Source organism: Dyella nitratireducens (assembly GCF_014642835.1).
GTDB lineage: Bacteria > Pseudomonadota > Gammaproteobacteria > Xanthomonadales > Rhodanobacteraceae > Dyella_B > Dyella_B nitratireducens.
Window position 1 is genome coordinate 486,230 of sequence record NZ_BMJA01000002.1, and the last position, 57,671, is coordinate 543,900.

Annotated in this window: 51 protein-coding genes, 1 other RNA gene and 1 riboswitch (1 of these 53 cut by a window edge); of the genes, 34 read left to right on the forward strand and 18 right to left on the reverse strand. The window is 60.6% G+C overall.

What is annotated here, in order from left to right:
• The 3 genes from IEX75_RS24170 to smpB form a co-directional block, all read right to left on the reverse strand.
• Positions 1–193 (reverse strand): DUF6538 domain-containing protein (locus tag IEX75_RS24170; protein ID WP_343213824.1); only part of this gene is annotated, 193 nt, incomplete at its 3' end.
• An 80-nt stretch (positions 194–273) separates the two neighbouring features.
• Positions 274–625, reverse strand: a transfer-messenger RNA (tmRNA) gene (gene ssrA, locus IEX75_RS13155).
• A gap of 152 nt (positions 626–777) precedes the next feature.
• On the reverse strand, positions 778–1,272 hold the full coding sequence (smpB, locus tag IEX75_RS13160; RefSeq protein WP_188794752.1) for an SsrA-binding protein SmpB: 495 nt from the start codon (positions 1,270–1,272) through the stop codon (positions 778–780).
• Between the two features lie 73 nt (positions 1,273–1,345).
• On the opposite strand from smpB, the gene IEX75_RS13165 reads away from it, so the two are divergent.
• Positions 1,346–1,777, forward strand: coding sequence for a type II toxin-antitoxin system RatA family toxin (locus IEX75_RS13165; RefSeq protein ID WP_188794753.1), 432 nt, complete (start codon positions 1,346–1,348; stop codon positions 1,775–1,777).
• Positions 1,770–2,045 (forward strand): RnfH family protein, encoded by a 276-nt coding sequence (locus IEX75_RS13170; RefSeq protein ID WP_188794754.1) that lies wholly within the window; start codon positions 1,770–1,772, stop codon positions 2,043–2,045. The genes IEX75_RS13165 and IEX75_RS13170 overlap by 8 nt, the downstream gene beginning before the upstream one ends.
• A gap of 14 nt (positions 2,046–2,059) precedes the next feature.
• On the opposite strand, the gene IEX75_RS13175 is transcribed toward IEX75_RS13170, so the two are convergent.
• On the reverse strand, positions 2,060–2,545 hold the full coding sequence (locus IEX75_RS13175; protein WP_188794755.1) for an outer membrane protein assembly factor BamE: 486 nt from the start codon (positions 2,543–2,545) through the stop codon (positions 2,060–2,062).
• Between the two features lie 75 nt (positions 2,546–2,620).
• Between IEX75_RS13175 and fur the strand changes: the two genes are divergently transcribed.
• Positions 2,621–3,040, forward strand: a complete 420-nt coding sequence (gene fur, locus IEX75_RS13180; protein ID WP_188794756.1) for a ferric iron uptake transcriptional regulator — start codon at positions 2,621–2,623, stop codon at positions 3,038–3,040.
• 494 nt (positions 3,041–3,534) lie between these two features.
• Here the strand turns inward: fur and IEX75_RS13185 are convergent, their stop codons facing one another.
• Complete coding sequence (locus IEX75_RS13185) at positions 3,535–5,124, reverse strand: MASE1 domain-containing sensor histidine kinase (protein ID WP_188794757.1); 1,590 nt, start codon at positions 5,122–5,124, stop codon at positions 3,535–3,537.
• Positions 5,125–5,208: 84 nt separating this feature from the next.
• Between IEX75_RS13185 and IEX75_RS13190 the strand changes: the two genes are divergently transcribed.
• Complete coding sequence (locus tag IEX75_RS13190) at positions 5,209–5,844, forward strand: response regulator (protein WP_188794758.1); 636 nt, start codon at positions 5,209–5,211, stop codon at positions 5,842–5,844.
• Between the two features lie 182 nt (positions 5,845–6,026).
• Here IEX75_RS13190 and recN read toward each other — a convergent pair whose 3' ends face one another.
• A complete protein-coding gene (gene recN / locus IEX75_RS13195; protein WP_188794759.1) occupies positions 6,027–7,697 on the reverse strand; it encodes a DNA repair protein RecN in 1,671 nt (556 codons plus the stop codon).
• A gap of 163 nt (positions 7,698–7,860) precedes the next feature.
• On the opposite strand from recN, the gene hrcA reads away from it, so the two are divergent.
• The 7 genes from hrcA (at position 7,861) to IEX75_RS13230 (ending at position 15,728) form a co-directional block, all read left to right on the forward strand.
• A complete protein-coding gene (gene hrcA, locus IEX75_RS13200) occupies positions 7,861–8,916 on the forward strand; it encodes a heat-inducible transcriptional repressor HrcA (RefSeq protein ID WP_188794760.1) in 1,056 nt (351 codons plus the stop codon).
• An 83-nt stretch (positions 8,917–8,999) separates the two neighbouring features.
• Positions 9,000–9,536 carry a nucleotide exchange factor GrpE gene (grpE, locus tag IEX75_RS13205; RefSeq protein WP_188794761.1) on the forward strand — a complete coding sequence of 179 codons (537 nt, stop codon included), beginning with the start codon at positions 9,000–9,002 and terminating at the stop codon, positions 9,534–9,536.
• 203 nt (positions 9,537–9,739) lie between these two features.
• Positions 9,740–11,683 (forward strand): molecular chaperone DnaK, encoded by a 1,944-nt coding sequence (dnaK, locus tag IEX75_RS13210; protein ID WP_188794762.1) that lies wholly within the window; start codon positions 9,740–9,742, stop codon positions 11,681–11,683.
• Between the two features lie 68 nt (positions 11,684–11,751).
• On the forward strand, positions 11,752–12,330 hold the full coding sequence (locus tag IEX75_RS13215) for a TMEM175 family protein (protein WP_188794763.1): 579 nt from the start codon (positions 11,752–11,754) through the stop codon (positions 12,328–12,330).
• Entirely contained in the window at positions 12,327–13,445 is a 1,119-nt protein-coding gene (gene dnaJ, locus IEX75_RS13220) for a molecular chaperone DnaJ (protein WP_188794764.1), read from the forward strand. Before IEX75_RS13215 ends, dnaJ begins: the two co-directional genes overlap by 4 nt.
• Positions 13,446–13,644: 199 nt before the next feature.
• Complete coding sequence (gene dapB / locus IEX75_RS13225) at positions 13,645–14,484, forward strand: 4-hydroxy-tetrahydrodipicolinate reductase (protein ID WP_188794765.1); 840 nt, start codon at positions 13,645–13,647, stop codon at positions 14,482–14,484.
• A gap of 11 nt (positions 14,485–14,495) precedes the next feature.
• A riboswitch (yybP-ykoY riboswitch) is annotated at positions 14,496–14,725 on the forward strand.
• Between the two features lies 1 nt (position 14,726).
• Positions 14,727–15,728, forward strand: coding sequence for a sodium:calcium antiporter (locus tag IEX75_RS13230; RefSeq protein WP_188794766.1), 1,002 nt, complete (start codon positions 14,727–14,729; stop codon positions 15,726–15,728).
• A gap of 78 nt (positions 15,729–15,806) precedes the next feature.
• On the opposite strand, the gene IEX75_RS13235 is transcribed toward IEX75_RS13230, so the two are convergent.
• The 4 genes from IEX75_RS13235 to IEX75_RS13250 are packed head-to-tail and all read right to left on the reverse strand — an operon-like array spanning position 15,807 to position 19,043.
• Positions 15,807–16,142 carry a hypothetical protein gene (locus IEX75_RS13235; RefSeq protein WP_188794767.1) on the reverse strand — a complete coding sequence of 112 codons (336 nt, stop codon included), beginning with the start codon at positions 16,140–16,142 and terminating at the stop codon, positions 15,807–15,809.
• Positions 16,139–17,575, reverse strand: coding sequence for a radical SAM protein (locus IEX75_RS13240; RefSeq protein WP_188794768.1), 1,437 nt, complete (start codon positions 17,573–17,575; stop codon positions 16,139–16,141). The genes IEX75_RS13235 and IEX75_RS13240 overlap by 4 nt, the downstream gene beginning before the upstream one ends.
• Positions 17,560–18,312 (reverse strand): prolipoprotein diacylglyceryl transferase, encoded by a 753-nt coding sequence (locus tag IEX75_RS13245; RefSeq protein WP_188794769.1) that lies wholly within the window; start codon positions 18,310–18,312, stop codon positions 17,560–17,562. The genes IEX75_RS13240 and IEX75_RS13245 overlap by 16 nt, the downstream gene beginning before the upstream one ends.
• Before the next feature lie 32 nt (positions 18,313–18,344).
• Positions 18,345–19,043 carry a 2OG-Fe(II) oxygenase gene (locus IEX75_RS13250; protein WP_188794770.1) on the reverse strand — a complete coding sequence of 233 codons (699 nt, stop codon included), beginning with the start codon at positions 19,041–19,043 and terminating at the stop codon, positions 18,345–18,347.
• Positions 19,044–19,264: 221 nt separating this feature from the next.
• Here IEX75_RS13250 and carA point away from each other — a divergent pair, with 221 nt between their 5' ends.
• The 4 genes from carA (at position 19,265) to IEX75_RS13270 (ending at position 24,902) form a co-directional block, all read left to right on the forward strand.
• A complete protein-coding gene (carA, locus tag IEX75_RS13255; RefSeq protein ID WP_188794771.1) occupies positions 19,265–20,392 on the forward strand; it encodes a glutamine-hydrolyzing carbamoyl-phosphate synthase small subunit in 1,128 nt (375 codons plus the stop codon).
• Position 20,393: 1 nt separating this feature from the next.
• Positions 20,394–23,621, forward strand: a complete 3,228-nt coding sequence (gene carB / locus IEX75_RS13260; protein WP_188794772.1) for a carbamoyl-phosphate synthase large subunit — start codon at positions 20,394–20,396, stop codon at positions 23,619–23,621.
• The gene (gene greA / locus IEX75_RS13265) at positions 23,618–24,094 is read left to right on the forward strand and encodes a transcription elongation factor GreA (protein WP_188794773.1); all 477 of its coding nucleotides are present in this window, start codon (positions 23,618–23,620) and stop codon (positions 24,092–24,094) included. Before carB ends, greA begins: the two co-directional genes overlap by 4 nt.
• Before the next feature lie 61 nt (positions 24,095–24,155).
• Complete coding sequence (locus IEX75_RS13270; RefSeq protein ID WP_188794774.1) at positions 24,156–24,902, forward strand: SDR family oxidoreductase; 747 nt, start codon at positions 24,156–24,158, stop codon at positions 24,900–24,902.
• Between the two features lie 69 nt (positions 24,903–24,971).
• Here the strand turns inward: IEX75_RS13270 and ykgO are convergent, their stop codons facing one another.
• From ykgO to IEX75_RS13290, 4 genes are all read right to left on the reverse strand, one after another.
• Entirely contained in the window at positions 24,972–25,097 is a 126-nt protein-coding gene (gene ykgO / locus IEX75_RS13275; RefSeq protein WP_008215056.1) for a type B 50S ribosomal protein L36, read from the reverse strand.
• Between the two features lie 63 nt (positions 25,098–25,160).
• Positions 25,161–26,072, reverse strand: a complete 912-nt coding sequence (locus IEX75_RS13280; RefSeq protein ID WP_188794775.1) for a LysR substrate-binding domain-containing protein — start codon at positions 26,070–26,072, stop codon at positions 25,161–25,163.
• A gap of 230 nt (positions 26,073–26,302) precedes the next feature.
• Positions 26,303–28,324 (reverse strand): NADPH-dependent 2,4-dienoyl-CoA reductase, encoded by a 2,022-nt coding sequence (locus tag IEX75_RS13285; RefSeq protein WP_188794776.1) that lies wholly within the window; start codon positions 28,322–28,324, stop codon positions 26,303–26,305.
• Positions 28,325–28,408: 84 nt separating this feature from the next.
• On the reverse strand, positions 28,409–28,669 hold the full coding sequence (locus tag IEX75_RS13290; RefSeq protein WP_188795680.1) for an acyl-CoA-binding protein: 261 nt from the start codon (positions 28,667–28,669) through the stop codon (positions 28,409–28,411).
• A gap of 108 nt (positions 28,670–28,777) precedes the next feature.
• Between IEX75_RS13290 and cmk the strand changes: the two genes are divergently transcribed.
• From cmk to galU, 8 genes are all read left to right on the forward strand, one after another.
• Entirely contained in the window at positions 28,778–29,458 is a 681-nt protein-coding gene (gene cmk, locus IEX75_RS13295) for a (d)CMP kinase (RefSeq protein ID WP_188794777.1), read from the forward strand.
• A 164-nt stretch (positions 29,459–29,622) separates the two neighbouring features.
• A complete protein-coding gene (rpsA, locus tag IEX75_RS13300; RefSeq protein ID WP_188794778.1) occupies positions 29,623–31,296 on the forward strand; it encodes a 30S ribosomal protein S1 in 1,674 nt (557 codons plus the stop codon).
• 41 nt (positions 31,297–31,337) lie between these two features.
• Positions 31,338–31,664: an integration host factor subunit beta gene (locus IEX75_RS13305; protein WP_268236487.1), complete on the forward strand. Its 327-nt coding sequence runs from the start codon at positions 31,338–31,340 to the stop codon at positions 31,662–31,664.
• A gap of 201 nt (positions 31,665–31,865) precedes the next feature.
• Entirely contained in the window at positions 31,866–32,126 is a 261-nt protein-coding gene (locus IEX75_RS13310) for a DUF1049 domain-containing protein (protein WP_188794780.1), read from the forward strand.
• Positions 32,123–33,298: a lipopolysaccharide assembly protein LapB gene (gene lapB / locus IEX75_RS13315; RefSeq protein ID WP_188794781.1), complete on the forward strand. Its 1,176-nt coding sequence runs from the start codon at positions 32,123–32,125 to the stop codon at positions 33,296–33,298. The genes IEX75_RS13310 and lapB overlap by 4 nt, the downstream gene beginning before the upstream one ends.
• Positions 33,291–34,337, forward strand: a complete 1,047-nt coding sequence (locus IEX75_RS13320) for an MraY family glycosyltransferase (RefSeq protein ID WP_188794782.1) — start codon at positions 33,291–33,293, stop codon at positions 34,335–34,337. The genes lapB and IEX75_RS13320 overlap by 8 nt, the downstream gene beginning before the upstream one ends.
• Positions 34,324–36,219 (forward strand): polysaccharide biosynthesis protein, encoded by a 1,896-nt coding sequence (locus tag IEX75_RS13325; RefSeq protein WP_188794783.1) that lies wholly within the window; start codon positions 34,324–34,326, stop codon positions 36,217–36,219. Before IEX75_RS13320 ends, IEX75_RS13325 begins: the two co-directional genes overlap by 14 nt.
• Complete coding sequence (galU, locus tag IEX75_RS13330; protein WP_188794784.1) at positions 36,220–37,092, forward strand: UTP--glucose-1-phosphate uridylyltransferase GalU; 873 nt, start codon at positions 36,220–36,222, stop codon at positions 37,090–37,092.
• A gap of 49 nt (positions 37,093–37,141) precedes the next feature.
• Here the strand turns inward: galU and IEX75_RS13335 are convergent, their stop codons facing one another.
• The gene (locus IEX75_RS13335; protein WP_229720817.1) at positions 37,142–37,915 is read right to left on the reverse strand and encodes a DUF2182 domain-containing protein; all 774 of its coding nucleotides are present in this window, start codon (positions 37,913–37,915) and stop codon (positions 37,142–37,144) included.
• A 71-nt stretch (positions 37,916–37,986) separates the two neighbouring features.
• Positions 37,987–38,754, reverse strand: a complete 768-nt coding sequence (locus IEX75_RS13340; protein WP_188794786.1) for a DUF899 domain-containing protein — start codon at positions 38,752–38,754, stop codon at positions 37,987–37,989.
• 130 nt (positions 38,755–38,884) lie between these two features.
• On the opposite strand from IEX75_RS13340, the gene IEX75_RS13345 reads away from it, so the two are divergent.
• The 6 genes from IEX75_RS13345 to IEX75_RS13370 all read left to right on the forward strand — a co-directional run bounded on the left by IEX75_RS13345 (position 38,885) and on the right by IEX75_RS13370 (position 51,544).
• Positions 38,885–40,105 carry a helix-turn-helix domain-containing protein gene (locus IEX75_RS13345; RefSeq protein ID WP_188794787.1) on the forward strand — a complete coding sequence of 407 codons (1,221 nt, stop codon included), beginning with the start codon at positions 38,885–38,887 and terminating at the stop codon, positions 40,103–40,105.
• 32 nt (positions 40,106–40,137) lie between these two features.
• On the forward strand, positions 40,138–40,770 hold the full coding sequence (locus IEX75_RS13350) for a Vgb family protein (protein ID WP_188794788.1): 633 nt from the start codon (positions 40,138–40,140) through the stop codon (positions 40,768–40,770).
• 336 nt (positions 40,771–41,106) lie between these two features.
• Positions 41,107–47,187: an alpha-2-macroglobulin family protein gene (locus IEX75_RS13355; RefSeq protein ID WP_188794789.1), complete on the forward strand. Its 6,081-nt coding sequence runs from the start codon at positions 41,107–41,109 to the stop codon at positions 47,185–47,187.
• A 201-nt stretch (positions 47,188–47,388) separates the two neighbouring features.
• The gene (gene pbpC, locus IEX75_RS13360) at positions 47,389–49,770 is read left to right on the forward strand and encodes a penicillin-binding protein 1C (protein ID WP_188794790.1); all 2,382 of its coding nucleotides are present in this window, start codon (positions 47,389–47,391) and stop codon (positions 49,768–49,770) included.
• Between the two features lie 134 nt (positions 49,771–49,904).
• The gene (locus IEX75_RS13365) at positions 49,905–51,194 is read left to right on the forward strand and encodes an NAD(P)/FAD-dependent oxidoreductase (RefSeq protein WP_188794791.1); all 1,290 of its coding nucleotides are present in this window, start codon (positions 49,905–49,907) and stop codon (positions 51,192–51,194) included.
• The gene (locus IEX75_RS13370; protein WP_188794792.1) at positions 51,191–51,544 is read left to right on the forward strand and encodes a tRNA-binding protein; all 354 of its coding nucleotides are present in this window, start codon (positions 51,191–51,193) and stop codon (positions 51,542–51,544) included. The genes IEX75_RS13365 and IEX75_RS13370 overlap by 4 nt, the downstream gene beginning before the upstream one ends.
• A gap of 307 nt (positions 51,545–51,851) precedes the next feature.
• Here the strand turns inward: IEX75_RS13370 and IEX75_RS13375 are convergent, their stop codons facing one another.
• Positions 51,852–52,775, reverse strand: a complete 924-nt coding sequence (locus tag IEX75_RS13375; RefSeq protein ID WP_188794793.1) for an MBL fold metallo-hydrolase — start codon at positions 52,773–52,775, stop codon at positions 51,852–51,854.
• Between the two features lie 152 nt (positions 52,776–52,927).
• Between IEX75_RS13375 and IEX75_RS13380 the strand changes: the two genes are divergently transcribed.
• The 5 genes from IEX75_RS13380 (at position 52,928) to IEX75_RS13400 (ending at position 56,958) form a co-directional block, all read left to right on the forward strand.
• The gene (locus IEX75_RS13380) at positions 52,928–53,284 is read left to right on the forward strand and encodes a hypothetical protein (protein ID WP_188794794.1); all 357 of its coding nucleotides are present in this window, start codon (positions 52,928–52,930) and stop codon (positions 53,282–53,284) included.
• Between the two features lie 109 nt (positions 53,285–53,393).
• The gene (locus tag IEX75_RS13385) at positions 53,394–53,789 is read left to right on the forward strand and encodes a hypothetical protein (RefSeq protein ID WP_188794795.1); all 396 of its coding nucleotides are present in this window, start codon (positions 53,394–53,396) and stop codon (positions 53,787–53,789) included.
• 79 nt (positions 53,790–53,868) lie between these two features.
• Positions 53,869–55,608 (forward strand): copper resistance system multicopper oxidase, encoded by a 1,740-nt coding sequence (locus IEX75_RS13390; RefSeq protein WP_188794796.1) that lies wholly within the window; start codon positions 53,869–53,871, stop codon positions 55,606–55,608.
• Between the two features lie 14 nt (positions 55,609–55,622).
• Positions 55,623–56,384, forward strand: coding sequence for a copper resistance protein B (locus tag IEX75_RS13395; protein WP_188794797.1), 762 nt, complete (start codon positions 55,623–55,625; stop codon positions 56,382–56,384).
• 10 nt (positions 56,385–56,394) lie between these two features.
• Positions 56,395–56,958, forward strand: coding sequence for a c-type cytochrome (locus IEX75_RS13400; protein WP_188794798.1), 564 nt, complete (start codon positions 56,395–56,397; stop codon positions 56,956–56,958).
• Positions 56,959–57,431: 473 nt separating this feature from the next.
• On the opposite strand, the gene IEX75_RS13405 is transcribed toward IEX75_RS13400, so the two are convergent.
• Positions 57,432–57,671, reverse strand: the 3' end of a protein-coding gene (locus IEX75_RS13405) for a glycosyltransferase family 2 protein (RefSeq protein WP_188794799.1). Its footprint extends 819 nt past the window's final position; 240 of the gene's 1,059 nt are visible here — the last part of the coding sequence; its start codon lies beyond the right edge, outside the window — the gene reads right to left on this strand; it ends in the stop codon at positions 57,432–57,434.

The following is a 57,671-nucleotide window of genomic DNA, read 5'->3' on the forward strand; positions in this document are numbered from 1 at the left end:
CTCTCCTGAGTCGCTCAAACACGTTCCCAAGAGCATATCCTAAGGCTGAAGCCATCAATCGAGCACCATCGGCCCGAGCCCCTTGCAGGCTTCGGGTGAGGTAGCGAGAGCCGACTTGTGCCTGTAAATCAGTGGGCACGAAAAAGCGGACATAAAGTCCGCTTCGTCGTTTCAACAGCAAGGGTTTTGGCATTTCGATACCTCAAACGATACCTTGGGGGTGGCGAGTGAGGCGTCGAATTTCTCTTTGAAAATCAAAGAGGCCAAGTTGTATGGTGGAGGTGGCGGGAGTCGAACCCGCGTCCGAAGGCGCTTGACGCCCGGTACTACATGCTTAGCTCACTGTTGGATCTCGTCCCGCGACAGCACAGAGTGCGAGGCGCATCGAAGGACCAGCCCGCTTGATTTAACCCTGGCCGGCAGGCGGCAGCTTTGGGCGATCCCGTGATAATGACCCTACATCCACGAGCACAGGCACAAGTGGGTTCGGGGCTAGGCCTTAAGCGGCCAGAGCGTAGTTGTCGTCGTTGGCAACTATAAGTTTGCGGCTGGATTAACGAGGAAAGCTGCCCCCTCGGCATGCACCAAGCTATCTCACTACCCCCGTCGAAGCCAGAACACCCCCGGAGAAATCTAAGATGGCTTAAGCCCGACAATTATACACGCTTGATCAAATTTGATGATTGATTAATGTGGTTTCGCGTGTTGAGCGATGTTTAAAGTCGCTGAGCCCCGGCGTTCGCCGGGGCGACGGAAGAGGGGAGTGCGAGTGGTGAGTTAGGCTGCGCGATTATGCGAGCGCATGGTGCGCTGCTTTTCACGCTGCCAGTCGCGTTCCTTATCGGCGTTGCGCTTGTCGTGTTCCTGCTTGCCGCGAGCCAGGCCGATTTCCACTTTCACCTTGTTGCCTTTCCAGTACATGGCGATAGGCACCAGGGTGTAGCCCTTGCGTTCTACCGCACCGATGAGTTGGTCGATCTCCTGGCGGTGCAGCAGCAATTTGCGTGTGCGGCGGTCTACCGCTACCACGTGCGTGGATGCGCTGATCAGTGGCGGGATGGAGGTGCCCACCAGGAATATCTCACTCTTCAGCACCACGGCGTAGCCGTCGCCGAAGTTGATGCGGCCAGCGCGCAGGGCTTTGAGCTCCCATCCTTGCAAGGCAATGCCCGCCTCGAAGCGCTGGTCGATGTGGTATTCGTGCCGGGCGCGCTTGTTGAGGGCGATGGTGCCGCCGGATTCTTTTTTATCTTTGTCCTTCGCTTTTGCCATGTCCGTTAAACTTTGGGCTGTCGCCCCGTGCAGGCTGTCTGCATGTGGGTTGGATTCTTTTGATGAGGCTGCCGTGATCCAAATCCGCCGCAGTGCCTTGGTGAAATTCTCGCCGGCGCAGATGTTCGATCTGGTCAATGAGGTCGAAGCATACCCAAAGCGCTTCGCTTGGTGTGCCAACGCCGAGGTGATCGAGCGGGGGGATAACATGCTGGTGGCGCGGCTGGATCTCAAGTTTGCCGGCTTCCATCACAGCTTCACCACACGCAATACCATCGATCGTCCGCGCCGCTTGCAGGTAAGCCTGGTGAATGGGCCTTTCCGCAGCCTGGATGGGTTTTGGGATTTCATCCCCCTCGGTACGGATGGTTGCAAGGTGGCGCTTGAATTGGATTTCGACTATGCCGGCCGCCTGGGCGGTACGGCATTGAAGCTGGGCTTCCAAGGCCTGGCCAATCGCATGGTGGACGATTTCTGCCGTGAGGCGGACAAGGTCTATGGCTGACCGCATCACTGTGGAAGTGGTTTGTGCCACGCCGGAACGCCAGTTGCTGCGCCATGTGAGCTTGGCGGCGGGTAGTTCCGTGATGCAGGCGGTGGAGCAGTCGGGCATTTTGCAGGCAATGCCCGAGGTGCCGTTCGACCCTTCGCGCCTGGGTATCTTTTCCCGCCGCGTGGCGGCGGGTGACATGCTGCAGGATGGCGACCGGGTGGAAATCTACCGGCCGCTTACGTTGGATCCGAAAGATGCGCGGCGTCGCCGCGCGACGTAAGGCAGGCTAGGGGATCAGTGGCCGCCGCCGTTGTCGCCACCGTTATCGCCGCCATTGTCACCACCATCGCCGTTATCACCACCGCCGCCGCCGCTCTTATCGCCGGAGGTGTCGTTGACGTCGTACTTGGTCTTGTACTTGTTGCTCTGCTGCACCAGCTTCTGCGCATCCTGGAAGTACAGATTGCCTTCGGTGCGCACCAGCACATCGTTGTTGAAGAAGAGGCTCATGGCGTTGACCTTCATCTTCTCGCCACGATGCGAATACGTGGAGACGTAATCCCAGCGGTTCTGGTTGAACGGGGTGGATACGGAAGGGGTGCCTAGCAGCACCAGCACCTGGCGCTTGGTCAGACCCGGCTTGAGCTGGTCGGCAAGATTCTTGTCGATGGTTTTATCGAAAAGATTGCCCTGGGCGATGTCGGGGGTGTACACGAGATGACAGCTGGCGAGAGAGAGTGCCAGCGTGGCATAGCCCAGTGTGCGGATCAGCTTTTGCATTCGTAGTGCGTCCGGATCGGTAAGGTGTCGATGATACACTAATGGCTTGATTCCACCGTGTATTGGGAGCTTGCGATGGAGCAGGAAACTCAAGAACTCCGTAAAGCCGGGTTGAAGGTGACTCACCCCCGGATGCGCATTCTCCAGATCTTCGAAGAAGACGGCGTCCGCCACTTAACGGCCGAGGACGTCTACAAGAAGTTGCTTGCTCATCAGGAAGATATCGGCCTGGCCACGGTGTACCGGGTGCTGACCCAATTCGAGGCCGCCGGCATCCTCAGCAAACACAACTTCGAGGGCGGGCAGGCGGTTTACGAACTGGATCGTGGCCAGCACCACGACCACATGATCGACGTTGACAGCGGAAAGGTGATCGAGTTCGTCAGCGAGGAGATCGAGCGCTTGCAACGCGAGATAGCGGCCAAGCACGGCTATGAGATTCAGGATCATAGTTTGGTGCTGTATGTGAGGCCGTTGGGGAATCGGAAGAAGTAAGGGCTGGATCGGGCGCTTGGCGCACGGCTAGCGGTGCCTGCTGTGGCTGCTTTCCCCCGTCGTCATTCCGGCGCAGGCCGGAATCCAGTTCAAACACGCTGTGCGCAAGCACTCAACACCCATGCTTAGGTGTCCTTCGGACGCATACTTAGACTGGATTCCGGCCTGCGCCGGAATGACGGTGGGGCAAGATTGACCTTTTGCGGTGAAGCTGGGGCAGGGAAGAAAGCGACAGGCATAAAAAAAGCCGCGGGAGGACTCCTGTCCACCCTACGGCTTACCGTTGTCTCTTGACCTGCTGTGTATCGGAATTGCTCGCGATACGTGCGTTTGTCCAGACTCCGGCGGAGTGGCGTCCTGCCACTCTTCGAGCCTGCCGTCCCCACGGCTGACTCGGGCTCACCGTCTCGCGACGGCGGCTCCCCCACATCGATGGGACTGATCCTAACGAAGCCTTTACGAGGCTGGTATTGGAAAATTTCCTAGTTACAGTGTCACAAGTCACTGGTTTCGCGTCGGGATATGCTGCTTCGCAGCAAAATTCGCAGGTGTACACCCTGGTGATCAGGCCGCAAGCGGAACAATCCGCCCAGTGATGTGACGCGGTCACGCATGCCCTGCAGCCCCCTTCCGCCGCGTGGCACGCGTTCGGGCAGGCCTACGCCGTTGTCGCGAATATCCAGCAAAGCCAATGCTGCGCCCGCACGCTCGCCGATGCGGAGGCGTAGGCGGAACTCGGTGGCCTGGGCGTGCTTGACCGCATTGGTGGCGCTTTCCTGGGCCAACCGGTAGACCGCGGTACGGATGTCTTCCTCCAGCATGCGCGGGTCACCGTGCAGTTCGGTGTGATAGATCATGCCGGCGGTGGCGAGCAGGTCGCGGATAGGGCCTTCGTCCAGTGCGCGCATCAGGCCGAATTCGTCCAGCACGGCGGGGCGCAGGTCGTCCATCACGCGATGCAAGGCGCGGCGCATATGGGCCAGGATGCCGTTGATGGATGCGCTGATGTCCTCCATGCCTGCCTGCTTCAGACGGTTCTGCGCCAGCTTCACGTGGGTCTGGATGGCGGTGAGGTTCTGGCCCAGTTCGTCGTGCAGCTCGGCGGCCATGTGGCGGCGCTGGTTTTCTTCCGCCTGCAGGTTGCCGCGGGCGGCGTCGCGTAGTTGGCGTGCGAGGTGATCCAGGCGCCGGTTCACCGCCGCAAGGTAGACGTTCTGCTCCGCCATGCGCGCACTGCTGCGGCGAAGTGCGTCGGTGGCCGAGCCCAGCATCAACGCGCCCGTGCCGGCCACGGCCAGGAACATGTGCGAGGACGCCGTTGGTATGACATGGGTAAAGACGCGGTCGACGACGGCCATGCCAAGGCTCGATACCAGCATCGACAGGCTGGCCCCGCGCCATCCATGCCGGAAGGCGAAAAACAGCACTGGCGCCAGTGAGAGGATGCGCGCGAACTCGCGCTGGGGGGCCGCCTGTTCGGTAAGAATCAGCAGGATCACCAACGCCGGCAGCATCACCAGCAAACCATCCATCAGCAGCTCGGATATCTCCTGTTTCGATGGACGCGTACGCCACAGCATGATCAGCGGCGGCACGATCAACAGCAGGCCAACGTAGTTGCCGAGCATTTCGTTGCCGAAGCCTTCCAGCAAGCCGGTCGAGGGCAGCTCGCTGAGCAGCGCCATCATCAGCGCGTCGGTAGCCGTGGCAACGGCTCCCGTAAAGCCGCCGGCGAGTAGCAAGCGGGAGACTTCTTCCGGGTCGCGCATGCTGGGGCGCAGGTTCGCGCGGCGGAGCAGCCCCAGGCAGAGCGCCACGGCCAGCGGCTGCGGCAGATCCCCAAAGACGAAGGTCTGCCAGTCCGGCGTGTAGCCGTACCAGTATTCGATCGACTCGGCCGCAACGAGTTCGGCGCCGATCAGCCAACCCCAGTAACGGAAGGGCGACAGCAGCAGCACGCCAAAACGCAGGCCAAATTGCAGGGTCCAGTCTGGCTGCGTGGTGGGCCAGAGCAGACCCCAGAGCAGACCATAACCGAGACCGACCATGGGGCCGGAGGTGAGGAAGGAGAGTTTTAGACGCATCCGTGGATGTTAGCGAGCGGTGGGTGATCTGTGACGCCCGGTGTTGAAGGAGCAAAAGAAAAAAGATTTGCTAGAGTGCCGCTCATGCATAGCATCGTTCTGGTCGACGACCACGCCATAGTCCGCGAGGGGTTCAAACGGCTCATTGAAATGGAGCCGGATCTCGAGGTGGTCGCCGAGTGCCGCAACGCCGACGATGCGGTGGAGGCGATCAGTCAAACTCGCCCGGACTTGGTCGCGCTGGACTTGTCGTTGCCGGATGGCAGCGGGTTGCCGTTGATTGAGCACTTGCGCAGCGTTGCTACGGGCACGCGCATCGTGGTGTTGAGCATGCACGATGGCGAACCGTATGTATCGGAGGCCTTGCGGCGTGGTGCCAGTGGTTATGTCACCAAGGGGGCCGCTCCGGAGGAATTGGTGGCGGGGTTGCGCGCGGTGATGCGTGGCGAGCAGTTCCTCAGCTCCGATTTACGGCAGCGGCGTGCTGAGCGGCCCAATGACACGCTCGATCCCATCGACCGGCTTACGGCACGCGAGCATGAAGTGTTTTTGCTGCTGGCGGCGGGGCGTGCGCCGAAGCAGGTGGCGGCGGAATTGGGGATTGGGCAGAAGACGGTGTATATCCACCGCGCGAGCTTGATGGGGAAGTTGGGGGCGGGGTCGGAGTTGGATCTTTATCGCATTGCCAGCGAGCGGGGATTGCTGCAGTCGCGGCCGTAGGTTTGGGGCTGATGTATCCCCATGCTTTTTCCGTCATTCCGGCAAGAACCGAAGTGCGCGTTAATGCTGTTTCAGAGCGAGTCGTCATTCCGGCGAAGGCCGGAATCCATGGCGAGTGCGAAGCATGGATTCCGGCCTTCGCCGGAATGACGCCGCGGCAAGATTGAATTTTGCCCCCTAAGCTAGGCTTGCGCCTGCTCCAACATCTTCTTCGCATGCGCCCGTGTTTCGCGCGTAATTTCCACACCACCCAGCATGCGCGCCAACTCGTCACGCCGGCCTTCGGTATTCAACACTTCGATGCGGGTGTGCGTGGAGCCGCCGGAGGCATGCTTGCTCACACGCAAATGCGCATGACCTTGTGCAGCCACTTGCGGCAGATGCGTCACGCACAACACTTGGCAGCGCGAACCCAGCGCACGCAGTTTCTGCCCGACAACTTCGGCCACGGCGCCACCGATGCCGGTATCCACTTCATCGAACACCATGCAGCCGATGGTGTCTTTGCCCAGCGTTGCCACTTCAATCGCAAGACTGATACGGGCGAGTTCGCCGCCCGAGGCGACTTTGCGCAAAGCCCGGGGCGGCTGGCCTGGGTTGGCGCTTACCAATAGCTCACAGCGCTCACGGCCTTGCGGGTCGGGATCGTTGTTGTCGGAAACTTCCAGGGTAACTTGCAGCACGCCGCCGGCCATGCCGAGTTCGCCCATCAATGCGCTCACTTCCTTGCCGAGGCGCTTGGCGGCGGTTTGCCGGGCCTTGCTCAGGGCTTCGGCAGCTTTGTCGTAGTCGCGCTGCAGTTGTGTGCGTTGCGCATCGAGCCGTTCGAGCGCATCGCCAGCATTTTCCAGTTCGGTCAGTTCGTTCTGCACGGCGATGCGCTTAGCGTCGAGTTCGGCGACGGGCAGGCGGTGCTTGCGCGACAGCTCGTGCAGGCGTGTGAGGTGCGTGTCGACCTCGGCATAGCGTTCGGGATCGAGATCCACATCCTGTGCATAGCGCCCCATGCCGTCGACAGCTTCATTGAGTTGAATCTGCGCGTTGTCGAGCAATTCGAGCATCGGCGCGAGGCGATCGTCCAGCGTGGCGAGGCGGCTGAGTTCCGCATGCGCGCGGCCCAGCGACGAACGCAGCGCGAATTCGCTGTCGCCATCGAGCAGATCGACCACACCGGTGATGCCTTCCGTGAGCTTGCTCGCATTCGCCAGTCGCTTATGGCTGCTTTCCAGCTCCGTCAATTCGGCGGCGGGTAGCGCCCATTTTTCCAGTTCGGAAAGTTCGTGCCGCAGTAATTCCAGGCGATGTTCGCGATCTTCGCCGCCGGCCAGTTTGCGGATACGCGCGCCGAGGTCGCGCCATTGCTGGGCGATGTCGCGTACTTGCGCCACACGTGCTTCGTTTTCGGCGTAAGCGTCGAGCAAGTTCAATTGATGCGCGCGTTCCAGCAGCGCCTGGTGCTCGTGCTGGCCATGGATTTCCACCAACAATGCAGCAAGCTCGCCGATCTGGCCGATGGTGGCGGGGCGGCCGTTGATCCAGGCGCGAGAGCTGCCTTCGGCGCGAATCACGCGGCGTAGTTGGCAGGCGCCGTCTTCGTCCAGTTCTTCGCGCTTGAGCCAGTCGTGCGCCTCGGGCAGGTTGGCCAGGTCGAACTCCGCCGCCAGCTCCGCGCGATCGCTGCCGGCGCGCACGATGCCGCTGTCGGCACGTGCGCCGGCCAACAGCATCAGGGCATCTACCAGCAGGGACTTGCCGGCGCCGGTTTCCCCGCTGACCACGGTCAGGCCAGGGCCAAAAGCAAGATCGGCTTCTTCGACGACGGCGAGATGGCGGACGTAAAGGGAGGTGAGCATGAGGTGAGGATGGCAGTGGTCGTACGAATTGTAAGTGGGAACGGGGAACAGGGAATGGGGTGCGTCCAGCTTGGCGTGGCCTTGGTGCTGCCCGTTTCCCCCTTTCTTGCTTTCTTCACCGGCAAACCTTATTTCTTAGCCGTCTCACGGATTGCCACAGCGCATGTCTCGTCACCCAGGTCATGAACTTGATACCCGCGCACGGCGCTTGCTGCGCACGCTGATTGCGCAGTATCTGGTCGATGGTGAACCGGTCGGTTCACGTACGCTGTCGCGTTCGTCCGGGCTGGACGTGAGCCCGGCCACCATCCGTAACATCATGGCGGACCTGGAAGAAGCTGGCCTGGTTGCTTCGCCGCATACCTCCGCCGGACGTATACCTACACCACGCGGGTTACGCCTGTTTGTCGACAGCCTGATCGAATTGCAGCCGCTGGCGCGCGACGAGATGGTGCGGTTGCAGCGCGAACTCCCGCCGGGTCCGACCACGGTGCGCGACTTGGCCGGCAATGCCTCGGCCTTGCTATCGGCCATGACGCATTTCGCCGGCGTGGTGATGGTGCCGCGCCAGACTGACTTCCCCTTGCGGCACATCGATTTCGTGCCACTGCCGGACGCGCGCGTGCTGGTGATCCTGGTGTTCTCCGACAACCAGGTGCAGAACCGCGTGATCCAACTGGCCAAGCCGCTGGAAGGGCGAGTGCTGGAACAGGCGGCCAATTACATCAACGAGCATTTTGTCGGCCTGCGCGTGGACGACATCCGCGCGCATTTGCTGCGCGAATTGCGCGAGGCCAGCAGCGAGCTGCATCAGCTGCTTTCCAGGACGGTGGAGCTGGCGGCGGCGTCCTTTGCGCCCCAGGATGAAGACGTGCTGGTCAGCGGCCAGACCAACCTGATGGCGTACTCGGAACTGGGTAACCTGGAGCGTCTGCGCGACCTGTTCGAGGCGTTCCAGAAAAAGAACGAGTTGCTGCAGTTGATGGAAACCTGCGCCAAGGCACCCGGCGTGCGTTTGTTTATCGGCGAGGAATCGGGTTTCGCCGCCCTGGATGGCTGCAGCGTGGTCACCGCCAGTTACGGGGCCCAGGGCAGGCTGCTGGGTGCGGTCGGCGTGATCGGTCCCACACGCATGGCTTATGATCGTGTGATCCCGGTGGTGCAGGCCACCGCTCGCCTGCTCAGCGATGCCTTGAATCGCGCCGCTACGGCCTTATAAAAGCCGGTTGGGAGGCGGGTGTACCCGCAAATTTTGTGATGGTCGGCAGCCTTGCCGGCCTAGGACGATGTTTGGAGTCATTCATGCACAACAGCGATTCGCAGTCGCCCAACGAGATGCCGGAAACGGCCGCGGAGTACGCCGCCATGAGCGATGAGCTCGATGCGCTCAAGGCCAAGGTGGCCGAGCTGGAAACGAGCAACAAGGAATTGCGCGAGACCGTGCTGCGCGAAAAGGCTGAGCTGGAAAACCAGCGCCGCCGCCTGCATCGCGATCTGGAGCAGGCACGCCGTTTCGCCAACGAGAAGCTGCTCAACGACTTGCTGCCGGTGTACGACGGCCTGGAGCGCGGCCTGGCGGTGGAGGGCGGCGATGTCGCCACGATCCGCGAAGGCCTGAGCCTCACCCTGAAAGAGCTGCTGCGCATCGCCGGCAACAACGGCCTGGTGCCGGTCGATCCGCTCGACCAGCCGCTCGACCCCGAGCGTCATCACGCGGTGAGCATGGTGGAAGCCCCGGGCAAGGCGCCTGGCACCGTCGTGGCAGTGCTGCAGAAAGGCTACGTGTTGAACGATCGGCTGTTGCGCCCCGCATTGGTGTCGGTGGCCAAGGACGACTGAACGAGGAGAGAGTCTGGCGCTGCGCCCCGCACGACCACCTGGCGACCACTCAGGGGCTATGTGAACTACGCGGGGATGTTGAACAGACTCTAGTAATTCCAGAACTGCAGGGTTTACTTGGCATTGAAGGCTTTTCGCCAGAACCCCATCTGACAACCATTCGCGGCTGAGGGGCCGCATTCAAAGTTTCCGGAGCACACATCATGGGCAAAATCATCGGCATCGACCTGGGCACGACCAATTCGTGCGTAGCCATCATGGACGGCAGCACCGCCAAAGTGATTGAGAACTCGGAAGGCGATCGCACCACGCCATCCATTGTCGCGTTCACCAAGGACGGCGAAGTGCTGGTCGGCGCCCCCGCCAAGCGTCAGGGTGTCACCAATCCCAAGAACACGTTCTACGCGGTGAAGCGCCTGATCGGCCGCAAGTTCACCGACGCGGAAGTGCAGAAGGACATCCACATCGTGCCGTACGGCATCATGGCGCACGAGAATGGTGATGCCTGGGTGCAGACCTCCGATGGCAAGAAGATGGCGCCGCCGGAAGTTTCCGCGAAGGTGCTGATGAAGATGAAGAAGACCGCCGAGGATTACCTCGGTGAGCCGGTCACCGAAGCGGTGATCACCGTGCCGGCCTACTTCAACGACAGCCAGCGCCAGGCGACCAAGGACGCCGGCCGCATCGCTGGCCTGGACGTGAAGCGCATCATCAACGAGCCGACCGCAGCTGCACTGGCCTATGGTTTGGACAAGAAGGGCGGCGATCGCAAGATCGCGGTGTACGACCTTGGCGGCGGTACGTTCGACGTGTCGATCATCGAGATCGCGGAAGTCGACGGTGAGAAGCAGTTCGAAGTGCTGGCCACCAACGGCGACACCTTCCTCGGCGGTGAAGACTTCGACAAGCGTGTCATCGATTACCTCATCGAAGAATTCAAGAAGGACCAGGGCATCGATCTCAGCAAGGATCCGCTGGCGCTGCAGCGTCTGAAGGATGCAGCCGAGCGCGCGAAGATCGAGCTGTCGTCCTCGCACCAGACCGAAGTGAACCTGCCGTACGTCACAGCGGATGCCTCCGGTCCGAAGCATCTGAACATCAAGCTCACCCGCGCGAAGCTGGAAGCGCTGGTAGAAGACCTGGTCAAGCGCACCATCGAGCCCTGCCGTACCGCGCTCAACGATGCTGGCCTGCGCGTGTCCGACATCAGCGAAGTGATCCTCGTCGGCGGCCAGACCCGCATGCCGAAAGTGCAGGAAGCGGTGAAGGATTTCTTCGGCAAGGAGCCGCGCAAGGACGTCAATCCGGACGAAGCTGTCGCCGTCGGCGCGGCGATCCAGGGTGGCGTGCTGGGTGGTTCGGTGAAGGACGTGCTGCTGCTCGACGTTACCCCGCTGTCGCTGGGCATCGAGACCATGGGCGGCGTGATGACCAAGCTGATCGAGAAGAACACCACGGTGCCGACCAAGGCCTCGCAGGTGTTCTCCACCGCCGAAGACAACCAGACCGCGGTGACCGTGCATGTGCTGCAGGGTGAGCGTGAGCGTGCTTCCGGCAACAAGTCGCTGGGCAAGTTCGACCTGGCCGGCATCGACTCCGCACCCCGCGGCATGCCGCAGATCGAAGTGACCTTCGACATCGACGCCAACGGCATCCTGCATGTGTCCGCCAAGGACAAGAAGACCGGCAAGGAGCAGCGCATCGAGATCAAGGCCGGTTCCGGCCTGTCCGATGACGAAATCCAGCGCATGGTGGCCGATGCTGAAGCACACCGCGAAGAAGACAAGAAGTTCCAGGAGCTGGTGAGCACGCGTAACAAGGCCGACCAGTTGGTGCACGCCACGCGCAGTGCGCTGAAGGAGCACGGCGGCAAGGTGCCGGGCGCCCAGCTCAGCGAGATCGAAGGCGCGCTATCGGATCTGGAGAAGGTGAAGGACGGCGAAGACAAAGCCGCCATCGAAGCCAAGATCCAGAAGCTGGAGCAGGTGGCGCAGTCGTTGTATGCCGCGGCGCAAGCAGGCCATGCGGACGCGGGCCCGAGTGCTGGCGGCGATCAGCACGGCCCCGGCCCCGGTGGTTCCGCCCAGCCGGACGACGTGGTTGACGCCGAGTTCACCGAGGTGAAGAACGACCGCAAGTCGTCGTAAAGTAGCCACCAGGAAGACGAGCGCCATGCCCATGGCGCTCGTTTTTTTTGGAAGGGGAGGCCTGGAAGATGGAAAAAGGGCGGCTTGAAGCCTTTAGTGATGGTGTACTCGCCATCATCCTGACCATCATGGTGCTGGAGCTCAAAGTGCCGCACGGCGACGGCTGGCAGGTTTTGCTGCCGCAGTGGCCGGTGTTCCTAAGCTATGTGCTGAGCTTCGTCTACGTCGGCATCTACTGGAACAACCACCATCACTTCCTGCATGCTGCGGAGAAGGTGAATGGCGGCGTGCTGTGGGCCAACCTGCACCTGTTGTTCTGGTTGTCGCTGATGCCGGTGACGACCGGGTGGATGGGCGAGAACCACTTCGCACAACTGCCGGTGGCGTTGTATGGTTTTGTGCTACTGATGTGCGCCATCGCCTGGCAGCCGTTCCAGCGCAGTCTGATCGCGGCCAATGGTGGTGCATCCTCCCTGCTGGCGCAGGCGGTGGGCGGTGACTGGAAAGGCTGGGTCTCCGTCGCCATGTATGTGTGCGGCATCCTGTTGGCGTTCGTGACGCCGTGGGTGTCGTGTGTCCTTTATGCCACGGCAGCTGCGATCTGGTTCATTCCCGATCGGCGCATCGAATCGCGGATCATGAAATGAGCAAGCGTGACTACTACGAAATTTTGAGTGTCGAGCGAACGGCAGACGACGCTGAGCTGAAGAAAGCCTTCCGTCGCCTGGCGATGAAATACCATCCGGACCGCTGCCCTGACGATCCGCAAGCGCAGGAGAAGTTCAAGGAGGCCAAGGAGGCCTACGACGTTCTGTCCGATTCGCAGAAGCGCGCCATGTACGACCAGTACGGCCACGCTGCCTTTGAAGGCGGCACGGGCGGCCGAGGTGGTGCTGGCGGCTTCGGCGACATGGGCGATATCTTTGGGGACATCTTTGGCGATATCTTCGGTGGCGGCCGCTCTTCGCGTCCACGCCGCGGTGCGGATCTTCGCTACATCATGGAACTGGATCTCGAAGAAGCCGTGTTCGGTGTCGAGAAGAAGTTCGACATTCCCACCCAGGTCAACTGCCACCACTGCAACGGCAGCGGTTCGGAGGACGGCAAGACCGTCGGCTGCCGCACCTGTAACGGCCATGGCCGCGTGCGCATGCAGAACGGCATTTTCTCCATCCAGCAGACCTGTCCGCATTGCGGGGGCAGCGGCCGCGCCATCGAAAAGCCTTGCAAGAAGTGCCACGGCGAAGGGCGTCTGGAAGAAACGCGTACGTTGTCCGTGCGGATTCCGGCCGGCGTCGACAATGGCGATCGCATTCGTCTGGCCGGGCAGGGTGAGGCTGGGCCAGCGGGTTCCGAGGCCGGCGATCTTTACGTGGAAGTGCGTGTGCGTGAGCACGACATCTTTCAACGCGACGGCAGCAATCTTTTTTGCGAAGTACCGATTCGCATCTCGCAAGCCGCGCTGGGTGCGGAATTGCAGGTGCCTACGTTGGACGGCGAAGTGGCGATCACCATTCCGCCAGAAACGCAGACCGGGCAACAGTTCGTGCTGCGCGGGCGCGGGGTGAAATCCGTGCGTGGCGGCCGCACCGGTGACCTGGTTTGCCGAGTGGTGGTGGAGACGCCGGTGCGACTCACCCGCGAGCAGCGCGAGTTGCTGGAGAAGCTGGAAACGACCTTTGCCGATGACGACGAGCATTCGCCACGCGCGAAGGGCTTCATGGATGGGGTGAAACAGTTCTGGTCGCGGGTGACGTCCTGAATTTTTGCTCAAGGGAAGGGCATAAAAGTATGTGCCCTCCCATGGCCGTCATTCCCGCGAAAGCGGGAATCCATGCTCAAGGATGCATCCGAGCAAGATGGATATCCGCTTTCGCGGGCATCACGGCCTCCTGGGTAACTTTTATCATGGCGGGGTACGGCACCGTTCCATGACAAATGAAGAGCAAGGAACACTTCGCATGATTCAACCCATCCGCCTGGTCATCAACGGTGCCTCTGGCCGCATGGGTCGCGCTTTGCTCGCCTTGGTGCGCGAAGACAAGCGCTTCGAGCTGGTCAATGCGTTGGTGTCATCGAGTTCAACGCATAACGGCGGCCCCGTTTTCGCCGACTCTCCTGCATCGTTGCGCTACACACATGAGTGGAGCGCTGTTGCCGCGAATGCCGTCATCGATTTCAGTGGCCCGGATGGTCTTGCCGCCGCGATTGATTACTGCAGTGCGCATAAGGCGGCGTTGGTTACTGGAACCACCGGCGTCGACGCTGCGCTTCAAGCCAGGCTCCATGAAGCCAGCCAGCATATTCCCGTATTGCATGCCGCCAACTTCAGTCTCGGCGTGGCTGTATTGAAGCGCCTATTGCGCGAGGCCGCTGCGGCCTTGGCGGATTGGGATCTGGAAATCGTCGAAGCACATCACAGCCGCAAGGAAGATGCGCCGTCCGGCACGGCGTTGGCGCTGGGGCAGGCTGCTGCCGAAGCACGAGGCACCAGCTTGGCCAAGGATGCGGTGTACGTGCGCGAAGGCCGACCGGGTGCGCGCCGTGGCGGAAGTATCGGCTTTGCGGTGGTACGTGGTGGCGACGTGGTCGGTGAGCACACGGCTTTATTGCTCGGTCAGGGCGAACGAGTCGAGTTGAGTCATCGCGCTACCGATCGCTCGATTTTTGCGCGAGGGGCACTTGAGGCTGCAGCCTGGTTGGCTGGAAAAGAGCCAGGTGCTTATGGCATCGATGACATGCTGCAAGACCGCCTGCAGGAACCCCCCCATCCTGTTGTGAGGTTCAGGCGAAGCCTGTAGCATTCGCGCCACTCACTGTCATTGGGGAGTAGCCATCCTCGTTACATCTGGCCGCTTGGCCCGCGTGTATCGAGGAATCCGCGTCAACAGACTTGAAGCCTCGGCTTCATGGCGCGGATGGTTATCGCAGACACCACGTTTGCGATGGCTCGGCGAGACCTTTGGCCACGACGCGCTTACCCCGGCCGGGCGAGCGACGTGCGTGCGCCATCGGTTTTCGCTCGCCCGGCCCGGAATACCTCATGCTGATCACAGCTCTGCTGTTCCTGCTCTCTGCAGCAGCCATCTATGCGGCCTGCGAGTACTTCGTCAACAGCGTCGAATGGCTGGGGAAAAAGCTCAATCTAGGTGAAACCGCCACCGGTACTGTGCTGGCGGCGTTTGGCACGGCGTTGCCGGAAAGTGCGGTGACCTTCATGGCCGTGATCACGGGGCGCACTCCTGAAGTTCGCGATATCGGCGTTGGCGCAGCGATGGGCGGTCCACTGGTGCTCGCAACGATTGCCTACGCGGTGGTTGGTGTCGCGTTGTGGTGCCATCGCAGCCGGTTGGGTCGTGTGGATGGTCGCGTGCAGGTCGAGCATGCGCGATTGTCGCGTGATCAAGCTTGGTTCCTGTCGATCTTTGTCATGAAGTGCGCGCTCGGCTTGATTGCCTTCGCGTTCAAGCCGTGGCTGGGTGTGCTGTTCCTGCTGGCGTATGCACTTTATGTGTGGCGCGAGTTGAAGGATGAGAGCGAGGCATCCGATGACGAGCAACTGGAGCCGTTGAAATTTCAGTCCCGCGCGGCAACGCCTTCCATGCTGGCGGTATCGCTGCAGGCCGCGCTGTCGCTACTGGTGATTGCGATAGCTTCACACATCTTCGTTTCACAGATAGAAGCCATTGGTGTGGCCATGCATCTACCGCCGCATCTCGTGGCGCTGGTGCTGAGTCCGGTAGCCACCGAATTGCCCGAAACGATGAACGCGCTGATTTGGGTGCGCCAGGGCAAAGAGCGACTGGCACTCGCCAACATCTCTGGCGCGATGATGATTCAAGCCACCGTCCCCAGTGCGCTAGCCATCTTCGCTACACCTTGGCTGTTCGATGCGCCGCTGGTGGTGTCAGGTCTGCTGACCATGCTGGCTATTATTTACCTGTGGCAGCTGTTCCGTCGAGGCAATGTCGATGGTCGTGCCTTGATTTCCGTGGGCGCGCTTTATGGGGTGTTTGCTGTTTACGCGGTTTGGCGCTTTCTGTGAGCGCCGCGACATCTATAACGATGTTGCCTGATGGCGCGGCATCAGTAGTGAATGGCCTTCCGTTCACCCCGGCGTGTGCTAGATATGGGACAGCATGCCGAAACAGGCGGCGACAAGCAGCAAACCGACAGCAAAGATCGATAGCAACCCAAGCAATAATCCGTGACCCATGCGTGGCTTGTCTTTCCGATAGGAAAGAATAGCCAGGGCGACGATGAGCAAATAGGGCAGCAGGCCCGTCACAATGAGCCGATTGGGGCCGATATTCAGTGCGGCAGCGATCGCTATGCACAATGGCGTTCCCACCACCGCAATCGCCCATGCAAGGCCGATTCCGGCACCGAGCGAACCTTTGTCCTCGGGTGGTTCGTTCGAACGAAATGCACTGGGCGGGGGCGTGTATAGGTCGCTCATGCAGAAGCCCTCCCAATGGCATGTGTCTGGTCGATTTCCGCGCGCAACGCCTGCAGCTTCATCGCCTTGTCGTCGCGGTAGAACAGGTTGAACGTATCGAACGGAATGAGTCGCCCATCCGGCTGCGCAATATGCACGCAGGATTTTTTCACGGCGCGCAAGTCGAAGCTGTGCGCGTCGATAAACTGCATGATGAGGATACGAAACACATTGCGATAGCTCAGCGATGCCGGTGCCTGGATCTGCGGCAGGCAGCACAGTAGATCCGACAGCGAGCACGCTTGCGATTCGGGCGAATGGTTGGTGGCGAATAGCTGGAAGATGTGTTCACGCAGTCCTTCGTCACGCTCGACCACGATGGTGTTGCGTCCCTTGCTGACCAGGGTTTCGGGTGAAACGAAACGCGTCAGCGGCAGCACTTGGTTTTCCAGCTTCAAGGCATAGGCCATCGCCAGGCAGTCCGGATTGCAAGGTACTGGGATCAGGTCATCGGGGCGGAAGAGCGTGCTTTGGTCGAGGATGCGGCGGCGAACTTCGCTCAAGGTCAGGCGGTCACGCCCGCTGTCGTAGCCTTCCAGGCGTCCGGCAGCCTGGATGGGCTGGAAGGTGACACCGCGCACGCAGGGTTGGGTCAGTGCGAAATCGATGATCGAGCCCAGTTCCTCATCATTCAGTCCCTTCTTGACGGTGACCACCAGGGTGGTGGAAATGTCGTGGCGGTTAAGTTGCTCCAGCGCCTTCAAGCGTACGTCACGTAGCTTTGCGCCACGTAAATCCTTGTGCACCTCGTCACGCAGCGAATCGAATTGCAAATAGAGTTCGAAACCCGGCTGATAGCCGGCCAAACGTTCGGCAAATCCCGACTCTTGCGCGATGCGCAGACCGTTGGTATTGACCATCAGGTGCCGAATCGGCCGTTGCCGTGCTGCGTCGAGGATCGCGAAGAAATCCGGATGCAGGGTTGGTTCGCCGCCGGAGATCTGCACGACGTCGGGTTCGCCTTCATTGGCAACCACTGCGTCGAGCATGCGTTCGATCGTGCCTAGCTCACGGAAACCGGGTCGATGAGGGCCGCTTTCTGCATAGCAAATCGGGCAGCGCAGATTGCAGTGATCGGTGACCTCTACCAAGGTGAGGCACGAGTGCTGCATGTGTTCCGGGCACAGTCCGCAGTCATACGGGCAACCGTAGTGCTGCGGGGTGTTGAATTGCTTGGGCAATTCCGGCGGCTTGATGTACAGCTCGCGGCATTGACGGTAGTACGCTGCATCATCCGCGATCAACACGCGTTCGCGGCCATGATGGATGCACCATTTTTCCAGATAGACGCGCTCGTCCTTGATCAGAATCTTCGCCTCCACCCGACGCAAGCAGATGCTGCAGATGGATACGGCGCTGTCGTAAAACAGGTATGGCCTTACCTTGGCACCCATGCGCTGCTGCTCCCCTTCAACAGAACGTTCGCGATCCTTGGAATGTCCCGATGGTAGTAGAGCAAGCCGGCAACGCAAAGTAGCTGCAGACCGGACAGATGGCCTGGGTAGGCGTAGAACACCGGCTTGATGAATTCCACCAGCAGGCGGAAACCGAGATAGCCGATCATGAAGGCGCGAAAGCGATCGCCCGGCTGCGCGAACGCATTGCGGCGGGCATGAATACAAGCGTATTGCACAAGGAGGAATAGGATTTCATAAAGCTGTGTGGGATGGCGCATGATGCCATCGCCGAAATCCACGCCCCATGGTAGTGAAGTAGGGATGCCGTAGGTGTGATCATCCAAGCCGGCCAGATAGCATCCGATGCGGCCGATGCACATACCCACGGTCAGCGGGAGGACGAATGCATCGCCCGTGGATTGCCCGATGCCTGTGATCCTCTTGCACAGTTCCACGCCTAGCAGACCGCCCAGCAGCGCGCCGATGATGGATTTGCCTTGCAAGAGATGGCGCCAGTCGGGAAAGTTCTGGAACGCGGTGAGCGGGTCGTCCAGCCAATAGGAAAGCTTGGCGCCCAACGCGGCGCCGACAATCGCGCCGACTGCAATCCACGCCACTTCGTCCTTGTCATTGAAAGCACTCGGCGCGAGACGCTGGCGCGTCCACAGAAAGGTGCGAAAACCGGCTGCATAGGCCAGCGTTTCGAAGACGGTATGCAGCGCGACAGGCGTCATGTCGACATGTCCAGCTGGTGTGATGGGCGCGGTCAGTCCCGATGCGCCGCGTTGCGATCGCGTCCGGCCCCCAGCTTGCGATCGAGCACACCAAACAGCTTCTTGAACGTGCGCGCGAACTTTCCGCGCTTGGTCTTGCGCAGTTTTTCTTCTTCGCTGGTGAGCCAAGCCACTTGGATTACACGGCGCTCGCCTTCGTACGGCAGGTGCCCGTGGAAGGAATTCTCGCAGCGCTTGAATACGGCAAATTCGCCATAGAGCGGCTTGAGTTCGGGCGCGACGAGATCGTCGATGTTGTCCACGCGGTTGAGAAAGCGCAAGCAACCATCGCTGGTGTCGGGCCATTGCGTGTTGAGATAGAGCAAGGCGGTGGCGACCTTGGAGCGGCTGTCGGTATGGATGGTGCCGTGGCGCTTGTTCAAGGCGCGGCAAAGCGTTATCAGGGTGGGATACTGCCCAAGGTTTTCGATGCCGAGATAACGGCCGATGGCGCTGGCGAATTGGGGCGTGGTGAGTTGCTCGACAAGCGCGTTGACTGAAGGGCCGCAGTCAGTCGAGTCATAGGGAAAGAAGCCGGCGCTGCTGTACTTGGGGAAATCCCGCTCCAGGTCGCCGCGCGCTTCGTCCGGCAGTTGGCCGTGCGCGATCATGAACGGGAACGGCTGCTGGCGTACGTCGGTGTCCGGGCGATCGAGTCGTGCGGGGTCCAGCAGTAGGGCGGTCGCGTTCATCGAATTTCGCAGCTTTCCTGGCTAAGTCTCGGCGCAGTCTAGCGCGAGTGTGCGGCCGGCGCGCCATATGACTATCCGTTTTGGGAGGTCCATTCGGGTGGACAGAAAGGCGCGCGAAGCCTATCATTTCAACCCGCCCGAGACTTTCCTTCACCTAAGGTCCACAAGCCTGCTTCGATGCGGCTTGCGGACCTTGCTGTACCTAAAAGGCGGCCCCTTCCATGCCTCATTCCGCTCTGCTTGCCCTCGAAGACGGCAGCGTATTCCACGGCCACTCCGTAGGTGCGACTGGCGAAACCGTTGGCGAAGTCGTTTTCAACACGGCGATGACGGGTTATCAGGAAATCCTCACTGATCCCTCCTACGCTCGCCAGATCGTTACCCTTACGTATCCGCACATCGGCAACACCGGCTGCAACGAGGTGGATGCCGAGTCCGACAAAGTGCATACCGCCGGCCTGATTGTGCGTGACGTACCGCGCCGGCCCAGCAACTGGCGCAGCACCGAAAGCCTGCCCGATTACTTGAAGCGCCATGGCATCGTCGCCATCGCAGGCATTGACACGCGCCGGCTCACGCGCATTCTGCGTGACAAGGGCGCACAGAATGGTTGCCTGGTGGCTGGCGAATCGATCGACGCCGAGGCGGCACTCGCCAAGGCGCGCGCATTCCCCGGCTTGAACGGCATGGACTTGGCCAAGGTGGTCAGTGTGGACAAGCCGTACAACTGGAACGAGGGCGTATACGACCTCGACCGCACCGTGTTCCATGAAACGGACAAGCGTTTCAACGTGGTGGCTTATGACTACGGTGTGAAGCGCAACATTCTGCGTCTGCTGGCGGAGCGTGGTTGCGAGATCACGGTGGTGCCTGCGCAGACGCCGGCTGCCGACGTGCTGGCCATGAATCCGGATGGCGTGTTCCTCTCCAACGGTCCCGGCGATCCGGCAGCCTGCGATTACGCCATTGCTGCCACGCGCGAATTCCTGGCCAAGGAAATTCCGCTGTTCGGTATCTGCCTGGGGCACCAGATCATGGGCGCCGCCGTTGGTGCGAAGACGATGAAGATGAAGTTCGGCCATCACGGCGCGAACCATCCGGTGAAGGATCATGACGACGGCCGTGTGCTGATCACCTCGCAGAACCATGGTTTTGCGGTGGATGCATCCACGCTGCCTTCCAATGTGCGGGTCACGCACACCTCGCTGTTCGATGGTTCGCTGCAAGGCTTCGCGCTGACTGACCGCCCCGCGTTCTGCTTCCAGGGACATCCGGAAGCGAGTCCAGGTCCGCACGATATTCGTTACTTGTTCGAGCGTTTTGCCAAGTTGATGCAGGAGACCCGCTGAGATGCCCAAGCGTAACGACATCAAGAGCATCCTGATTATTGGCGCTGGCCCGATCGTGATCGGTCAGGCCTGCGAGTTCGACTACTCTGGCGCACAAGCGTGCAAGGCGCTGCGCGAAGAGGGTTACCGGGTGATCCTGGTTAACTCGAATCCGGCCACGATCATGACCGATCCGGAGATGGCCGACGCTGTCTACATCGAGCCGATAAACTGGCAGACGGTGGAACGCATCATCGCCAAGGAGCGCCCGGATGCGGTGCTGCCCACCATGGGCGGCCAGACCGGTCTCAACTGCGCGCTCGATCTTGCCGACAACGGCGTGCTCGAGAAATACAACGTCGAGCTGATCGGCGCTTCGCGTGAAGCCATCCGCATGGCCGAAGACCGCGAGCTATTCCGCGTGGCGATGGCCGAGATCGGCCTGGAATGCCCGCGCGCTGCGGTGGCCAGGTCGTTCGAGCAGGCGGTGGAAATTCAGGCCACCGTGGGCTATCCGACCATCATCCGCCCTAGCTTCACGCTCGGCGGTTCCGGCGGCGGTATCGCGTACAACCGCGAGGAATTCGAAGAGATCGTCAAGCGTGGTCTTGAGCTTTCGCCAGTGCACGAGGTGCTGGTGGAAGAGTCCGTGCTCGGCTGGAAGGAATTCGAGATGGAAGTAGTCCGCGACAAGGCGGACAACTGCATCATCGTGTGCTCGATCGAGAATCTCGATCCAATGGGCGTGCACACCGGCGATTCCATTACGGTGGCCCCGGCGCAGACGCTCACCGACAAGGAATACCAGCGCCTGCGCGATGCCTCCATCGCGGTGCTGCGCAAGATCGGCGTCGATACCGGTGGTTCCAACGTGCAGTTCGGCGTGAATGCCGAAACCGGTCGCGTGGTGGTGATCGAGATGAATCCGCGCGTGTCGCGTTCGTCGGCGCTGGCTTCGAAGGCCACCGGTTTTCCGATTGCCAAGGTCGCGGCGAAGCTGGCCGCGGGTTACACGCTGGATGAGCTCAAGAACGACATCACTGGCGGTCTCACGCCGGCTTCGTTCGAGCCGACTATCGATTATGTGGTTACCAAGATCCCGCGGTTTGCCTTTGAAAAATTCCCGCAAGCCGACGCACGCCTCACTACGCAGATGAAGTCAGTGGGCGAAGTGATGGCGATCGGGCGCAGCTTCCACGAATCGCTGCAGAAGGCGCTACGCGGTTTGGAAATCGGCAAGACCGGTCTCAATCCCACTGGCCTGGATATCGCCAGCGATGAAGGCCTGGCCACGCTCAAGCGTGAATTGCGCGAGCCGCGGCCGGATCGCGTGTTCCACCTGGCCGACGCATTCCGCGCCGGCCTTACGCTGGAAGAAGTGCACGATCTCAGCCACGTTGACCCGTGGTTCCTTGCCGCGTTCGAAGACATCGTGTTGACCGAGAAGGAAGTGCGCGAGCAAGGCCTGACCGCACTTGACGCCGCGCGCATGCGCGAGCTGAAGCGGCTCGGTTTCGCCGATGCCCGCCTGGCAGAACTCACCAACACGGATGAGGCGGCGATCCGCCATCTGCGCCGCACACTGGGCGTGCGCCCCGTGTACAAGCGCGTGGACTCTTGCGCGGCCGAGTTTGCGACGACTACGGCATACATGTACTCGACCTACGAGGAAGAGTGCGAAGCCAATCCCACCAGCCGCGACAAGATCATAGTGCTGGGTGGTGGTCCGAACCGCATCGGGCAAGGCATCGAATTCGACTATTGCTGCGTACACGCTGCATTGGCGCTGCGCGAGGACGGGTTCGAGACCATCATGGTCAACTGCAACCCGGAGACCGTCTCCACCGACTACGACACGTCGGATCGCTTGTACTTCGAGCCGCTCACGCTCGAAGACGTGCTGGAAATCGTCGATCTGGAAAAGCCGAAGGGCGTGATTGTGCAGTACGGTGGCCAGACGCCACTGAAGCTTGCGCGCGCGCTGGAAGCTGCCGGCGCACCGATCATCGGCACCACGCCGGATTCGATCGACTTGGCCGAAGACCGCGCGCGCTTCCAGCAGATGATCGCCAAGCTTGGCCTCACGCAGCCGCCGAACCGCACTGCGCGCAATGCCGATGAGGCCTTGGCGCTGGCGCGCGAGATCGGCTATCCGTTAGTGGTGCGTCCCAGCTACGTGCTGGGTGGCCGTGCGATGGAAGTGGTGTACGACGACGCGGACCTGTCGCGCTATATCCGCGAAGCCGTGCAGGTGTCGAACGATTCGCCGGTGCTGCTCGACCGCTTTCTCGATCATGCGGTGGAAGTGGACGTGGACGTTATCGCCGACTGCGACGGCAACGTGCTGGTTGGCGGCATCATGGAGCACATCGAAGAAGCCGGCGTGCACTCGGGCGATTCGTCTTGCTCGCTGCCGCCGTACTCGCTGTCGCCCGCGATCCAGAACGAACTGCGTCGCCAGGTTGGCCTGATGGCGAAAGAGCTGAAAGTGATCGGCCTGATGAACACGCAGTTTGCGATTCAGGGCGATACGGTGTTCATCCTGGAAGTGAATCCACGTGCCTCGCGCACCGTACCCTTCGTGTCCAAGGCTACCGGCGTGGCGCTTGCCAAGATTGCCGCACGCTGCATGGCCGGCCGCACGTTGGAAGAGCAGGGCGCTACACGCGAGGTTATTCCGGGTTATTACTCGGTGAAGGAAGCGATCTTTCCGTTCTTGAAGTTCCAGAACGTCGATCCGATTCTCGGCCCCGAAATGCGCTCCACCGGCGAAGTGATGGGTGTGGGCCGCAGCTTCGGCGCTGCGTTCGCACGCGGCCACGATGCGGCCGGTATCAAGACGCCACCGCGGGGCAAAGTATTCGTGTCCGTGCGTGATGCCGACAAGGATCGCCTGTTGCCGATCGCCGCAGATATCGCTACGCGTGGCTTTACACTGGTCGCTACGGCCGGTACCGCAAGCTATCTCACTTCGCATGGCGTGATCTGTGAGCGCATCAACAAGGTGCTTGAAGGTCGCCCTCATATCGTCGACCTGATCAAGAACGGTGAGATCGTCTATATCGTCAACACCACTGAAGGTAAGCAGGCGATTGCTGACTCATTCTCGATCCGGCGCGAAGCCCTGCAGCATCGTGTCACCTATTCCACGACGGTTGCAGGCGCGCGTGCACTGGTGCATTCACTGGATTACCACGACAGTGGTGAGGTACACAGCCTTCAAGAACTACACAAGGAGCTGAACGCATGAGTCGCGCACCCATTACCAAGGCAGGTTCCGAGCGTCTGCGCGCCGAGTTGGAACGCCTGAAATCGGTTGAGCGTCCCAAGATCATCGCGGCTATTGCCGAAGCACGTGCGCATGGCGATCTGAAGGAAAACGCCGAGTATCACGCGGCGCGCGAGCAGCAGAGCTTTATCGAAGGCCGCATCAAGGAACTTGAAGCGGCGCTCTCCACGGCAGAGGTGATCGACGTATCGCGTCTGAATCCGGGTACTAAGATCGTGTTCGGCGCGATCGTGGAGCTTGAGGACGAGGAAAGCGGCGAGGCGGTGAAGTACCAGATCGTTGGCGACCTGGAAGCCGACATCAAGCAAGCCCTTATCGCCGTATCCTCGCCCATTGCGCGTGCGTTGATTGGCAAGAGTGAAGGCGACAGTTTCGAGTTCACAGCGCCGAATGGTGTGAAGCGTTACGAAATTACCGGCGTCAGCTACGAATGAGCCAAGCCAGGCATCTGCGTTTTGTGGATGCCTGGCACATTCTTGATACGGTGCATCCGACATGGCGAACATAGCTTTGATCACCGGTGCAAGTCGTGGCATAGGCCGTGCGACTGCAAAACTTCTTGGCGCACGTGGTTGGTCGGTTGGGGTCAACTTCGCGCAAAACGAACATGCTGCTCAGGAAACCGTTGCTGAAGTGTTCCAGGCTGGCGGTCGCGCCTGTGCGATTCGTGGCAATGTTGCTGACGAAACGGATGTCATCGCCATGTTCGATGCAATTGAGTCGACATTCGGGCGTCTGAATGCCTTGGTCAACAACGCGGGTATTGTCGCGCCATCCATGCCGTTGGCTGACATGAGCGTTGCGCGACTTAGGCAAGTGTTCGATGTCAACGTGTTAGGCGTCTATCTATGTGCCCGTGAGGCGGCGCGACGCATGTCGAAGGATCGCGGTGGTATGGGCGGGTCTATCGTCAACGTATCGTCTGCGGCGTCACGACTCGGTTCGCCGCGCGAATATGTGGATTACGCAGGTTCAAAAGGGGCCGTCGACACGATGACGGTCGGTCTTGCCAAAGAACTCGGTGGGCAGGGCGTTCGTGTCAATGCGGTACGCCCCGGGCTTATCGACACCGAAATTCATGCAAGCGGCGGACGCCCGGATCGCGCCGCCGCGCTTGGAGCGCAAACGCCGCTTGGTCGTGCAGGAGCCGCGAACGAAGTTGCAGAAGCGATTGTGTGGCTGTTGAGTGATGCTGCTTCGTACGTCACCGGTTCGTTGCTCGACGTAAGTGGTGGCCGCTAGACACTTGGTGGTTCGGGCATAAAAAAAGCCGCTTTGCGGCGGCTTTTTTTATCGGCTCGTGGCGCTCGATCAACGCTGGCGTGCTTTGAAACGCGGGTTGCTCTTGCAGATCACGAACACTTTGCCGCGACGGCGCACAACCTTGCAGTCACGGTGCCGCTGCTTGGCGGACTTCAAAGAGGAAAGCACCTTCACGGCAGGCTCCTGGAACGAAACGAAACAAAGAAAGCACGCAAGTATAGCTATTTCAATCGCTTGTCACAAGCCTATGGCGACTTTTGCGGCCGCGACCGTTTCCAGGCATTGCAGTACTACTGGCGATGGGTTTTCAGCCAGGCTGGCTACCGCTAGCACGAGGTAGGCGTCGGGATCGGCCAGGGGCACATAGCTTACCCCGGCCAGTTTAACCACCTGCATGCTGGCAGGGATCAGCGCCAGGCCGACGCCTGCGGCCACCAAGGCAAGCAGGCCATTCAACTGTTGGGCGTGTTGCCGGATTACTGGGTGGAAGCTGGCCTTGGCGGCCAGGCGCAGCAGCCGGTCGTAAAGCGTTGCTGCCAGCTCACGTGGTTGGACCACGAAGGGATCGCCGGCAACCTCGCCCAGCTCCACGCTTTGCCTACCGGCCAAGCGATGGCCTTCTGGCAAGGCAAGCAGCAGGGGTTCGCGATCGATGACGTCTACCCGGAGGGCCTGGGCATCGTCCTCATGTGTGGGCACGTCGCGCACGAATCCAACATCGATCTGGCCATTACGAATGGCCGAGAACTGCGGTTGCGTATACATCTCACTCAGCCACACGCGTACGTTAGGGGCGTTTTGGCCAAGCCTTAGCAGCGTCTGCGGCAGGGCGGGGTGGAAAGATACGGACACGGTATAGGCGAGCTTTAGATGCCCGCTAAAGCCTGCTGCAGCCTCCGCGACCTGGGTTCGAGCCTCATCCGCCATGGCCAGGATCTGCCGGGCCTGGTCAAGAAATAACCGCCCCGGTGCGGTAAGGGTGACGTTGCGCTTATCACGCTCAAGCAGACGTACGCCCAAATCTTGTTCCAGTGCCTGGATCTGCTGGGAGAGTGGGGGCTGCGAAAGATGCAAGCGTTGGGCGGCACGAGTAAAGCTCAGTTCCTCGGCGACAGCGATGAAGTAGCGCAATTGGCGAAAATCAAACATATATGACTTTCGAATAAGTTGGAGTCTAAATATATATTTGATTCTGTATCGCGTCGATCATAATATAGCCCTTGTCGCACCACTGACCCCCTCCCCCCGAGTGGTGTAGACCTCGCCCCGCAGCGACGCTACCCCCGCGGTATTTCGGCATCCCTCCCCAGAGCCAATACCGACGCGTCGCTCGCGGGGCGCTTCCTTTCTCTTCCCTTTAAAAGGCTTACCGAGCTTTCTTAAAGCTCAGCGGCAAGTCGTGTCCCTTGGGCGATGGCGCGCTTGGCGTCCAGCTCCGCGGCGACGTCGGCACCACCAATCACGTGCACACGGGGATGCCCCTGCGCAGTCAGGGCATCGGCGAGGCTGCGGTTAGGTTCCTGGCCGGCGCAGACGATCACGTTGTCCACAGGCAGTACCTGGAGCTTGCCATCGACGGTGACGTGCAACCCCTGGTCGTCGAAGCGTTCGTAGCTGACGCCGCCCAGCATGGTGACCTGTTTGTTCTTCAGGGTGGCACGGTGAACCCAGCCGGTGGTTTTGTTGAGACGCGAACCCGGCCGGCCGGCCGTACGTTGCAGCAACCAGACCTGTCGCGTCGGGGGCTCCGGCTGCGGACTCAATAGACCGCCGGGCTGGCCTAGCTGCATATCCACGCCCCATTCACGCGTCCAGCGCGCGATGTCTGTAGCGGGTGAGGGCGTATGTTCAACCAGGAACTCAGCAACATCGAAGCCGATGCCACCTGCACCGATGATGGCGACGTGCTGGCCTACGGGCTTATTTCGCGCCAATACGTCGAGATAACTCAGTACGCGTGGATCGTCACTGCCCGGAAAATTCACTGGGCGCGGTGTGATGCCGGTGGCAACAATGACATGGTCATAGTTTTGCGCCTTGAGCGAAGTCGCATCCACGAGCTGTCCCAACTGCGTGAGCACACCGGTGTCGGCGAGGCGATGCCTGAAATAACGCAGTGTTTCATGGAATTCTTCCTTGCCGGGAATGCGCTTGGCGTAATTGAACTGGCCACCGATCTCATGGGCGCCGTCGATCAGCGTGACATCGTGGCCGCGTTCGGCCAGTGTTGCCGCACAAGCCATGCCCGCGGGGCCTGCACCAACAACGGCCATGCGCTTGCGTGTCTTGCTTGGGACAATACGCAGCTCTGTTTCATGGCAAGCACGGGGATTGACCATGCAGGTCGCGCGCTGATTGAGAAATACGTGATCAAGGCAAGCTTGGTTGCAAGCAATGCAGGTGTTGATGCGCTCGCTGTGGCCAGCCTTTGCCTTGATGGCCCATTCCGGATCGGCGAGTAGAGGTCGTGCCATCGACACCATGTCCGCTTCGCCGCCGGCAAGAATTCGCTCGGCGACATCAGGCATGTTGATGCGATTGGTGGTGATCAGTGGAATGGACACTTCGCCTTTGAGTTTTTTTGTGACCCAGCTGAAGCCTGCACGCGGGACGCTGGTAACGATAGTTGGCACACGTGCTTCGTGCCAGCCGATGCCGGTATTGATGATGCTGGCACCTGCCGCTTCAACGCCTTTGGCGAGCGTGACGATGTCTTGCCAGGGCTGCCCACCTTCCACCAGGTCGAGCATCGAAAGGCGGTAGATGATGATGAAATCCTTGCCGACGGCTTCACGCATGCGCCGCACGATTTCCAGTGGGAAACGCATACGCTTGTTGGCATCGCCGCCCCATGCGTCGTTGCGCTGATTGGTGCGTGTGGCGATGAACTGATTGATCAAATAGCCTTCTGAACCCATCACCTCAACACCGTCATAGCCGGCTTCGCGCGCTAACTGTGCGCAGCGGACGAAATCCCCGATGGTGCGTTCTACGCCACGCGCGCTAAGTTGGCGCGGCTTGAATGGCGTTATCGGCGACTGAACGCGTGAAGGCGCTACGGACAGCGGGTGATAGCCATAACGCCCTGCATGCAGGATCTGCATGCAGATGCGCCCACCTTCCACATGCACCGCTTGGGTGATCTTGCGGTGCCGAGGCTTGTGCCAGGGCAGGCTCATGCGTCCGCCGAAGGGTTTCAGCCAGCCTTCGATGCTAGGGGCGATGCCACCGGTCACCATCAGGCCTACGTCGCCGCGTGCGCGCTCGGCAAAATACGCCGCCAGCTTGTCGAAATCGGCCGCCTTGTCTTCCAGCCCGGTATGCATCGAGCCCATCAGGATGCGGTTGGGCAAGGTGACGTGGCCCAGGTCGAGCGGGGCAAACAGATGGGGGTAGTTCATGCGACGACCGTCATTCAAACGATCGTATGAATGTGCCCGCTATTCACGGTGGGCGCAAGTGGCCCGCGCGCGGCAGCTGCCGTCTCAGTCGAGCAATTGTTGTACCAGTCCCACGTATTGGCGCATCGCCTCGTCCTGGGACATGCCCTTCAGACGTGACCAGGCTTCCTGCTTGGCGGTGCCGATGAAGTCGAAAAAGCTGGTGGGTTGGCAATCGTGCACGTCGCCTTCCAGGGCCTGCTTGTAGAGCGCGTAGAGCGCGAGCAACGTGTCGTTGTCAGGCCGTTCCTTGCGTCGCCGGAGGTCATCGGCGGCCTGGTGGAACTGGCGGTGGAGGTCATTCATGGAGGACGGCTGATAGCCGGATACGGTCGATGAGGAACTGGTAAGCATGCGCCTGGCACCCCTGCAAACACGATAAGCTAAGCACTTCCCGTGCCATCAGGTCCGTCCATGCCAACACGCCAGTCCGTGCCCGTACTCACCATCGACGGACCTTCTGGATCAGGCAAAGGCACGATTAGCCGGCTGGTGGCGGAGCACCTGGGCTGGCGTTTGCTGGATTCCGGGGCGTTGTACCGGGCGGTCGGCTATGCCGCGGGTGCGGCCGGGCTGGATATTTCCGATGCCGAGGCCGTGACCCGTTGCGCGCAAACCACGAAGATCCAGTTCCGTGCGGCGCCACATGATGGCGAAACTCGCGTGATCGTCAATGGGCACGATGCCACAGACGAGCTGCGTACCGAGACCGCCGGGGCCGCGGCTTCGGCCATTGCCTCGATTCCCTCAGTGCGCAAGGCGCTGGTCGACCTGCAACTGAGCTTCCGCAAGTCTCCTGGCCTGGTGGCAGACGGGCGCGACATGGGCACGGTAATTTTTCCCGATGCACCGTACAAGGTATTCCTCACTGCCAGCGCAGCTGAAAGGGCGAAAAGGCGTTATAAGCAGTTGAAGGAAAAGGGGCTGAGCGTTACACTTGCCACCCTCCAGAGCGAAATTGAGGCGCGTGACACCCGCGATGCATCGCGAGCCGTGGCACCGCTGAAACCCGCCCGCGATGCGGTGCTGGTGGATACCACCGGCATGGGGATCGAGGATGTGGTCGCTAAAGTTTTGGCCGTCGTGAATCCGTAACCGGATTGCGGCGGTATTGGCGCTTCATGTCGCGGCATGAAGTTTTGGGTCAACGGTGCGAGGGAGCGATCCCGACCACCCACAACCGGTGGGCCTGCCCATCTGCGCAATTACTCCGACGGCGCGCAGTGGGGTGAGGGCCTTTTCTTATTTTTGGAATCAACATGACTGAAAGTTTTGCCGAGCTGTTTGAACAGAGCCAACAGGCCATTTCTAAACTGAAGCCGGGCGCCATCGTCACCGGCATCGTTGTGGAAATTCGCAACGACGTCGTCGTGATCAACGCCGGCCTCAAGAGCGAAGGCATTGTTCCGATCGAGCAGTTCAAGAGCGAGAATGGCGAGTTGGAAGTGCGCGTTGGCGACGAGGTGAAGGTAGCCCTCGACGCACTGGAAGACGGCTTCGGCGAGACCAAGCTCTCCCGTGAGAAGGCCAAGCGTTCCATGGTATGGGACGACCTCGAGCAGGCCTTCGACAAGGAAGAGACCATCACCGGCAAGATCTCCGGCAAGGTCAAAGGCGGTTTCACCGTCGACATCAAGGATGTTCGCGCGTTCCTGCCGGGTTCGCTGGTCGACGTGCGTCCGGTACGCGATCCGGTGTACCTGGAAGGCAAGGATCTCGAATTCAAGATCATCAAGCTGGACCGCAAGCGCAACAACGTTGTTGTCAGCCGCCGCGCCGTCGTCGAGACCGAGTTCTCCGAGGAGCGCGAGAAGCTGCTGGAGCGCCTGACCGAAGGCGCGGTCGTGAAGGGTACAGTCAAGAACCTGACCGACTACGGCGCGTTCGTGGACCTCGGCGGTATCGACGGTCTGCTGCATATCACCGACATGGCATGGAAGCGCGTGCGTCATCCGTCCGAAGTCGTCAACGTGGGCGACGAGTTGGACGTCCGCGTGCTGAAGTACGACCGCGAGCGCAACCGCGTGTCGCTGGGTCTGAAGCAGCTGGGCGACGATCCGTGGGTCGCCATCTCGCGTCGCTATCCGGTCGGCAGCCGCCTGTTCGGCAAGGTCTCCAACGTCACCGATTACGGCTGCTTCGTCGAGATCGAACCGGGCGTGGAAGGCCTGGTGCACGTGTCCGAAATGGATTGGACCAACAAGAACGTCAATCCGGCCAAGGTCGTGCAGGTCGGCGACGAGACCGAAGTGATGGTGCTGGACGTGGATGAAGAGCGTCGCCGCATCTCGCTGGGTATCAAGCAGACGCGCTCGAACCCGTGGGAAGCTTTCGCCGCCACGCATAAGAAGGGCGACAAGGTGTCCGGCCAGATCAAGTCGATCACCGACTTCGGCATCTTCATCGGCCTGGACGGCGGCATCGACGGTCTGGTGCATTTGTCCGACATCTCCTGGCAGGCGTCCGGCGAAGACCTCGTGCGCAACTTCAAGAAGGGCGACGAGATCGAAGCCGTGGTGCTGGCGGTGGATCCGGAGCGTGAGCGCATCTCGCTCGGCATCAAGCAGATGGAGCAGGATCCGTTCGGTCACTTCATGGCCGTCCATCCGCGTGGCGCAATCGTCAACGGTACGGTGAAGGAAGTCGACGCCAAGGGCGCGGTGATTGATCTCGGTGACGGCGTCGAGGGTTACCTCCGCGCCAGCGATATCGCCAAGGAGCGCATCGACGATGCTACCCAGCATCTGAAGGTGGGCGACAAGGTGGAAGCGAAGTTCACCGGTATGGATCGCAAGGGCCGTCAGCTTTCGCTTTCGATCCGCGCCAAGGATGAGGAAGAGCTGCAAGACGCCATGGCCGAATACTCGTCCGCGTCGGGTGGCACGACCAAGCTTGGTGCGTTGCTCAAAGAGCAGCTCAACAAGGCTGAATGATGTAGTGCCTGCATCGGGGCGGTGTTGCGCCGCCCCGATTCATTCCACGTCACGGACATTGGGGACCCATGACCAAATCCGAGCTGATTGAGGCGCTGGCCAGGCGTCAGACCCATCTTGCGTTCAGCGATGTCGAGCTGGCAGTCAAGAATGTCATCGAGCAGATGAGCCAGGCATTGGCGACCGGCGAACGCATCGAAATACGCGGCTTCGGCAGTTTCGCGTTGCATTACCGGCCGCCGCGCATGGGACGCAATCCCAAGACGGGTGATGCGGTCGCTTTGCCCGGCAAGCATGTTCCGCACTTCAAGCCAGGCAAGGAATTGCGTGAGCGCGTGAATTTGCATCTGGAGCAGCAGGCCGGCTGAGGCCTTCGTCAACATCGCTTATTCCGACAGGCAGGCAGCTTTGGCTGGTCCTGCCTTTTTCTTTTGCCGTACCGTTTTTCCTCAGGGAGGGTGCTCGTTTCGCGAGTGCCAACGTTATGGTTCAACGAAAGTGACGAACCCACCTGAATCACACTTCACATTCCTCTGGGAGCTGTTCAGTCAATCGGGTAAAGTCACACGATGCGATTGATCGTCATGCTGCTATTGCTACTGTTCATCGCCGGGGGAGTGATCCTGGGGGCGCTCAATGCGGACCTCGTCGGCTACGACCTCGCGTTTGCACGTGTCCAGGTTCCGAAGGGCGCCGCCTTGCTGGCTATGCTTGCACTGGGCTGGATTCTTGGCGGCCTGACGGCCTGGCTCGGTGTCACCACGCGGCATCGTCGTGAGCGACGACGCACGGCCAAGGTTCAGGGCGCCAAGGCAACGAAAACACCATGAGTGTCTTCTATTCGCTGCTGGCTCTGCTCATACCGGCGGCCTTTCTGAGTGGCTGGTGGACCGCGCGGCGCGCTGGTGTGCGCCGTTCGGGCGTACAGGTCAGCGAGCTGTCCTCCGATTACTTCCGCGGCCTGAACTACCTGCTTAACGAAGAGCAGGACAAGGCGATCGAGGTGTTCCTCAAGCTCGCCGAATACAACCGCGACACCGTAGAAACGCACTTAGCGTTAGGCAACCTGTTTAGGCGTCGCGGTGAAGTGGATCGAGCCATCCGTCTGCATCAACATCTGGTCTCCCGGCCCGGCCTGTCGGAAGGCATGAAGACCGTGGCCTTGCTTGAACTGGGCGAAGACTACATGCGCGCCGGTCTGCTCGACCGCGCCGAGGCGCTGTTCTCGGACCTGGTGGCGATGAACGCGCATGCACCATCGGCCTTGCGTCATCTCATCGCGATCTACCAGCACGAGCGCGACTGGCATAAGGCCATCGAACACGCGCGTCGCCTGGAAACGATGACCCGCGAAGAAGAGGGCACCACCATCGCGCAGTTTTATTGCGAATTGGCCGAGCAATCGCGCCAGCATGGTGCGCGTGCCGAGGCACGGGAATATCTGCAGCAGGCTTTTGCTTCCCAGCCAAATTGCGTACGCGCCTTCATGCTGACCGGGCGCCTGTATGCGGAAGAGGGACAGCACACCGATGCGGTGGACGCGTATGAGCGCGCGGTGGAGGCGGATATCGCTTTTGTACCGGAAATCCTGCCGCCCTTGCTCGACAGCTATGCGCGTTCTGGCCAGATGGAGCGTGCAGAGCGTTTCCTGCGCGATATCCTGGCACGCTATCACGGTATCTCGCCCGTGCTCGCGCTTACGCATCTGTATCAGCAACGCGATGGCGAAAAGCTCGCCATCGATTTCCTCACCTCGCAATTGCGCCAGCGTCCTTCCGTGCGCGGACTGATGGCCTTGATCGATGCGACCATGGACAAGATCGAAGGCGAAGCGCGGGAGAATTTCCTGATCCTGCGCGATCTCACGCGCAAGCTGCTTGAGGGGCAGGCGATGTATCGCTGCAGCCATTGCGGTTTTGGCACCAAAGCGCATCACTGGCAGTGCCCGAGTTGCAAAGGCTGGAGCACGATACGGCCGATTCACGGGGTGGCCAATGAGTGACGCGATCGCGGCTGGTTTAGCCCCGATCACGCTTGCCGTTGTGTTTGCTCTCCTGGCCGCCCTGGCTGTGGTGCGAGCGGCCATCGCTTACGCCCATCGTCGCGGCATGTTCGATCAACCCGGGCAGCGGCGTTCGCACAAGATCGCGACGCCGCGCGGCGGTGGCATCGGCATTGTCGCCGCGGTGCTGTTGACCATGCCGATATGTCTGCTGCCGCCATCATCGCCATGGCCGCTTCACCTCGTCATCACGCTGTGGGTCACAACGGCGATGATTGCTTTGATCGGTTGGTGGGACGATCACAGTTCCTTGCCAGTACTTCCACGCTTCGGAGTGCAAATACTGGCTGTTGCCCTGTTTTCACTGAGTCTGATCAGTGGACCCCTGAGTTGGCTCTGGTTGCCGCTATGGGTGCTGGGGGGAACGTGGAGCGTCAATTTGCATAACTTCATGGATGGCATCGACGGTCTGCTCGCGCAGCAGGGCATGTTCGTTGCCTGCGGTCTTGCCGTACTTGCAGGGCGTATCGGCCAACCCGCGCTGATGGGTGCCGCGGCTTGTGTAGCTGCAGCCTGCCTGGGCTTCTGGTACTACAACCGCTCGCCGGCGCGCATTTTCATGGGGGATGTGGGCAGCGGTGCCATCGGCCTTCTGCTTTTTGCGCTGACTGCCATGCTGTGGCGTTTGCACTGGCCGCTGGTGTGGCCGGCTCTGATCCTGAGTTCAGCTTTCGTGACGGATGCCAGCCTTACCCTGCTCACTCGTATGCTGGCAGGCAGGCGCTGGTATGCTGCGCACCGCGAACATCTGTATCAATGGATCGTACGCAGGGGCTATACGCATGCTGCGAGTGCAGCTTGGTACCTGGGGTGGAATCTGCTCGTTGCTGCACCGCTGGCTGCGTGGGCGTTCGAAAAACCAGGGATGGGGCTATTAGCCTGCATCGTCACTTATGCGATCGCGGTGGTCGTTTGGGTCCATACCAAGCGTCGCTTGATCAAGCGGGATCGATACAAGGTTCGTCATGTCCATACGTAAATGGGTCGGTACAGTTCATCCGCGAGCGGCAGTGGTTCTTCATGACCTGCTCGTTACAGCCTTGGCTTGGTGGGTGGCCAAGGAATTGCGCTACGCGCTTGACCCCAAGCTGATCATCACCTTCGAACCGTACGAATTTCCGATCGTGCTGGCCGTGCAGGGTTTGGTCTACGCATGGACCGGTCTTTACAAAGGCGTGTGGCGCTTCGCCAGCCTGCCGGATCTGTGGAATATCTTGCGCGCGGCCATCGTCGGCACGGTAGCGATCGGCGTTTCCTTGTTCTTGTATGGACGTCTGGACGGCGTGCCTCGTTCGGTATTGCTGCTGTATCCCTTCGTGCTGGCCTTGTTTCTCGGTACGCCACGTCTGGCCTATCGCTTCTGGAAGGACAGCCGCATCGACCTTTTCATGAATGCCAAGACGCAGCGTGTGCTGATAGTCGGTGCGGATAGCGCCGGCGAAGCGCTGTCGCGCGACCTGCATCGTGATACCCGCTTCATGGTCGTCGGCTTCGTCGATGATCGGCGTTCGCTGCGCGGTGCGCGCATCAATGGCAAGCCGGTACTGGGTTCGGTGGAACAATTGCCGGAAGTTGCCAAAGAGTCGGCCGTGCAGATGCTGCTGATCGCCTTGCCAGGCGCCAGCGCGCGCCAGATGCGCCAGGTGGTGGAGCTATGCGATCGCACCGGCTTGCCTTACCGCACCGTGCCCAAGCTTGAAGACGTCGTGGCAGGGCGTGCTCAGTTCAACCAGATCAAGGAAGTATCGATCGAAGATCTACTCGGACGTGACGCGGTCGAGCTGGATTGGACGCGCATTCGTGAAACGCTGACCAGCCGTCGTGTGCTGGTGACTGGCGGCGGTGGTTCGATCGGTTCGGAGCTGTGCCGGCAGGTGGCACGACTTGGCGTACAGGCGCTCACCATCGTCGAATCTTGCGAATACAACCTGTATCAGATCTCGCAGGAGTTGCGCGCGGCCTATCCAGAACTGCTGCTCAACAGCGTGCTGACCGATTGCGGTGACACGGTTGCCATGCGTCGCTTGTTCGCCGAGGTAAAGCCGCAGGTGGTGTTCCACGCGGCCGCCTACAAGCACGTCCCCATGCTGCAAGGCCAATTGCGTACGGCCGTGCGCAACAACGTACTGGCAACGCGTACCATGGCCGACCTGTCGAGTGAAACGGGTGTCGAATGCTTCGTGCTGATCTCCACCGACAAGGCCGTCAATCCAACCAGCGTGATGGGCGCGTGCAAGCGCATCGCGGAAATCTGGTGCCAGAACCTCAACGCCCATTCGAATACCCATTTCATCACCGTGCGGTTCGGCAACGTGCTGGACTCGGCCGGTTCCGTGGTCCCTTTGTTTCGCCAGCAGATCCATGCGGGTGGGCCCATCACGGTCACGCATCCGGAAATCTCCCGCTACTTCATGACCATCCCCGAAGCTACTCAGCTGATCCTGCAGGCGGCGGCGATCGGGCAGGGCGGTGAAATCTTCGCGCTGGACATGGGCGAACCGGTCAAGATCCGCGATCTCGCCGAACAGATGATCCGGCTGGCCGGCAAGAAACCCGGTACGGAAATTCCCATCGTCTACACCGGTCTGCGTGCCGGCGAAAAATTGTTCGAAGAATTGTTCCATCCGCTGGAAAACTACAGCGCGACGACACACAACAAGATATTTCTAGCGCAGCACCGGCCGGTATCGTGGGACTTGTTGCAGGCGCAGATGGCCAAGGCCACTCATGCCGTACGCAGCTTCAACGAAGACGAACTGCGCCAGTGCGTGTCTAGTCTGCTTCCATCATTCAGTTGGAGCGACGTTGCCCAACCCAGCAACGTGATTCCGCTAAGACGCAACGATATTGGAGAGAAGTGAGTGAGTAAGCCATTGCGCAAGGTGGTGTTTCCAGTAGCTGGTCTCGGTACACGCTTTCTTCCGGCCACCAAGGTGGTCGCCAAGGAAATGCTGCCCGTGCTGGACAAGCCCCTCATCCAGTACGCCGTCGACGAAGCCGTCGATGCCGGGGCCGATACGCTGGTATTCGTCACCAATCGCTACAAGCACGCGATCGCCGATTACTTTGACAAGGCCTACGAGCTGGAAGCCAAGCTGCAGGAAAAGGGCAAGGATGAATTGCTCGCCCTAGTGCAAGGTACGCTTCCGCGCAACGTCCGCGCTATCTTCGTCACGCAGCCCGAAGCGCTGGGCCTTGGCCACGCGGTGCTGTGCGCCAAGCCGGTCGTGGGCGACGAGCCCTTCGGCGTGGTCCTGCCAGATGACCTGATCTGGAACAAAGGCAAAGGCGCCCTGCGCCAGATGGCCGAGCTTGCCGAAACCGAAAACGCTGGCGTCATCGCTGTGGAAGAAGTGCCGCACGACCAGACCGACAAATACGGCATCGTCGATGCCGAGCCGGTCGATGAGCGCAGCGCGCGCATCCGCTTCATGGTCGAAAAGCCCAGGCCGGCCGATGCACCGTCCAACTTGGCCGTCGTCGGCCGTTATGTATTGCCGGGCCGTATCTTCCAGTTGCTCGAGCAGACCAAGCCGGGTGCCGGGGGCGAAATCCAGCTCACCGACGCCATCGAATCCTTGCTGATGGAGCAGGGCAAGGTACTCGCCTATCGCTTCGAAGGCACCCGCTTCGATTGCGGCAACAAGGCCGGCCTGGTGCGCGCCACCATGCATATGGCAATGCAGGACCCGAGCCTGGCGAAGGTTGTGCGCGAAGTCGCCAAGTCGTATTGAGCGGCCGTCGTCCTTGTAAAAGCAGGGACGGCATCAAGTGGTTGTTTCGTCAAGCGATCAGAAACAATCCCGTTCCCATGGCGATAACCCCGATAGCTTGCGCCACAAGCTTGCTTGCTGGCGCAACCCGCTCAGCGGTAATAGCTAACGTAACGAACACCATCGCGCGCAGGTCCATGACGCCGATCACCAACTGAATCGCCGTCAGATTGGTGCAGCTCAGGCAGCAATGAAGTCCCAGGCACATGCCCTGCCGCCATGCGCTGCTCGATTGTGCGGGAAGCATACGAGCGTGCCTCAGCGCTTCCCGGCAGCGAGCAAGATGGCGAATTTTCCAGGGAGTGAACTGGAGCGTGCCGGCCATCAAAACGATCACACCGGCCATCATCGGAACGATGCGCGCCAACGCGGGCCATTGCATTTCCGCTGCCGTCAAGGTGACGCCTAGTGGAAAGACGAGCATGCCAAACAGCGTCCACACAAAGAAATATCCCATGCCCACCAGCACGGTCAGCCGTTCTAATGGCATGCCGCCGGTCGCGTTTACGGCCTGGCGATAGCGCTGCAATGTCGGGATCAAAGACGGCAGCATCATCGCCGCCATCATCACGTCCCACATGACGATGAATGATGTTGCAGCGCTGCCCCATGTCTGGCCGGGCATACGCATCCACGTCATCGACATTGTCCAGCCACCCGGCATCGGCATGGCATTCATGCGGGACATGGATGCGCACCCGACGATCGTCAGCACCGCGCAGAGGGCGGAGAGCGCCGCCGCGGCGGCGAAGAAGGTGCGTTCTGTACTTTGCGAGGCAATCATGGCCATCTCGATGCGGCAGGTTCACTAGATAGACGAAGCGGGCATCGCGATTTCGACATCCACAGGGCGCTTTACCGCTTGCCGTACTCGTCATGCCGGCACCACCAGACGTTCGTCTCGTTGCGCCCCTTGGGCGCACGGTCCAGCCACTGGAACATGCCCCACAGGCCATCCAAACCACGCGCGTACGCGGAATAGGTGTGATAGACAACGCCATCTTCAAGCACGAACGCACTTACACCTGGTCTTTCGCGCACGTACGTCAGTGCATCCGTTCCTGTTGAATGGGCTTGATCGATGACAACCTGCGAGAACTGCGTTGTCTTGTCCATGGCGTGGCCGCCGCGTTGGTAGTTGTATTCGAACGTCCCTTCGCGCTGTTGTTCTTCGGTGATGGAGACGGTGAAATCAAAATTGAAATCGCCGCCGAGCGAAGACGCCCAAGGGAATGTCCATCCCAGGCGTCGCTTGTATGCCTGCAACTTGCCCAGCGGTGCGCGCGATACGGCCCACAGCATCACGTCATGATTCGCCAAGTGCGTGGCAATGCCGTTGAAACCATCGGCGATCGCCGAGCAGGAGGGGCAGCCCGCCGAGAACTCCGGCCCGAACATGAAGTGATAGATGAGAAGCTGCGAGCGTCCACGGAACAGATCCGCGAGCGAAGCGCCGCCCTCATCGGTATCGAAGCGGTATCCCTTGTTGACGGGCACCCATGGCAGCTCCTGTCGCTGGCGGGCAAGCTCGTCGCTGCGATGAGTCAGTTCCTTCTCTGCCTTGAGCAGCTCGATCCGCGCTGCCAACCATTCTTCGCGGGTACCAATCGTATGCGTGGTCATGGTTCTCAACTCCGTTCGTTGAATGCGTTTTGCGTTCTCTTTTCGTCATGGCCAGGTGCTTCCTGGCCATGGGATATAGTTAACGCCTGGGCTCCGAACGAGTGGGAGTGACAAGTGTGGCGCGATTCCGATGGATTCCCTGATCACCGCCGCAGCGCGCGCACTCGCCACGGGTGATCCTCTCGGCGCCTTGAAGCGGGTGGCCCTGCGTGACGATGCGCCCGGCCTTGCGCTGCGGGGCATTGCCATGGCACAGCTCGGCGATTTCGTGCGAGCCAAGGCGCTGCTGCGAAGCGCTGCGCGGGGATTCGGTCCCAAAGAAGCGGTGGCTCGGGCCAGATGCATCGTTGCCGAAGCCGAAATCGCGCTCGTTTCACGTGATTTGAGTTGGCCGGTGAAAACGCTCGAGGTTGCGCGTGCAACGCTGCAATCGCATGGCGACCGGGTAAACGCGGCGCATGCGCGGAATATCGAAGTTCGACGTTTGCTCCTGCTCGGCCGCATCGACGACGCCGAACGCATGCTTGCCGAACTCGACCCGACGCCCTTTCCACCCGCATCAAGGGCTGCGCACGAACTGATCGTCGCAGGTATGGCCATTCGCCGTTTGCAGACAAAGCGTGCGCGTGTTGCCTTGGCACGGGCAGGACATGCCGCGCACTTAGCGAATATTCCAGCGCTGATGGCGGAAGTCGAAAGTGCATCACGCGTATTGGATGCTCCCGCGGCGCGCTTGATTGCACGAGGCGACGAACGTCTTCTCCTGCTGGAAGAAGTCGAAACGCTGCTGGCATCACCGACGTTCGTCGTGGACGCATGCCGTCATGTAGTGCATGGCGAGGGTGCCGTCATGTCGCTCGCAACGCGCCCCATCTTGTTCACGCTGATGCGCCGACTGGCGGAGGCGTGGCCTGCCGATGTGTCGAGGAGCCTGCTCATTGCTGATGCTTTTCGCACCAAGCATGCCGATGAATCGCATCGCGCGCGCTTGCGGGTCGAAATGGGGCGCCTGCGTGCCATGTTGCGGCCGATGGCCGAGGTGAGCGCGACGGAGCGAGGCTTTGCATTGGCGACGCATCATGCAAGCGACGTTGTCGTGCTGGCGCCACCCACGGAAGAACGGCACGCATCGGTGCTCGCCTTGCTTGCGGATGGCGAGTCATGGTCGAGCTCGGCCTTGTCCATCGCGCTGGGCGCCAGCCCCCGTACCGTACAACGCGCGCTCGAATCGCTTGCCGCAACCGGTAAGGTGCAGTCGTTCGGTCGCGGACCTGCACGTCGCTGGATGACTCCACCCGTGCCTGACGTCCCGTCGATTTTGTTACTCCCAGGTCCGTTACCAAGTGACTAGCATGACTGTCACCGATTGATTAGGACGAAAACATGAAACGATCCACAGCCCAAGTCATCAGAGAGTACGGACCTTTCCCTGGGATCGATCGGGTGGCTGGCGTCACGTACGACGGTGAACACCTCTGGTTTGCCTCCGGCGACAAGCTCAACGCGCTCGATCCGGACAGCGGAAAGCTCGTGCGATCCTTGGATATAGCAGCACACGCAGGTACGGCTTTCGACGGCCAACACCTGTTTCAGATCGCCGAGGACCGCATCCAGAAAATCGATGCCAAGAGCGGCAAGGTGCTCGCGACCATCCCGGCACCCGGTGGCGGTGGCGACTCCGGCCTCGCCTGGGCCGAAGGTTCGCTGTGGGTCGGAGAGTATCGGGAACGGAAGATCCATCGCATTGATCCCGACACCGGGGCCATTCTCAACACCATCCAGTTCAACCGCTTCGTCACCGGGGTCACCTGGAGCGATGGCGAGCTGTGGCACGCCACCTGGGAGGGGGATGAGAGCGAGGTACGCCGCGTCGATCCGGAAACCGGCGAAGTGCTGGAACAGCTCGACATGCCGCCGGGTATGGGCGTGTCGGGGCTTGAATCCGATGGGGGCGACCGGTTTTTCTGCGGTGGCGGAAATAGTGGGAAGGTAAGGGTCATCTCGCGACCCAAATGATCCTTTCCATGTTTGTAGGTTGGGTTAGCGCAGCGTAACCCGACAATGCCGCCTCGAATGCGTTGGGTTACGCTGCGCTAACCCAACCTACGATTGGCGTCCCAGACCAACGGTTGCTTCGAGTCAGGATCACGTCCGCGCCTTGCCCCTGCCACGCCCGCACCGGATCGTGCCAGAATCCTGACCGCAAGCTGCCATCTCGATACGGCAGCCTATGCATGGGGAATCCTCTTCTCACCAGCTTTATGCCTGCGGCATAAGGCATCCCCGCGGATTGAAGAACGCCCGGCAGGCATACCGCCGGGTTGCCTAACGGATTGAACATGGGATGGCATTATGGATTTGCTGCGGTTTCTGCTTTTGCTTCCGGTGCGACTGCTGCGCGGTATCTTGACCGCGCTGGGTTGGCTGCTCAGTCCATTGGTGGGTCAAGTGAGCTGGTCTGCACCCGGCTGGATGCAAGCGGTGCGGCGGCGTCCGCTGCATTCGCTGGGCATCGCTGCCGCCGTTGCGCTGATCGCAGGCAGTGGATGGTTCGGCTGGCATTGGTACAAGCATCGGCCGCGTCCGCCCGAGCCGGTACGTATTACCTGGAAGGTCGATGCGCCGGACATCACCGACTACACCAAGCAACCGATAACTCTCCATCCGCTGGAGATTGAATTTTCCGCCTCTGCTGCGCCTATCGAGCTGGTCGGCAAGCAAGTCACCACCGGCATCACCATGCAGCCGCAGGCGAATGGCCAGTGGACCTGGGTCGACGACAAGACGCTGCGCTTCACGCCCGCCACCGACTGGCCGGTGGGGCAGCATTACAAGGTTCGCTTCGATATCCCCAAGGCTTTCGCCCATCACGTGCTGATGGCTGACGACCATTTCGAGTTCGACACCAAGCCGTTCAAGGCCGAGTTGGGCAAAGGCGAGTTCTACCAGGATCCACAAGATCCCACCGCCAAGAAAACCATCATCCAGGTGGATTTCAATTACCCGGTCAATCCGGCGCAGTTTGAAAAGCGCATCGCGCTGAGCCTGGCAGGGCGAGGCGATACCTCTTCGACACCACTGAAATTCAGTGTCACCTACGATCCTTACAAACTGCACGCGTGGATTCACTCGCAGCCGCTCGCCTTGCCGCGTGATGATGGCGCCGTCTCGCTCACGCTTGATAGCGACGTACGCAGTTCGCGCGGCGGCAACAGCACCGATACGCCGCTGAAAACCAGCGTGCGCGTGCCGGGCCTGTATAGCCTCACGGTGAACGAGGTCAGTCCCACCCTGGTCGACAACGACAAATACGAACCCGAACAGGTGATGGTGATCAACCTGAGCGGCGCCGTGCGCGACAGTGATCTTGCCTCGCTGGTGCACGCCTGGGTGTTGCCGGCACGCAAGCCGCAGGCCGCCAAGCAGGACACGGACGAAGACAACACCGGCAGCGACGACAACCAGAACGATCAAGAACAAGGCAACTATCCCTGGAGTGCCAGCGAGGTCGGTGAAGACACCCTGCGCAGTGCCAAGCCGTTGCCGCTCGAAGTGGTGCCCACGGAAAACGACTATCAAGAGCTGCAAAGCTTCAAGTTCCACGCCGACCCTGGCCAGCGTATTTACGTGCGCGTGGACAAAGGCATCAAATCCTTTGGCGGCTACGTGCTGGGCAAGCCGGCGACCGTCGTGGTCACCGTGCCGGATTACCCGAAGCTATTGCGCTTCATGGCCGATGGTTCGCTGTTGTCCCTAAGCGGCAGCAAGCGCGTTTCCGTGGTATCGCGCAACATGGCAGGCATGCACCTGGTCATCGGTCGCGTGCTGCCGGATCAATTGCAGCACCTGGTCAGCCTCAACCAGGGTGACTACAAGCATCCGCAGCTACCCTATGACTTCGGCGAAGAACACATCGTCGATCGCTACGAGATCAAGCGTGCATTCACCACCAGCGATCCCGCACACGCCCACTACGAAGGCGTCGACCTCGGCCAGTATCTGCAATCCGGCAAGCGCGGCGTGTTCCTGCTGCATCTGTATGACTTCGATCCGGTCCAAGCCAAGAAGCAGGCCGATGAGGCTGCCAAAGCGAAGGCGCTGGCAAAGCAAGGCATCGCACCGCCGCCGCCCGGTGCTAAGGCGGATGACGATGCCGACACCACGTCATCCAGCGATGATGCGAACAATCCCACCGAGAATGAAGATCCATCCAATGCGCAAGACAGCCGCCTGATCGTCGTCACCGATCTGGGCATGCTGGTGAAGCGCGCGCTCGACGGCAGCCAGGACGTATTCGTGCAATCGATCCGCACCGGCCAGCCGGTGGCGGGTGCCACCGTGTCCGTGCTGGCCGTCAATGGCCAGACGCTGTTTACGCAGGACACCGGTGTCGACGGCGACGTGCATTTCCCGACTTTCAAGGGACTGGACCGCGACAAACGCCCTGCGATGTACGTGGTAAAGAAGGCCGATGATCTGTCGTTCCTGCCGATCGGTGGCAGCGACCGGCAACTGGATTACTCGCGCTTTGACATTGGCGGTGACGCCAGTTCGGTTAATCCCGGCACGCTTTCCGCCTATCTGTTCTCCGAGCGCGGCATTTATCGCCCGGGCGACGACATCCATATCGGCTTGATCGTCCGGGCGGCAAGTTGGCTACGCCATGTCGCCGGCATTCCACTGCAAGCCGAAGTGGTTGACCCACGCGGCATCACGGTAAAACAACTGCCGTTGACGATGGACGATTCCGGCTTCGGCGAACTCACCTATACGACGGCGGAAACCGCACCCACCGGCACGTGGACGGTGAACCTGTACATCGTGCGTGATGGCAAAGCCGACACGCAGATCGGCAACACCACCGTGCAGGTGAAGGAATTCCAGCCCGACCGTATGAAGGTCTCGGCCAAGCTGTCCAGCCAGGTTGCCGAGGGCTGGGTAAAGCCGGATGGCCTCAAGGGCTTGGTCGATGCGCAGAACCTGTTCGGTACGCCGGCAGCGAATCGCCGCGTGGAAGCCTCGCTGACGCTGCGCCCGGCCTGGCCATCGTTCCACAGCTGGCCCGATTACCACTTCTACGACGTTCGCCGCGCCAAGGATGGTTACGAGGAAAACCTGCAGGACGGCAAGACCGACGACAAAGGCCATGCCGAATTCGACCTGGATCTTAAGAAGTATGCCGATGCCACGTATCAGCTGTACTTCCTGGTCAAGGCGCACGAACCCGAAGGCGGCCGCAGCGTGGCGGCTGCCACGCAATCGCTGGTATCGAGCAACGACTGGCTGATCGGCTATCGCAGCGATGATGATCTGGATTACGTCAGCCGCAATGCCGTGCGCAAAGTGCACTTGGTCGCGATTGATCCGCAAGCCAAATCGATCAAGCTCGATGGCCTCAAAGCGCAATGGATCGAACGGCGCTATGTGTCCGTGCTGACCAAGCAGGACTCGGGCGTCTACAAATACGAATCCAAGCTCAAGGAAATCCCGATCAACGAGCAGCCGCTGAGCATCCCTGCCGGTGGCCTGGATATCACGTTGGCTACCGACAAGCCGGGCAACTACGCACTGGTGATCTTGCGCGGCAGCGATCGCGTGGAAGTGAATCGCGTGAGCTATTCCGTCGCGGGCGATGCCAACCTGTCACGCTCGCTCGATCGCAACGCGGAACTGCAACTCACGCTGGAAAAAGCCGATTACAACCCCGGCGACACCGTCAACATTTCCATCCATGCGCCTTACGTCGGCAGCGGCCTGATCACCATCGAGCGCGACAAGGTCTATGCGCATGCGTGGTTCCACGCCGATACCACCAGCTCGGTGCAGCAGATCACCATTCCGAAAGATTTCGAAGGCAACGGCTACATCAACGTGCAGTTCATCCGCGATCCGTCGTCGGATGAAATCTTCATGAGTCCGCTGAGCTATGGCGTGGTGCCGTTCTCGGTCAACCTGGATGGGCGCCGCGATACGATAAAGGTCGACTCGCCAGACGTGGTGAAACCCGGCGACACCGTCACCTTCCACCTGCACGCAGAGCATCCGGCCAAGGCCGTGGTGTTTGCCGTGGACGAAGGCATTCTGCAGGTGGCGCGCTACAAGCTGGGCGATCCGCTGAAGTTCTTCTTCCGCAAGAAGATGCTGGAAGTACAGACCTCGCAAATCCTCGACCTCATCCTGCCGGATTTCGAAAAGCTCATGGCCTTGGCTGCGGCACCGGGCGGCGATGCGGATGCGGCAATTGGCCGCCAGCTCAATCCGTTCAAGCGCAAGCGCGACAAACCGGTCGTGTACTGGTCGGGCATCGTCGATGTCGACGGCGATAAGGATTTCACCTACAACGTGCCCGACTACTTCAATGGCAAGCTGCGTGTGATGGCGGTGGCTGTATCGCCGGATCGCATCGGCACGTATGAAGGCGCAACCACCGTGCGCGGCGATTTCGTGCTCTCGCCCAACGTGCCGACCACGTTGGCGCCGGGCGATGAAGTGGAAGTGAGCGTGGGTGTTGCCAACAACCTCACCGGCCTGGGCGGCAAGCAAGTGCCGGTGGCCGTGAGTCTGCAAACAGGCCCGCAACTACAGGTTGTCGGCGCAGCGACGCAGAACGTCAACCTGGCGGAAATGCACGAAGGCGTGGTGAAGTTCCGCGTCAAGGCTACTGACAAGCTCGGCTCCGGCCATCTTGCTTTCACCGCTGGTTATGCCGGCAAATCCGCGCACCAAGCCGTGGATGTGTCGGTGCGGCCGGCATCGGCTTATCGCACCCAGGTCGACGTCGGTCAGGTATTCACGCGCAGTCAGGCGGAAGTGTCGCCCCTGCGACAGATGTTCGATGCCTATGCGGCGCGTGACGCGGCGATCTCGCCGCTGCCGATCGTGCTTGCGCAAGGCATCACCAGCTATCTGGTCAACTACCAGCACTACTGCAGCGAGCAGGTGGTGAGCATGGCCATGCCGCGCCTTATCGTGAGCAAGTGGCCGCAGGTGCCGGTGTTCGCACATGCATTACAGCCGGCCTTCGGCGGTGAGGAGGCGAAGAAGATCAGCAACCAGGACGCACTCGGCAAATGGCTGGACGTGCTGCACTCACGCCAGAACAGCGAAGGCGGCTTCGGCCTGTGGACAGCCACGCCGGATTCGGAACCTTTCATTTCCGATTACGCGATGAACTTCCTGCTCGAAGCGCGTGACCGCGGCACCGCCGTGCCGCAGGACATGCTCGACGCCGGCAACAAGTACCTGCAGCAGCTGGCCGCCAATGACGGCATGGATTCGCTCGACAAGCTGCGCCAGCGCGCCTACGCGGCGTACCTGCTGACGCGCCAGGGCAACGTCACCACCAATGCCCTCGCCGCGATCCAGAAGCGCCTGCAGGAGGCTTATCCGAAGGAATGGAAGAACGACCTGGCCGCGGCGTGGCTGGCCGCTTCGTACAAGCTGCTCAAGCAGGATGACGAAGCCAATCGACTGATGGCCGGCCCGGAGCAGGTGCTGACCCGCTCGAAGCCCGACGAAACCTTCGCCTACAGCTACTACTACGATCCGCTGGTGCGTGATGCGAGCGTGCTGTACCTGCTGGCCAAGCATTTCCCCGAACGCGCCAAGGCCTTGCCGGCACGCGTGTTCGAGAACATCGCCTGGCCATTGGCGCACGACGACTACAACACGCTCTCTTCCTCGATGACGATCCTGGCGCTGGATAGCTATGCCGGCCAAACCGGCGGCGAGCTGGACAAACTAGGTATCCAGGAAGTGCATGCAGATGGCAGCATCAAAGCCATCTCCAGCATCCAGGGCAATCTGTTGCAGGCAGGCAGCTGGGATGCTGCCGCTACCAAGCTGCGCTTCGTGAACCAGAGCGATCTGCCGGCATGGCGCGTCGCCAGCCAGAGCGGCTACGACCGCGTGCAGCCGGACAAGGCGATCGCCAATGGTCTGGAAATCGTGCGTGAGTACACCGATACGCAGGGCAAGCCGCTCGACACGGTGAACCTCGGCGAAGAAATCGACGTGCACGTGAAGATCCGCGCCACCGGCAACGATGCCGTCGGTGACGTCGCCATCGTGGATCTGCTGCCGGGTGGCTTCGAGCCGGTGATCGAACCGCCGCCGCCCGTGGATGCAGCACAGAGCAGCGATAATTCCGGCGACAGCAACCAGGACAGCAATACCAGCGCACCGCCGGCATGGCGTTCGCCGATCGGTTTGTCGCAATCGACCTGGCAGCCGGAATACGCGGATATTCGTGAGGATCGCGTGGTGATCTACGGTGAAGCCACACCGGACGTGCGCGAGTTTGTGTACCGCATCCGCGCGACCAATGCGGGTAGCTTCGTGGTGCCCCCGGCGTATGCCGAGTCGATGTATGAGCGCACCTTGCAGGCCCGCTCGGTGGGCGGGACGTCGTTGAAGGTGGTGGAGAAGCCTTGACGGCGCAAATCACACGGCTCCCTCTCCCCTTCTGGGAGAGAGGGCTGGGATGAGGGGTGAATCTCGCCTCATATCCCTTCCAGCGCGGACTTGTAGGTTGGGTTAGCGCAGCGTAACCCAACAATGATGCCGCCTCGTCTGAATACGTTGGGTTACGCTGCGCTAACCCAACCTACGCATAGGCAAGTGTTGGCGTAACCCATGAAATTCCTGCACATCGTTGGCCGCTGGATAGTGCGCAGGCAGAACTGGCTCGTCGCCGCAGCACTCCTGGTGGCCGTGCTGGCCGGCTGCCGGTTATGGCCACACCCGCCATTGCGCAGTTGGCTCCCTTCCTCCACCGCCGTCTACGACAGCAAGGGACAGCTGCTGCGCCTCACGCTTGCCAGCGACCAGCAATACCGCCTGTGGGTACCGTTGAAAGACATTTCACCGCAACTGGTCGATGGCGTACTGCTGCACGAGGATCGCTGGTACGCATGGCATCCCGGCTTCAATCCGTATGGGCTGTTGCGCGGCGCCTGGATCACCTACGTGCGGCATGGCTCGCCACAGGGCGGTTCGACCGTCACGATGCAATTAGCGCGCCTGTTGTGGAAACTCAACACGCGCGCACCACTAGGAAAGCTGATTCAGATCGCGCGGGCGGTGCAACTGGAATTGTTCTACTCCAAGCACGACATCCTCGAGGCGTATCTCAACGTCTCACCCTATGGCGCCAACGTGCAGGGTGTCGCCACGGCCAGCCTGGTGTATTTCGGCAAACCCGCCAACCAGCTCACCTTGCCGGAAGCCTTGACGCTGGCGGTGATTCCACAAAATCCCTCGCAACGCTTGCTAAGTGGGGAGAGGGCGAACAACACACTGATCAGCAGCGGCCTGGCTGATGCGCGCAATCGTCTGTATCAGGCATGGCTGCCCAAACACCCGCAAGATGCTGGACTGAAACCCCTGTTCGCATTACCACTGGCACTTCGTTCGCGCAGCCGCTTGCCGTTTGAAGCACCGCATGCCGTCGATCAAATCCTGGCCGCGCAACAGCTGAATGACAACGCGCGCAGTGCCATAGTGACCACCACGCTCGATCTCGATCTGCAGCACATCGTGGAACGCCAGATTGCTCTATACGTGCAGCGCAAGGCATCCAGCGGCATCACCAACGCTGCGGCGATCCTGGTGGATACCCGCGACATGGGCATCAAGGCGATGGTGGGTTCAGCCGACTATCGCAATGCTGCCATCCAAGGACAGGTCAACGGCACGTTGGCGAAACGCTCGCCAGGCTCCACGCTGAAACCTTTCATCTATGCGTTGGGTTTCGATCAGGGCGTACTGCACCCACAAACCGTGCTGCGTGATGTACCGACCTCATTTGGCCCCTATACACCGGAAAACTTCGACGGCAATTTCCTTGGCCCGATCACCGCTACCCAGGCACTGATCCGCAGCCGCAACATTCCTGCCGTGTGGATAGCCTCGCAACTGCACGAACCCACGCTCTACGATTTTCTGCAGCAGGCCGGCGTCAGCCGTATGGCCAGCGAGCAGCATTACGGCTTGTCGCTGGTGCTTGGCGGCGGCGAAGTAAGCATGCAAGAACTGGCCGGGCTTTACGCCATGCTTGCCAACCGTGGTGTGCTGAGTCCACTACGCCTGCGCGCCGATGATCCACAACCGGAAGGCACGCGCTTGCTGAGCGACGAAGCCAGCTACATGGTGATGGATATCCTGCGGCAAAACCCGCGCCCGGACGACGTTATCGGCATGCAGGGATTGCGTACGCCCGTGTACTGGAAAACCGGTACGTCGTGGGCGTTTCGCGATGCCTGGACAGCAGGCAGCTTCGGGCCTTACGTGCTGGTGATATGGGTTGGCAATTTCGACGGCAGCGGCAATCCGGCCTTCGTAGGTGTTGAAGCGGCAGCACCATTGTTCTTCCAGGTTGTCGATGCGCTACGTGCCGAACACGTGCCGCTGAACGAACCGATCCGCGCCATGCCGGCCAACCTCAAGCGCGTGCAGATCTGCCTGGCTAGCGGCAACCTGCCGACTGAATGGTGTCCACAACTGGGCACCACCTGGTTTATCCCCGGCAAATCACCGATTCGCGTCGACACCATCTATCGCCCGGTCGTGATGGACGATGCGACCGGCAAACCGGCCTGTCCGCCTTTCGACGGCAAGCGCACGCATGTGGAGGTCTATGAATTCTGGCCCTCCGATCTGCAGCGCGTGTTCGAGCAGGCCGGCATGCCGCGCAGGCGCCCGCCGGTAAATCCGGAATGCAACGGCAGCGAGCGAGTGAGCGGCTTGCCGCCCAGCATCACATCTCCGTTGCGCAGCAGCACCTATACCCTGCGTCTGAAACAGCTTGCCGAGGAACGTATTCCCTTCACCGCGACCAACGATGCAGATGTACGGAATTTGTACTGGTTCGTCGATGATGCCTACGTCGGCCGCAGCGCTCCTGGCGGCGAACCGCTGTATTGGCAGCCACACGGGGCAGGGCGTTATACCGTCCGCGTGGTGGACGATCATGGGCAGGCCGATCAGCGCATTCTGGATGTGACGCTGGTGGAATAAGCGGATGGCCGAATGACACCTGCGTAGGCTGGGGCGCAAAACCCCAGCATGGCCATGCATGCGCGCATGACGACGGTGGGGTTTGCGCCCCAACCTACGCTATCCTCGGCACCTTAACCGCCCGGTTTACACCTATGAAGCAACCTCCGGTGCCGTCCTATTACCGCGCCACGGCCACGCCGTACGAGCCTCATGCACCACTGCAGGTGCGAGAGGAAATGCGTGTGGCGATTATCGGTGGCGGGTTTGCTGGGCTGAATACTGCACTTGGGCTTGCCGAGCGTGGCGTGCGCGATGTGGTCGTGCTGGAGCGTGAGCAAGTCGGCTTTGGTGCGTCGGGCCGCAACGGCGGTTTCGTATTCGGCGGCTATTCGCTAGGCGAAGAAGCGCTGCACCGGCAACTGGGCGCGGAACGCGCAAAGGGCATCTTCGATCTCACCACGGCAGCGGTGCAGCGCATACGCGAGCGCGTCACGCGTTACGCCATTCCTTGTGACATGGTCGACCAGGGCGTGATCTGGGCCAATTGGTTTCGCGATCCGAACGTGCTGCGCAAGCGACAGCGTTTGCTGGCCGAACACTACCGTGTGCATTGGGATTGGCTGCCGCAGGAAGAGCTACGCGAGGTGGTGCGCAGCGAGCGCTATTACGACGGGCTTTACGAACGCAATGCCTTGCACTTGCATCCGTTGAACTACGCGATCGGACTCGCGGCTGCGGCAATACAGCAAGGCGTGCGCATTTACGAAAACAGCGACGTCTGGCGTCTCCGCCGCGAACGCAATCACTGGTTGATCAGTACGCCGCAAGGCGAATTGCAGGCTGAGCACGTTGTGCTTGCCTGCGGCGGCTATCTCGCCGGTTTGCGCCGGCAAATCGATCGCGCCATATTGCCGATCGCCACCTATGTCATGGTGACGGAACCATTGGGTGACCGGCTGGACGAATGCCTGCGGACGCGCGCTGCCGTCTACGACACCCGTTTTGCATTCGACTATTACCGTCCGCTGCAAGACACGCGATTGCTGTGGGGCGGCAGAATTTCGATCCGCAACCGTTCCGCTGCCGCCGTGCAACGCGTGCTTACGCGCGATTTGCTACGTGTCTTTCCTGCATTGAAAGGCCTACGCATCGATTACGCCTGGTCTGGTTTGATGAGCTACGCGCGCCACCAGATGCCACAGATCGGCACTGACGGCGCGGGGCTTTGGTGGGCACAGGCGTTTGGTGGCCACGGTCTGGCGCCCACTTGCGCGGCCGGTGAATTGCTGGCTGCGGCGGTCGCGGAGGGTAGCGAAGACTGGAAGCAGTTTGCTGATTACGGGCTTGCGCATACCTACAAACCCTTGGGATTGCTCGCGGCGCAAACCAGCTATTGGTGGCAGGAATTCAACGATTGGTTCAAGACGAGTCTGGAAGGATGAACGTACAAACGGTGTCAGCGGAAGAAATCAGCTGGGCGGATTTCGAGAAGGTCCTGATCGTGGCAGGTACGATCACGCGCGTGGAAGCCTTTCCCGAAGCACGCAAACCGGCCTGGAAAGTGTGGGCGGATTTCGGTCCTTACGGTGAGCGCAAAACCAGTGCGCAAATCGCTGCGTTGTATACGCCGGAAACGCTGGTTGGCCGGCAAATCGTCGGCGTGATCAATTTCCCCGAAAAACAGATCGGGCCGTTCCGCTCGCAGTTCTTGCTCACCGGTTTTCCTACCGAGCAGGGCGTTGTAATCACCAGCATCGAGCGACCGGTGCCGAATGGCACGCGGCTCGCCTGAAACGTAGGCTGGGGTGCAAACCCCAGCATGGCCATGTATGTGCGCATGACGACGTTGGGGTTTGCACCCTGATATATCCCCACGGTTTTCGAGGTGTTCAAGGATGGGCTTTTTTGCGGCCAATACTTAGCATTTTTACCTCGGCGTCATTCCGGCGAAGGCCGGAATCCATGCTTCGCATTCACCATGGATTCCGGCCTTCGCCGGAATGACGCCGAGGTAATTTAATAGGTATTGACTAGCTTGCTGATTTTGTTCAGATCATCAAGCAGAAAACGTGGGGATAGCTCAGGGTTTACACCCCAACCTACCCACGATCCAGCCATACGCCAAGCCCCTGTGCATTGAGCTCGATATCCGTCCCCAACCCATGCACCAGCGCCTCGCGATCACCATGCCAGCCATGTTCGGCCGTACGCGCTGCATAAAGCTGAGTCAGCTCGTGCACCAGTCGCGCGTGTCGATCGGTTGAATCCTTGGCGTTGAGGGCAACGGCAACCATCGCATCGATCATGTCATGCAGTTTGCCGGCCAACCGTTCAACGTGCTCGACACGGCCGAAGTGGGTGAGATACATCGCATCGGGCTTGAGCGCCAGGAGACGGTTGATCGAGGCATGCAAGGCTTCTGGATCGAATTGCACGGGTGTGGTGGTCGGCAAGATGAAGGGGCCTTGCCGAGTATCGAATTCGCGATAGGAGAGGCCGAACGTGTCGCCGGTAAAGCACACATTGGCCTGTTCGTCGTAAATGGCCATGTGATGTTTGGCGTGCCCAGGCGTATCCAGGCAACGCAGCAGGCGGCCACGCAAATCCACCACATGGCCGTCCGGAGCTTCCACGATACGCTCCGCCGGCACCGGACGAAGCCGACCGTAGGCCTGCTCCATCACTTCTTCGCCATAGACGGCCAAGGCGCCGGCCCACAATTGCGATGGATCAGCCATGTGCCGGGTGCCGCGTGGATGTACCGCCAGCCTGGCGTTGGGTAGCCGCGCCATCAGCTCGCCCGCGCCGCCCGCGTGATCGAGGTGCACGTGGGTAAGGATGAGCCAGTCCACCTTCGACGCATCAAGGCCGACATCCGCAAGCGCACCCAGCAGGCGCGATACGGAATGATTGGTACCGCAGTCGATAAAAGCGCCATGTCCGTTGTGAACCAGCAAATAGGCCGCGTCGAACTGTGGCCGCACGAAACCGGTATCGATCGTATGAATGCCGTGAGAAGTCATGGGAAGCATCGAAAGAGTTGAAGGGTTAACTATACGGTGCCTGAGCCCAGAACACCGGCCGATGTCTTCCCCGAAACCTGATTTTCAGTTTGTCTGAACGTCGCGGCCCGGATAATGGCGGGGCCACGTCGTCATCATGAGGAGAATGCATTATGCGTGCGAGTTCGATCAGGTTTTCAGGTTGCTTGCTGGGCATACTGCTGCTGGCAGGCATGGTCACCGCCACAGCGCAGGATCAGCCGCCGCCCGGTTCGATGCCCAGCCAAGGGCAGGATGCTGGCGTAAGCATGACGCACACCACCAAGACGAACGATATGGTCAACATGCATGGCATGCACAACATGCCGGCGACGGTAACGCATGCGGATCCCAAGACCGGCATCGTGGATGTCATGACGGAAGGCATGGCGCTTCGCGTGCACTTTCCACCGGCGTCGATGGTGAATCTGAAGGTCGGCGACAAGATTGGGCTATACATGGGGTATAGCCAGGCGAACGTAGTGAAGTGAGGCTGCGCTGTAGCTCCCTCCTCCTTCCGGAGGGGGAGTGCTGCTCTATACAAACCCGGACCTACTCCAGAGTTGCAGTCACAGACGCGCCGACCCTAAGCTCGCATACATGACTTCGCTGTTTTCCCTGCGCCGCTTCGCCACCTCACGCCTTTTGCGCGTGACGGCCTTGCTCGCATGGTTGCTGATGGCGATATCTCTGCCAGCGGTTTCTACGCATGCCATGCATGGCGAAAGCCACAGCGCCGCGGGCATGGCTTCGATGATGATGGACCATGCCACGCATGCCGACGCCATGCCGGCAAATGGCGATCACACCAGTCACTGCTGTGGTGGTTCGACACATCCGTCTTGCCATTGCGAGACCATGTGCAGCACGGTGATGCTTCCGTCGGTACCGGCGTTGTACGGGCCAGTGCGGCTGGCCGCCACTCACCTATCGATGCCCAGCCTCGATACGCCCACGCCCAACCTCATTCCTCCCTTGCGACCACCCGCGGTCTGATGGCGCTGACTTAATCGCTTGGCAGCACGCAGTTTGAGCGTGATCGCCAGGTTGTCTCGCTTCGCATCGGAGTTATCACATGAATAGGTATGACCCGCCGCCAGCGGTCGACGTGGCGCGGCGGCGATTTGTCCAGGGCCTCGCTCTGGGCGGCGCCGCAACGACGCTGGGTTTGCTGCGGCCGGCACGCGCAGCCGCGACCGGCCCCGCGATGCTCACGGGCACGGACTTCGCCTTGAACGTGGGCCAGATGCCGGTAAATATCACTGGCACGCCCAGTGTTGCCACCACCGTCAACGGCACCCTGCCAGGGCCGATTCTGCGCTGGAAAGAAGGCAGCCAAATTCGCCTGCACGTCACCAACCGGCTGCGCGTGCCAACGTCCATCCACTGGCACGGCATCATTCTTCCGTTCGACATGGATGGCGTGCCGGGCATCAGTTTCGACGGCATCGCTCCGGGCGAAACCTTCGTCTATCAGTTCAACGTGCGGCAGTCCGGCACGTATTGGTATCACGCGCATTCGGGCTATCAGGAGCAGACGGGATTGCTCGGTGCGCTGATCATCGATCCGGCAGGCAGCGAACGTTTCACGGCCGATCGCGACCATGTCGTCGTGCTCAACGATTGGAGCGATGACGACCCTGCCAGCATCTATGCGCGCCTGAAGAAAAACAGCGGCTACTACAACACCGCCCAGCCGACTGTGGCCGATTTGATTCGCGACGCACAACACATGGGTCTGCGCGAAGCCTTCGCCAAGCGCCGCATGTGGAACATGATGCGGATGAATCCTTCCGACCTGAGCGACGTCACCGCCTACACCTACACCTTCCTGATGAATGGCCAGACACCCGCCGGCAACTGGACGGGCTTGTTCCGCCCCGGCGAAAAAGTACGGCTGCGCATCATCAACGGCTCGGGCATGACCCTCTTCGACGTACGCATTCCCGGCCTGAAAATGACCGTGGTCAGCGCCGATGGACAAGATGTGGAACCGGTACCGGTGGATGAATTCCGCATCGCTCCGGCCGAAACCTACGACGTGATCGTCGAGCCGCAGGAAGACCGCGCGTACACCTTGTTCGCGCAAACCATCGACCGCAGCGGCTATGCGCGCGGCACGCTGGCGCCGCACCCCGGTATGGAAGCGGAGGTGCCGGCGATGGATCCACGCGTATGGCTAAGCATGCAGGACATGATGGGCGACATGTCGTCGCACGATGGCCACGAGCACGGCAACATGCAGGGTATGGATCATATGCAAGGCATGCAGGACATGCCCGGCATGGCGATGGACGATCATCCCCCGGCCAAGCTGAAAACCGGCCCAGGCGTGGACATGCGCGTGCCGACACCGCGCACGAACCTGGACGATCCCGGTGTCGGCTTGCGCGATAACGGCCGGCGTGTGCTGACTTATGCCGACCTGCATACGATTGGTGGCCCGATCGACAAGCGCGAGCCGGAACGCGACATCACGCTGCGTTTGACCGGCAACATGGAACGCTACACGTGGTCGTTCGACGGCGTGAAATTCTCGGATGCCAAACCAGTTCGGTTCCATCACGGCGAGCGTCTGCGCATCGTGCTGGTCAACGACACCATGATGCACCACCCGATCCATCTGCACGGCATGTGGAGCGAGGTGGAAAACGCCGACGGCGATTTCCAGGTGCGCAAGCACACGGTCACCGTGCAACCTGCGCAGCAGATCAGTTACGCCGTCACGGCCGACAATCCCGGGCGCTGGGCCTACCACTGCCACATGTTGTTCCATATGGAAGCGGGCATGTTCCGCGAGGTGGCGGTGGCATGAGCGGATGCGCCTACATGAAGCGGCATCGCGCATGGCTGGCATGCCTGGCACTGGCGATGCCTTGCATCGGCACGGCACAAGATGCCTTGCCGATGACCCATCACGACGAATCATCGCCAGCCATGCAGAACATGGACATGAACGACAACGCCAGCTACGGCATGTTGCTCGTCGATCAGCTGGAATTTGCGCACGGTTACGGCGGTAATGGTCCCATGTGGGAGGCCGAAGCCTGGTACGGCAACGACAGCGACAAACTGTGGCTGCGCAGCGAAGGAGAGGGCAGCCGTGAGCAAATTGAACAGGGTGATCTCGAAGCTTTATGGAGCCATGCGTTGTCTGCTTTCTGGAATACCGAACTGGGTGTCCGACACGATCTGGGCGTGGGGCCGCAACGCAATTGGGCCGCGTTCGGCGTGGAAGGGCTGGCGCCTTATTGGCTAGAACTGGAAGCCACGGGTTACCTCAGCAATGAAGGGCGCGTCGCCGCACGCATGCGCGCGGAATACACGCTGCGTTTCACCCAGCGCCTGATGTTGCAGCCTGAATTCGAAATCAATCTCTACAGCAAGAGCGACCCCGCGCAACGCATCGGCAGCGTCGTGTCGGATACGCAGCTTGGGCTGCGCCTTCGCTACGAGATAACGCGGCAATTTGCACCTTATGTGGGTGTGGTGTGGTCCCGCCGCTTCGGTACAACGGCCGCGTTCGCCCGTATGGACCGCGAGCCTGTCTTCGACCGGCAATTCGTTGCCGGTATCCGTTTCTGGTTCTAGGGGAATATTCATGAAAACAGCCATCAGCACGCTTGTCGTCATCGTGATTCTGGCCTTGCTGGCGTATGCCTATACCTGTTCGGGCTATTACGACATCGGCGCGGATGTTCCGCATTCGCCTGCGACGTACCGCTTCCTGAGCATGGCAAGAAGCCGTTCGATACAACATCACGCTCAATCCATCAGCGTACCCAACCTGGACGATCAGGCACTGATCCTGAAGGGTGCGGGCCAGTACGCCGCCATGTGCACCGAATGCCATCTGGCACCGGGCATGAGCCATTCGGAGCTGCGCGCCGGCCTTTATCCACAGCCGCCCGTGCTCGGCAAGGAACCCATCGATCCACGCGAGGCGTTCTGGGTCATCAAGCACGGCATCAAGCTGACCGCCATGCCGGCTTGGGGCGTGACGCATGATGATCAGACCATCTGGAGCATCGTCGCCTTTGTCCGCAAGCTGCTAGGCATGACGCCGGCACAGTACAAGGACATCGTGGCCAAGGCGCCACCGGATGAAGACATGGACATGGGGCATGACAAAGACGATATGCACGATGGCATGCACACGCAGTGATGCTGAAACCGTTCGCCGCGAAAAAGTCAGTCTTGCCCAGCCGTCATTCCGGCGAAGGCCCACTGCTGTCCGGGGAAGTTTTTAGCTTGCCGGATCGGCCCCTCCCCTACGTGTAGTAGGGGAGGGTTGGGGTGGGGTGAAGCAACCTCGCCAGAGATTCCATCATGTTTCTTATCCATTCCCGCGTAGCGGGAAGCGAGCTTCGCTCGCCTCACCCCACCCCAGCCCTCCCCTGCAAGCAGGGGAGGGGGGCATTTCCGGTTCACTCGTGGATATCGCGTTGAACAAACTTTTTTAAGTCGCTTGCTGCGCGAATCATGCCAATGTGTTGCCCCTTAAGTACTCGCTACTTTTTCCGCAAAATTTCCCCGGACAGCAGTGGCCGAAGGCTGGAATCCATCGTGAATGCGAAGCATCGATTCCGGCCTTCGCCGGAATGACGGCTCGCTCCGATCCATCTTTCGCAACCGCGTTCAATGCGGTTGCGGTTGATTAGTCCGGGGCTGATAGGCTGCATGATTGCGCGGATGCGCATTCAAGCTGCGGCGTATGCGCGCCAGCACTCCCACTAAACGGGCAAACAGGTATTCGGGCTGGCTGATCAAACCTTCCTGCATCAGCCGGCGGCGCATGACGCGCCGGGCACGGTGGACGGCCATGAAGTCATCGCTCAGGCCATGCTCGCCCGGGCCGCGTTTGTTCCAGATCGCCAG

Coding starts and splice junctions, on each gene's coding strand:
- smpB (WP_188794752.1), bottom strand. CDS start 1,272: ATGGCAAAAGCGAAGGACAAAGATAAAAAAGAATCCGGCGGCACCATC.
- IEX75_RS13170 (WP_188794754.1), top strand. CDS start 1,770: ATGGCTGACCGCATCACTGTGGAAGTGGTTTGTGCCACGCCGGAACGC.
- IEX75_RS13175 (WP_188794755.1), bottom strand. CDS start 2,545: ATGCAAAAGCTGATCCGCACACTGGGCTATGCCACGCTGGCACTCTCT.
- fur (WP_188794756.1), top strand. CDS start 2,621: ATGGAGCAGGAAACTCAAGAACTCCGTAAAGCCGGGTTGAAGGTGACT.
- IEX75_RS13185 (WP_188794757.1), bottom strand. CDS start 5,124: ATGCGTCTAAAACTCTCCTTCCTCACCTCCGGCCCCATGGTCGGTCTC.
- IEX75_RS13190 (WP_188794758.1), top strand. CDS start 5,209: ATGCATAGCATCGTTCTGGTCGACGACCACGCCATAGTCCGCGAGGGG.
- recN (WP_188794759.1), bottom strand. CDS start 7,697: ATGCTCACCTCCCTTTACGTCCGCCATCTCGCCGTCGTCGAAGAAGCC.
- hrcA (WP_188794760.1), top strand. CDS start 7,861: ATGTCTCGTCACCCAGGTCATGAACTTGATACCCGCGCACGGCGCTTG.
- grpE (WP_188794761.1), top strand. CDS start 9,000: ATGCACAACAGCGATTCGCAGTCGCCCAACGAGATGCCGGAAACGGCC.
- dnaK (WP_188794762.1), top strand. CDS start 9,740: ATGGGCAAAATCATCGGCATCGACCTGGGCACGACCAATTCGTGCGTA.
- IEX75_RS13215 (WP_188794763.1), top strand. CDS start 11,752: ATGGAAAAAGGGCGGCTTGAAGCCTTTAGTGATGGTGTACTCGCCATC.
- dnaJ (WP_188794764.1), top strand. CDS start 12,327: ATGAGCAAGCGTGACTACTACGAAATTTTGAGTGTCGAGCGAACGGCA.
- dapB (WP_188794765.1), top strand. CDS start 13,645: ATGATTCAACCCATCCGCCTGGTCATCAACGGTGCCTCTGGCCGCATG.
- IEX75_RS13230 (WP_188794766.1), top strand. CDS start 14,727: ATGCTGATCACAGCTCTGCTGTTCCTGCTCTCTGCAGCAGCCATCTAT.
- IEX75_RS13235 (WP_188794767.1), bottom strand. CDS start 16,142: ATGAGCGACCTATACACGCCCCCGCCCAGTGCATTTCGTTCGAACGAA.
- IEX75_RS13240 (WP_188794768.1), bottom strand. CDS start 17,575: ATGGGTGCCAAGGTAAGGCCATACCTGTTTTACGACAGCGCCGTATCC.
- IEX75_RS13245 (WP_188794769.1), bottom strand. CDS start 18,312: ATGACGCCTGTCGCGCTGCATACCGTCTTCGAAACGCTGGCCTATGCA.
- IEX75_RS13250 (WP_188794770.1), bottom strand. CDS start 19,043: ATGAACGCGACCGCCCTACTGCTGGACCCCGCACGACTCGATCGCCCG.
- carA (WP_188794771.1), top strand. CDS start 19,265: ATGCCTCATTCCGCTCTGCTTGCCCTCGAAGACGGCAGCGTATTCCAC.
- carB (WP_188794772.1), top strand. CDS start 20,394: ATGCCCAAGCGTAACGACATCAAGAGCATCCTGATTATTGGCGCTGGC.
- greA (WP_188794773.1), top strand. CDS start 23,618: ATGAGTCGCGCACCCATTACCAAGGCAGGTTCCGAGCGTCTGCGCGCC.
- IEX75_RS13270 (WP_188794774.1), top strand. CDS start 24,156: ATGGCGAACATAGCTTTGATCACCGGTGCAAGTCGTGGCATAGGCCGT.
- IEX75_RS13280 (WP_188794775.1), bottom strand. CDS start 26,072: ATGTTTGATTTTCGCCAATTGCGCTACTTCATCGCTGTCGCCGAGGAA.
- IEX75_RS13285 (WP_188794776.1), bottom strand. CDS start 28,324: ATGAACTACCCCCATCTGTTTGCCCCGCTCGACCTGGGCCACGTCACC.
- IEX75_RS13290 (WP_188795680.1), bottom strand. CDS start 28,669: ATGAATGACCTCCACCGCCAGTTCCACCAGGCCGCCGATGACCTCCGG.
- cmk (WP_188794777.1), top strand. CDS start 28,778: ATGCCAACACGCCAGTCCGTGCCCGTACTCACCATCGACGGACCTTCT.
- rpsA (WP_188794778.1), top strand. CDS start 29,623: ATGACTGAAAGTTTTGCCGAGCTGTTTGAACAGAGCCAACAGGCCATT.
- IEX75_RS13310 (WP_188794780.1), top strand. CDS start 31,866: ATGCGATTGATCGTCATGCTGCTATTGCTACTGTTCATCGCCGGGGGA.
- lapB (WP_188794781.1), top strand. CDS start 32,123: ATGAGTGTCTTCTATTCGCTGCTGGCTCTGCTCATACCGGCGGCCTTT.
- IEX75_RS13320 (WP_188794782.1), top strand. CDS start 33,291: ATGAGTGACGCGATCGCGGCTGGTTTAGCCCCGATCACGCTTGCCGTT.
- IEX75_RS13325 (WP_188794783.1), top strand. CDS start 34,324: ATGTCCATACGTAAATGGGTCGGTACAGTTCATCCGCGAGCGGCAGTG.
- IEX75_RS13335 (WP_229720817.1), bottom strand. CDS start 37,915: ATGATTGCCTCGCAAAGTACAGAACGCACCTTCTTCGCCGCCGCGGCG.
- IEX75_RS13340 (WP_188794786.1), bottom strand. CDS start 38,754: ATGACCACGCATACGATTGGTACCCGCGAAGAATGGTTGGCAGCGCGG.
- IEX75_RS13345 (WP_188794787.1), top strand. CDS start 38,885: ATGGATTCCCTGATCACCGCCGCAGCGCGCGCACTCGCCACGGGTGAT.
- IEX75_RS13350 (WP_188794788.1), top strand. CDS start 40,138: ATGAAACGATCCACAGCCCAAGTCATCAGAGAGTACGGACCTTTCCCT.
- IEX75_RS13355 (WP_188794789.1), top strand. CDS start 41,107: ATGGATTTGCTGCGGTTTCTGCTTTTGCTTCCGGTGCGACTGCTGCGC.
- pbpC (WP_188794790.1), top strand. CDS start 47,389: ATGAAATTCCTGCACATCGTTGGCCGCTGGATAGTGCGCAGGCAGAAC.
- IEX75_RS13365 (WP_188794791.1), top strand. CDS start 49,905: ATGAAGCAACCTCCGGTGCCGTCCTATTACCGCGCCACGGCCACGCCG.
- IEX75_RS13370 (WP_188794792.1), top strand. CDS start 51,191: ATGAACGTACAAACGGTGTCAGCGGAAGAAATCAGCTGGGCGGATTTC.
- IEX75_RS13375 (WP_188794793.1), bottom strand. CDS start 52,775: ATGACTTCTCACGGCATTCATACGATCGATACCGGTTTCGTGCGGCCA.
- IEX75_RS13380 (WP_188794794.1), top strand. CDS start 52,928: ATGCGTGCGAGTTCGATCAGGTTTTCAGGTTGCTTGCTGGGCATACTG.
- IEX75_RS13385 (WP_188794795.1), top strand. CDS start 53,394: ATGACTTCGCTGTTTTCCCTGCGCCGCTTCGCCACCTCACGCCTTTTG.
- IEX75_RS13390 (WP_188794796.1), top strand. CDS start 53,869: ATGAATAGGTATGACCCGCCGCCAGCGGTCGACGTGGCGCGGCGGCGA.
- IEX75_RS13395 (WP_188794797.1), top strand. CDS start 55,623: ATGAAGCGGCATCGCGCATGGCTGGCATGCCTGGCACTGGCGATGCCT.
- IEX75_RS13400 (WP_188794798.1), top strand. CDS start 56,395: ATGAAAACAGCCATCAGCACGCTTGTCGTCATCGTGATTCTGGCCTTG.